The sequence below is a fragment of the Panacagrimonas perspica genome (assembly GCF_004364935.1).
Taxonomy (GTDB): Bacteria; Pseudomonadota; Gammaproteobacteria; order Nevskiales; family Nevskiaceae; genus Panacagrimonas; species Panacagrimonas perspica.
In genome coordinates this window covers 431,246-488,476 of sequence record NZ_SOBT01000009.1, presented here as the reverse complement: position 1 = coordinate 488,476, position 57,231 = coordinate 431,246, and the positions used below count along the sequence as shown (strand labels likewise).

Here is a 57,231-nt window from a genome sequence, read left to right as displayed (position 1 = left end):
CTTTCGCCTGGGCCAGCGCGTGGAGCACCCGAAGTTCGGCGAAGGGACGATCCTGAGCTTCGACGGGGACGGCGACCGCGCCCAGATCGAGGTCAAGTTCCGGGATGCCGGCACCAAACGGCTGGTGCTCGGGTTCGCAAATCTTCGCGGGCTTTGACCTGGATCACATCCCCTGCCGGTCGACGGCAGACCGAGGGGGCGATTTCGCACGGCGCCCGCTATGCTCGGCCTGCGGTTCATCACACAGGGAGATACATCATGGATTTCGGCAAAGTCCTCACCAAGGAATTCCTTCTGAGCCTGGAAGGACGCATCAATCGTGGGCAGTACTGGGCATTCATCCTGATCTACATCGCCGGTGCCATCGTGCTGGGGATCGTCGACGGCATCCTCGGCACGGGTGGAATCCTGGGCCTCATCTATGCACTGGCAGCGCTGTATCCGTCGATCTGCGTGCTGGCGCGCCGCTGGCACGACCGCGGCAAGAGCGGCTGGTGGACGCTGATCGGACTCGTGCCGTTCATCGGCGCGATCTGGATCCTGGTCGAGTGCGGTTGCCTTCCGGGCACCTCCGGTCCGAACCAGTACGGTGCGGACCCGCTGGCACCTGGGGCCTGATCCTGCGTCCGAGCGCCCGGTCGCCGCGCTGGCGATCGGGCCTCTTGCACCGCGGTGCCCTCGCGGACGAAGCGGACATCGCGTGTGATCCACATCTCGCAGGCTGCGGCGCTCACGCCGATACATCGCGGATGCAGGTCTAGACTCGCCCCGTGACGCAACCGTCACATTCGGGGGAGAACTTCAGATGGGATTCCTTTTCAGCGCCAAGGGACGTATCACACGCAAGCAGTATTGGCTCAGCTTCCTGCTGTACACCGGGCTGATGATTGCCCCCCTGATCTTCCTGGGAGCGGGCAAGGGTTATACCGATTACATGGGGCGAAGCCAGAAGTCACAGGCCGAGTCGATGCTCGAGCCCAGCATGCTGGTCGCCGAAGAAGCCGCTGCCCCGGTGGAGGAGACGCCGTCGATGGAACCGGATGCGGCCTCAACCGATGACGAGGCCCTCGCCCCGGAATCGATGGAGTCCACCGAAGAGGCGGTCGTCATGGAAGAACCGATGACGTCGCTCGAGCCCGTTACTCCGGTCAGTGGAATGGCGGCTCTGGCCACCACGGGGCTTTTCTTCGTCTTCCTGATCGCCCTGATCTATTCGGCGATCGTGGTGCAGATCAAGCGGTGGCACGACCAGAACCTGACCGGCTGGCTCTGGCTGATCAACTTCACGGGTATCGGATCGCTGGTCACCTTCGTGATGTGCGGGTTTCTGCGGGGTACCGTCGGCCCGAACAAGTACGGCCCGGACCCGCGCGATCCCGCCTGAGGACGGCACGCCGATCGTATGCTGGGATTCGTTCCTGAAGCCTGGGTTGCACTCGGCGTCGCCCTGTTCCTGATCTGGCGGTGGAGCCGGCGACGGCGGAGCACTCCGGACCAAGGGCCGGAGCGCTCTCCGTTGGTGTGGAAGGATCTGCTGGATGACCGGATCGAGCTGATCGCGCGGCTGACTCCGGAGCAGCGCGAGCGTTTCCACGCGCGGGTCGAGCGCTTCCTTCGCGAGAAACGCTTCGTCGGTTGCGCGGGGCTCGAAGTGACCGACGAGATGCGCGCGCTGGTGGCCGGCATGGCCTGCCTGATGATCCTGCGACCGGGCGCCACGCTGTTCCCGGAACTCCGGCAAGTCCTGATCTATCCAGGGCCGTTCCTGGTGCCGGTCACCGAACCGGACGAGTTCGGCCTGGTGTCGGATGAACCCGAGGAGCGCGTCGGCGAATCCTGGCAGGGCGATCGCGTGATCCTGTCCTGGCCGGACGTGGAATCGGCGCTCGATGGAGACGAGGTCAACGTTGTCGTGCACGAGTTTGCGCACCAGCTCGACGACGAGGGCGACGCCGGCGAAGGCGCACCGCTGCTGGCCGACTACTCGCACTGGTCGCAGGTGATGAAGACCGAGTTCGAGCGCCTGCGTCGCCATCGCCGCCCTCCAGTGCTCGACCCTTATGGTGCCGAAAGCCCCGCCGAGTTCTTCGGCGTGGTCACGGAAGCATTCTTCCAGCGCGGGCCTGAGCTCGCGCACCATCATCCCGCGTTGTATGCCGTCCTTCGCGACTACTACGGTTTCGAGACGGCTTGAGACCTGTATCTCGGGTCAGGGAAAGGGCGGGGTAGGTTTCCACTCCCCGGGCAGATACGATTGGGGTCATCTACCGTCGAGGGGAGGCCATGAGCGAGCACCGCTCCGCGGCCGTGATGTTTGCGGATATCGCTGCCGCCACCGAGCTGCGACACAGCGTCGGCGACCGGCAGGCGGACGCTATCCTCGATCCGCTGCTCAAGGCGATGACGGAGATCGTCATCCGTAACGGCGGCGACGTGCTCAAGTCGGACGGTGACGACGTCCTTGCCATATTCGATCGCCCACGGACTTTCGTCGACGACGCAGCCAACGCTGCGGTCGAGTGCCAGCTCGCGGCGCGCGCCGTGGGGCGCAAGCTGTACACCGGACTGGGCGCCGGCGTCATCGAATTTCGCGAAGTGCTGGGTCGGCCCGACGTGTCGGGCATGCCTGTCAACATGGCGGCACGCCTGCACAAGCTGGTCCCCGATCTCGCGGGCTACATCTTTCTGAGCGCCGAAACGGTTGCGCACCTGCGTCCCGAAATCCGGGAGCGCGCGCGGCCCTATGGCGTTCGTCCCATCAAGGGCATGGGCGCCGTCGATGTCCACACGCTGGATTGGGACGAGGCCGTCACCATCGTGCCGACGCGCTTTGCGCTGCCGGCGACGTCGCAAACCACCATGATCGTCGCGCTGGGCCTGACGTACGCAGGACAGATGCTGCGGCTCGAAACGCAGTCTCCGGCGTTCATGGCCGGCCGCGATCGCAACAACGAACTGCGCCTGCACGACGACGAGCAGCGGGTGTCCTCGCGTCACCTCAAGATCGTGTTCCGCAACGGCGCCTGGATCCTGCAGGACACCAGCCGGAACGGGACGTGGGTGCGGTTCAACAACAACTCCAACCAGATCGGCCTGCTGGGTGACGAACTCAAGCTCGTGGCCAACGGTCGGATGTGTCTGGGCCGGCCTTTTGCCGACGATTCAGAGGGTCGATTCACGGTGCATTTTGAACTGATCAAAAAATGAGCGCGCCCAGCGCGCTGCCCGAACGGACGTGGATCGATAACTTCCGCGTCGTACGGAAGCTGGGTCGGGGCGGGTTCGGCGTCACGTATCTCGCCGAGGAATTCCGCGAGTGGGAAGCGGGCTCCGAGACCGGCGAGGCGCTACGCCTGGTGGCGATCAAGGAGTACTTCCCACGCGGCCTGGCCACGCGGCCGGACGGGCAGACCGTCACCCTCTCGCCGGACGTCGAGGGCGGCGAACAGGCCTTCCAGATGGCGCTCAAGGGCTTCTTCCAGGAAGCCGAGTCGTTGATGCGCTTCGATCACCCGAACGTGATCAAGATTCACCGTGTGTTCCAGCGCAACGGGACTGCCTACTACGTCATGCCCTTCCTGAAGGGCGAGACGCTCAAGGCCATCCTCAAGCGTGATGGGGCGATGGGCGAGGAGCGCACGCGCCGGCTGATGCTGCCGATCCTCGATGGGCTGGTGCACGCGCACGCGCGGGGCATCCTGCATCGCGATCTCAAGCCGGACAACGTGATGGTCCCGGACGAGGGCGGTCCGGTGCTGATCGATTTCGGCGCTGCGCGCGCACAGGCCGTGGACGAGGTGCAGGACTACACGCGCTACAGCGAACTGGTGGCGTACACGCCCGGATATGCCGCTCTCGAGCAGTACGGGCGTGCCACGCGTGACAACCCGCACGGCCAGCACACCGATGTGTACGGGCTGGCCGCCGTGATGTACCACTGCGTCACCGGCGAGGCACCGGTGGAGGCCTCACTGCGGTCCATGCAGCTTGCGAACGGGGCCGCCGATCCGCTGGTGCCGGCAGCTGCCCGCTTGATGCAGGAGCCGGGCTACGGCCGCGCATTCCTGGCGGCCATCGACTGGGGCATGGAGCTGGCCGGTCGCAGCCGTCCGCAGAGCGTCGCCGAATTCCGGCGCGCGCTCGACGGCAAGCTGCCGCTTCCCGAGAACACGGTCGCGCGGCTCAGGGCGCACGGCGTCTCGATCGAACCGTTCACGCAGCCGGGGCCGGTGACGCAGCCCCTGCAGATCGCGCCCGAGGTGCGCGACACGCAGCGTCCGGGCGGACCGATCACGTCCCCCCGCACCGACACCGTGCTGGCCGAGGCCGCGAGCCGCCCTTCGCTGCAAGGGCGTGGGGCTCCCGCTGTTTCGCCGGAGCCCGCTCCGCACGAGGCGACGCAGTTCCTGAATCTGGCGATTCCGCCCCGCGTGCCGGCCCCGCCGCCGGAGCCGGTCACGGCATCCGTTGCGCCCTCGTCTCCACGCAGCGGTGGAGGCAAGGCCTTGCCCTTGCTGGGCCTGCTGGTCTCGATCGCGGCGGTGGCCTACGTCGCCCGCGACCAGGTGCCACAGGATCTGCGGGATCGCGTTCCGGAATCCCTGCGCACCACGCTGTGGTCGGAGCCGGTCGCCGTCGACGTGCAGGCGGTCGCGCCGCCGATCCAGCCGCCGGCACCGGCCGAGATCGCGAAGCCTGTGGAGTCGGTGAAAGAAGCTGCCGAACGCGAGGCCTTCGAAGCGGCGAAGGAGGGCGACACGCTGGATGGGTGGAAGGCTTTCAGGAAGGCTTTCCCGCGCAGTCCGCACGTGGCGACGGCCGACATCCGGATCGCGGCGCTGCAGCCGAAGGCCGTCGCCAAGCCGCAACCGGGGACCGAGACGCCGGCGCGGGAATCCGAAAAACCGGTGGTCGAGCCGCAGCCGAAGACCGAGGTCGTCGAGAAGCCGGCCCCCAAGCCGGTTGCGCCTGCCGGGACGGCCAGCGCGGCGCCCAAGACCTTGCCCGGCGGTTTCCGCGACTGCCCGGCCTGTCCCGAGATGGTGAAGATCGCCGCCGGCATGCTCGAGATGGGCGACGTCGCAGGAACCGGCGAGGCGGACGAAAAGCCGCTTCGCCAACTGAGCATCGGGGCTTTCTACGCCGGCCGCTACGAAGTGACGTTCGACGATTGGGCGGGCTGCGTGGCGGGCGGCGGTTGTGCGGGCACGCCTCGCGACGCCGGATGGGGACGCGGCCAGCGGCCGGTTATCAACGTGAGCTGGAACGACGCCCAGCACTACGTGGCCTGGTTGTCGCGCACCAGCGGAAAGCATTACCGGCTGCCGACCGAAGCGGAATTCGAGTACCTGATGCGCGCAGGCTCGCGCTCGCCCTTTCCGTGGGGCGAAGACGGCACGGCGGCCTGCACCTACGCCAACGTGGCGGATCGCCAGGCCAAGAAACAGAACCCGGACTGGAACACCTTCCCCTGCGACGACGGCGAGCCGCTGACGGCGCCGGTGGGCCGGTATCGCGCCAATGCCTTCGGCCTGTTCGATGTGGCGGGCAACGTCTGGGAATGGACGCAGGACTGTTACCAGAGTTATCGGCAGGCGGCCGATGCATCGGCCTACGACCCGCCGAACTGTGCGCGGCGCGTGCTGCGGGGCGGCTCCTGGGGAGATGCCACGCGCAACCTGCGCTCGTCGGACCGCACCGCGAGCGCGCCGAACGCGACGCTGAAGATCGTCGGCTTTCGCGTGATGCGCGACTGAGGCGCTCCGTAGCCCGGGCGAAGCCCCGGGTTCCCCTCGCATACGGAGCGCAATCCCGGGCTACGGGATCGATTCGGACAGGCAGCTTTGCAGGAACATCGCGCCTGAGGTCGTCGCCAGATCGCGGTTCGCCTTCTTGCGGAACCCGTGGCCCTCGTCCTTCGCCAGCAGATACCAGACCTCACCGCCCTGCGATCGCACGGTCTTCACGATCTGCTCGGCTTCCGAGGCCGGCACGCGCGGATCGTTGGCACCCTGGATCACGTACAGCGGCCGCCGGATCTTGTGGGCGTTGGTCGTCGGCGAAATGCGCTCGAGCAAAGCGCGCATCGCCGGATCGCGCTCGTCGCCGTACTCGGCGCGGCGCAGGTCGCGCCGATAGTCCTGCGTGTTGCCGAGAAACGTGACGAAGTTGCTGATCCCCACCGTGTCGATGCCGCAGCGCAGCCGGTCGTTGAAGGTCGCGAGACTCGCCAAGGTCATGTAGCCGCCGTAGCTGCCGCCTGCGACCGCGACGCGGGTGCGATCGAGTTCCGGACGCGTGGCGATCCAGTCGAGCAGCGCGCCGATGTCCTTCACCGAGTCTTCGCGCTTCTCCGCATTGTCGAGCTGCAGGTAGGCCTTCCCGTAACCGTCCGAGCCGCGCACGTTGGGCACCAGCACCGACACGCCGAGTTCGCGCAGGTAGAACTCGGTGATCGGCGAGAACAGCGGCAGGGCCTGTGCCTCGGGGCCGCCGTGGATCTGGATCAGCACCGGCCGCGGGCCGTCCTGCGGGGCGCGGTAGTAGAACGCGGGAATGCTGCGCGCATCGAAACTCGGGAAGCGGACCAGCTCGGGTTCGACGAACTTCGAGGCGTCGAGCCCGCCGGTCTCGCTCGCCGTCCAGCGCAGCAGCTGGCGTTGCGACAGGCGGATCGAATACACGTCGCCCGCGTTGCGCGAGTTGTTGAGCGAGAAGCCAAGCTGTCGTCCCTTCGCGTCGAAGTGCAGATCGTCGATCACGCCACGCGGCACGGCGGGCAGGCGCATCGGCTTGCCGGTGCGCAGGTCGAGCACATGCAGTTCGGAGAATCCGTCCGCGTTGATCGTGTACGCGAGGAAGGCGCCGCCGTCGGACAGCGCGAGATGGTCGACGTCCCAAGAGATCTCGCCGCTGACGACGCGCGCATCGCGCCCGTCGATGGCCTCATAGCGCAGGCGACGGACGTCGGAATCCTCGTCGGAGATGTAATAGATGCCTTTGCCGTCCCGCGCGTAGCGCGCGGCGCCGAACGCGATGGGGTGCGTCGATGGATGGAAGCGCAGCGGTGCGCCGCCCTGCGCGGGCAGCAGCCACAGCTCGGTCTGGTTGATCGAGATGTACTTCTGCGCGAGCAGCCAGCGATCGTCCGGCGACCAGTCGAGCGTCATCCACGTGCCCTCGGATTCGTGCACGGCGTGCGACTGTCGCGTCGCCGGATCGAGGACGTGGATGTCGGTGTCGCGGCCGTTGCGGCGCGTCGTGGAGTACGCGAGGCGCTTGCCGTCGTTGGACCAGATCGCGGCGGTGTTGCGCGCGCGGCCCTCGGTCAGGCGGGTGGCGAGTCCGCGCTTCGCGTCGTAGTTCCACAGTTGGTAGAACTCGTCGCCACCCTTGTCCTTCCCGAACACGAAGTCCGCGCCATGGGGCGCGGGAAGGGCTTCCGCGATCGGTTCGGGATAGAACGTGAGCTGGGTACGCGCGCCGCCCGGCATCGCGACACGATGGACCTGCGCGGTTTCGCCGAAGCGCGTCGTGATCAGCGCGCTGCCGTCGGCGGTCCAGCCGCGGAACGAGGCGCTGCGGGTCTGCTGATAGGCGTTGATGCGCTCGGAGAATTCCGCCGGAACCTCGGGCAGATTCTCCATCACCAGATTGCCGCGTTCGATGCGCGAGACTTCAGCCGCTGCGAGTGCGAGCCCGGGGATCAGGGAGACGAAGAGGCACCACGCCCATCGGCCGCGCATCGGAAATGCTCCTCAGGGCAGCTTGACCACCCGGCTGTCGAATCCCTGCGACTTCAGCTTCGCGGCCACGCCCTGCGCCTGCTCGAGCGATTTCGAGGGACCGACGCGCACGCGATACAGCGTCGCATGATCCTGTGTCGTGATCGTCTCGATGCGGGCCTCGACGCCAGCCATCGCGAGCTTGGCCTTGTGCGCATCGGCATTCGTCGCATCGCGGAACGAGCCGGCGAGGATCAGGTACTGCCCACTGCTGCCGGGGGCGGCGGGAGTCGTCGCGGGAGTTGGTGACGTGAGGGCCGTCGCGGGCGCGGTTCCGGGCGTCGTCGGGCGCGCGGCGGTGGCCGCGGGCACGGGCGGCCGGAGGCGGGTTTCGCCGGGCACCAGAACCTGCTCCTTCTCCAGCAGCGTGTAGAAGTCGAAGCGCGGATCTTCCTTCGGCGGAATCTCCACCTTGGCGCGCGGCTTGTCCGGCGCCGCTGCCTCTGTCGTTCCGTTGGCGGCGGCCATCGGCATCGGCTGCGCCGGGCGGCCGATGTAGACGATGCAGGCGACGACCAGGCCCATCGACAGGCCGGCGATCAGCCACACCCAGCCCGGCAGGCCGGCGGCTTTCGGAGCGGGTCTGCGATTTCGTGCTGCGTAGTCTCGTGCCATGCCTTACATGCTCTCCGGCGCGGACACGCCGATCAGCGCGAGGCCGTTGCGGATCACTTGGCGCGTGGCCACCACCAGCGCCAGACGCGCGCGCGTGAGGTCGGCGTCGTCTTCCACCAGGAACCTGATCCGATTTCCCGCGGCGTCGATCGCGTTGTAGTAGCTGTGCAGAAGGTCGGCGGTGTCGCGCAGGAAGAACGCCACGCTGTGCGGCGCGTTCTGCTCGGCCGCCACGCTGACCATCTCGGGGAACTTGGCCAGGTGAGCGAGCAAGGCCTTCTCCGGCGCCTCGGTCAGGCGATGCAGCGTGGTGCCCGCGGCAGCGGCGTCGAACGGCATGCCGCGCTCGACGGCCTGGCGCAGCACCGAGCAGATGCGCGCATGCGCGTACTGGATGTAATAGACCGGGTTCTCGTCGGACTTCGAGCGCGCGAGGTCCACGTCGAACACCAGGTGCGAATCCGATTTGCGCGCGGTGAGGAAGTAACGCGTGGCGTCGCGACCGACTTCGTCGATCAGGTCGCGCAAGGTCACGTAGCTGCCGGCGCGCTTGGAGATCTTCACCTCTTCGCCGCCGCGCATCACCGTCACCATCTGGTGTAGCACGTAGCTGGGCCAGTTCTTGGGGATGCCCAGGTTCAGCGCCTGCAGGCCGGCGCGCACGCGGGCGATGGTGCCGTGATGGTCCGAGCCCTGCTCGTTGACCGCGCGCGTGTAGCCGCGTTGCCACTTGCCGACGTGATACGCCACGTCCGGCAGGAAATAGGTGTAGCCGCCTTCACGCTTGCGCATGACGCGGTCCTTGTCGTCGCCGAAGCCGGTGGTGCGCAGCCACAGCGCATCGTCCTGTTCGAACGTGTGGCCCGACGCGATCAGCGCGGCCACGGTCTGCTCCACCTTGCCCTCGGTGTAGAGCGCGGATTCCAGCGAGTAGACGTCGAACGCGACACCGAAAGCCTTGAGATCGGCATCCTGTTCGCGGCGCAGGTAGGCCACCGCGAAGTCGGTGATCGCGGCGACGTCGTCGGCGTCGGCCTTGGCGGTGACTTCGCGGTCGTCGGCGATCACCGTCTCGCCCGCCAGGTAGGCCTTGGCCACGTCGACGATGTAGTCGCCGCGATAGCCGTTCTCGGGCCAGCCGGCCTCTTCGGGCGCGATGCCCTTGATGCGGGCGTGCACCGACGCGCCGAGGTTGCTGATCTGTGCGCCGGCGTCGTTGTAGTAGAACTCGCGCGTCACGTCCCAGCCCGCGGCCTCGTACAGGCGCGCCAGGCAATCGCCCACGGCCGCGCCGCGGCCATGGCCCACGTGCAGCGGGCCGGTGGGGTTGGCGGAGACGAACTCCACCACCACCTTGCCGCGGCGCTTGGAATCGTCGCGGCCGTAGCGCTCGCCTGCGGCGATGATGTCGCTCACCAGCGACGTGAAGGCGTCGGCGTTGAGGAAGAAGTTGATGAAGCCGGGCCCGGCGATCTCCGCCTTGGCGATCAGCGGCGAAGCCGGGAGGTGCTTGAGCAGCGCCTCGGCGATGGCGCGCGGGGGCTGGCCCAGCGGTTTGGCGACCACCATTGCGAGATTGGTCGCGAAGTCGCCGTGGCGCGCGTCCTTGGCGGCATCGATCTGGACGCTGGATGGCATCGCGACCTCGCGGCCGAGCGTCGACGACAGCGAAGCGAGCGCCTGTTCCAGTAGCGCCTGCAGTTGGGATTTCATCGGGGTCGCAAGGGGGATAGAAGCGGCGCAAGTTTAACGCGAACCCCTGCGCGTTCGCGTCGGTTCGCGACGATCGAAGCGCGGGCGAGGAAGGTTTTCGGCAAACCCGTCGTTGGCACGACGGCGAGCGTCCGTTCCGCGCGCTACCGCCGTCGCAGGGCTGATCGCGCACCGCCCGGCGGCGCCCTGCAGGCGATGGCCGGGAGCCCGAATCACCTCTCGCCTATTGACCCGTACGGCTGTCGGTCGCCAACCCTCATTCATCGGCGAAGGCCTGACCGCTCGCAGGCATCGGCGCAGGATGGACTCATCGCTTCAGGGATGCAGCACCGCAGGAGACCCAAGCGCCATGAGACGCCATCGCAGGAACCGGTTTCCGACCGTTCTGCACTGGATGCTCGCAGCGGCCCTGCTGGTGATCACGCTTCCGCTTCAGGCGATGTGTTGAGGCTTCAAAGAATTCTGGTGAGGGTGCCCTCGAAGGTGCTCCGCCAAGCGGCCCAAGAGTCTGCGTACTGTCTCTCCCCCCTGACCGGGTCCGGCTTGCCGGCCCGGTTCTTTTTTGCCCGTCGTTCGCCGATCGGTTGGACGAAGGCGCAGGCAATCCGCGTAAAATCCGCGCCGTTTATGCGAGCGCGTCCGAGAGGCGGCCCGCTTGATCCTTCGAACCGAGGTTTTTCAGATGAAGAAGTGGCGCTGCCTGGTCTGCGACTGGGAATACGACGAGGCCAAGGGCGTTCCTGAAGAGGGGATCGCGCCGGGCACGGCCTGGGACGACGTGCCGGATTCGTGGACCTGCCCGGACTGCGGCGCCGCGAAGTCCGATTTCCAGATGGTGGAAGTCTGAGAGACCGCTGTCGGTATCAGGGGTCAGTCTCGGTGACGGCTCGTCGCTGAGACAGACCTCTGAGGCGGGTCACCGCTTCAGAACGCGCAGCACTGCAAACGAAACGCGATGTCCCGGTGCGCCTGCGCGGCGCGCTGGTTGACGTCGCGCAACTGCATGAATCGCAGCGTGAAACGGTGGCTGCCGGCGCTGATCTCGGGATAGACGCTTTCCTCCCGGGGCACGAACACCCGCAGAAGGCTGCAGGCGCTCTGCGGGGCATGAACGTAGGTGCCGCCCGGCGCCACCGCGTCCGTGACCGCCACGCTGCCGCGAAGCAGGCGCAGATTCAGCAGGATGCCCTGGGCGAACGGCACGAGATCGGCGAACCAGGTGTCGAGGTCGCGCTGCTGCTTCTCTGCCGGCTGGGCCAGCCAGTGATGGTAGGCAGGCAGGTCGAATGCGCAGGTCCCGCCGGGAATCGAGCTGCGGTTGTGGATCGACATCAGGAACTCGTTGTCGCGCAGCGCCGTCGAGGCGAACTGGGTTGCGAGTTGCTGCAGGCCATTGATGCCGACCGTGATTTCCTTCAGCACCGCCTGGAGGCGCGAATTGTCGACGCCCGGCCGGTTGGCCAGGCGCAACAGCACGGCCTGCTGATCGTTCAGATCCTTGAGGATGTCCTTCTTCAGGTCCGAGCGGCCCAGCACCGTGAGAATGTCGAGCAGGGCATGCAGGCGGGCACGGGTACCCAGAGGACTCGGGTCCGCCCGATGGTGCTCGTATTGGCCGAACAGGAACTCAAGACGCAGGAAGGTCCTGATCCGCTCATTGAGCGGCTGTTCGAAAACGATCGCTTCCAGCCCTGTGCTCACGCCAAAACGGTCCGGCAAAAGTGATTCGATTGTGACCCAGTGCACAGGTCAGGGCAATTTCAGATTGGCGTGTCGTCGGCCGATCTCGAAAGCTAGCCTTTGGCGGCGGTCGCTCTGACGAGATAAGCGGCATGCAGGCGCAGGACTTCCGCCTGCGTCTGCTCCGGAGTGCCGGTGTTCAGCAATACGTCGTCCGCCCGGCTCACGCGCAAATCGCGCGGACTTTGCGCGGCCAGCATTCTCTCGACGAAGGCGGCATCGATTCCGTCGCGACCCGTCAGGCGCTGGCGCTGCACGTCCTCGGGCACGTCGACGACCAGCACGCGGTCGACCAGCGCATCCATGCCGGACTCGAACAGGATGGCGTTCTCGAGGATGCAGTAGGGCGCGGTCTGAGCATCCATCCACTGACGGATGTGCACGCGGATTCGGGGGTGCGTGATCTGCTCGAGCCGGCGCCGTGCGGCGGGATCCGAGAACACGATCTCGCGCAGACGCCGCCGGTCGAGTTGTCCATCGGCCAGCAGGACATCCGTCCCGAAATGCTCTGCGATCTCGGCCAGCGCCGGCTGCCCGGGTTCGACGACGATGCGAGACACCTGATCAGCGTCCAGCACGGGAACTCCGAGCGCCCGGAAGTGTTCGCTCACCAGCGACTTTCCGCTGGCGATGCCGCCAGTGAGGCCTACGGTATAGCGGGACATCAGCCGCCCGAGCCCATGGCGAGGCCAAGGTAGGTGCGGTTGATCTCCTCACCCCAGATCATCGCGATCCAGCCGGCGCCCGCGATGTAGGGGCCGAACGGAATGCGGGACGACCACTCGACTTTTCTCGCGGCCATCAGCGTGATGCCCACGGCCGCTCCGACCACGGCCGACAACAGCACGATCTGCGGCAACAACTGCCAGCCGAACCAGGCGCCGAGCGCGCCCATCAGCTTGAAGTCACCATAGCCCATGCCTTCCTTGCCGGTGGCCAGCTTGAACGCCCAGAAGATGCCCCAGAGCAGCAGGTAGCCGGCGGCGGCCCCGGCGATGGCCGAAGACGGATCGGCGAACACGGGTTTGAAGCTCAGCAGCAGCCCGAGCCAGAGCAGCGGCAGCGTGATGTTGTCCGGCAGGTACATCGTGTGCAGGTCGGTGACCGCCAGCGCGATCAGCGACCAGGTCATCACCAGCGCGGCGGCGAGCTGCGGCGAAAAGCCGAAGCGCCAGACGCAGGCCACCGAAAACACGCCGGTCAGCAGTTCGACGATCGGGTACTGCACGGAAATCCTCGCCGAACACGATGCGCACTGCCCGCGCAGCATCAGCCAGCCGATGACGGGAAGGTTGTGCCAGGGCTTGATGCGCGAGCCGCAGACGGGGCAGGTCGAAGGCGGCGACGACAGCGAAAGCGGCGTGCGTTCCGGTCGTGGCGGGAGCAGCAGGAAATCTCGGGCATCACGCCGGAAATCCTGCTCGATCATCTTCGGCAGACGGTACGCCACCACGTTGAGGAAGCTGCCGACGCAGAGACCCAGCAGGGCGACGCAGATCGTCAGCGTGGTCGGGCTGGTCTGAAGGAGTTCGAGCATTTAAGAAAAATCTGCTCCGTATCCGCGAATGCGGATACGGAGCTTGAACGTCATGAGCGAAGCGAAGATCACAGCGATCTGAGACCGCGTCTGCGCCGCGATCTCAGATCGCTTGGCCCAGCTTGAAGATGGGCAGATACATCGCCACCACGAGGCCGCCGACGAGCACGCCAAGGACCGCCATGATCATCGGCTCCAGCAGGCTGGTGAGCGCGTCGACGAGGTTGTCGACCTCGTCCTCGTAGAAATCGGCGACCTTGGCGCACATCTGGTCGAGCGATCCCGATTCTTCGCCGATGGCCACCATCTGCACCGCCATGTTCGGGAAGATGTTCGACTGCTGCATCGCGAGCTGAAGCTGCTGGCCGGACGCGACCTGCTCCTTCATCACGTTGATCGCGTCCTCGAACACGATGTTGCCGGACGCCTTGGCCACCGAAGTCAGCGCTTCGACCAGCGGAACGCCGGCGGCGAACATCGTCGACAGTGTGCGTGCGAAGCGCGCTACGGCCGACTTGTAGAGGATGTCACCGACCACCGGGAACTTGAGCCCGATGCGATCGATGGCACGCCGCATCTTCAAGGATCGCTTCTTGAAATAGATGAACGCGAAGACGCTGCCGCCGATGACGGCGAACATCAGCCACCAGAAGTCGCGCACGAAATGCGACAGGTGGACCACCATCATCGTGAACGCGGGCAGGTCGGCGCCAAACCCTTCGAACAGCGACTGGAACTGGGGCACCACGAAGTACAGCATGATGCCGGTGACGATGAAGGCCACGCAGACGACGGCGGACGGATAGATCAGCGCCTTCTTGACCTTCTTCTTGATCTTCTCGGTCTTTTCCTTGTACGTCGCGATCTTGTCGAGCAGCGTCTCGAGCGTGCCCGAGCGTTCGCCGGCATCGACCAGATGAATGAACAGGTCGTCGAAGTGCAAGGGATACTGTGCGAGCGACTCCGCGAGGCTGCGCCCGGATTCGATATTGGTCTTGACGCCGAGGATGAGCTCGCTCATCGACGGGTTCTCGTGGCCGCGGCCGACGATCTCGAGCGACTGCACCAGGGGTACGCCGGCCGCCATCATCGTCGCGAGCTGGCGGCTGAAGATCGAGATGTCGCCGCTGGTGATCTTGCGCTTGGTCTTGAACAGGACGATGTTCTTGCGAACCCGGATGGGGTTGACGCCCTGTCGGCGCAACTGCATGCGCACCGCGTTCTCGTTGGGACCCTGGGTGACGCCCTTGACGCGCGCGCCCTTGCGGTCGGTCCCTTCCCACTGGAACTCGTGTTCCTTGACGACTACAACGGCTGCCTGCGCCATACGCGGTTTCCCTGACTCCCGGATGGGGTCCCTAGACCGCGGACGCCCGTGTTTCCCTGTGCTTCATGTACACGAAGCAGCGATGAAGCTCAATCGGCCATCGTCACACGGTTGGCTTCGAGCAGATCGATGGCGCCATTCTTCACCTTCAGCAGCGCCGAGGCGCGCAGATCGCTGATGCCTTCCTTGCGGGCCTGGTCGGCCAGTTCCATCGCGCTGCCGCCCTCCATCAGGATCCGGCCCATGGCCTCGGAGAACGGCATGACCTCATAGATGCCGGTACGACCCTTGTAGCCGCGGTCGCAGGAATCGCAGCCGACCGCCTTGAAGATCTTGAACCCGGGTGCGTCGACTTCCTCCGGCTTGAAACCTTCCTTGATCAGTTCCGGACGCGGGATCTCCGTCGGCTTCTTGCAGTGCTGGCAGAGCTTGCGCGCCAGGCGCTGCGCGATGATCAATGTCAGCGTGGACGCCAGGTTGTAGGCCGGCACTCCCATGTTCATCAGGCGCACGATGGTTTGCGGCGCGTCGTTGGTGTGCAGCGTCGACAGCACCAGATGCCCCGTCTGTGCCGCCTTGATCGCGATTTCGGCCGTTTCCAGATCGCGAATTTCGCCGACCATGATGACGTCGGGATCCTGTCGCAAAAAGGCTTTCAGGGCTGCCGCGAACGTGAGGCCCACGCGCGGGTTCACGTTGACCTGGTTGATGCCCTGCAGGTTGATTTCCGCCGGATCCTCGGCGGTCGAGATGTTGATGTCCTCGGTATTGAGGATGTTCAGGCCGGTGTACAGCGACACCGTCTTGCCCGAGCCGGTCGGACCCGTCACCAGGATCATGCCCTGCGGCTTTTCGAGCGCATTGAGGTAGGCCGCCTTCTGCTCCGGCTCGTAGCCGAGCGCGTCGATGCCCATCTTGGCCTGGCTGGCATCGAGAATACGGCAGACGATCTTTTCGCCCCACAGCGTCGGGCAGGTGCTGACACGAAAGTCGATCGACTTGTTGCGCGAGACCTGCAGCTTGATGCGGCCGTCCTGCGGGACGCGCCGCTCCGCCAGATCCAGGCGGCTCATGACTTTCACGCGGGCCGAGATGCGCACTGCCAGCTGCTGCGGCGGGCTGGCGACGATCTTCAGTTCGCCGTCCTTGCGATAACGGATGCGGAAGACCTTCTCGTACGGCTCGAAGTGGATGTCCGAAGCGCCCTGGTTGATCGCATCGACCATCAGCTTGTTCACGAACTTCACGATCGGAGCGTCGTCCGCATCGTTCTTCGTGACCTCCCCGCCGCCCTCGAGGTCGGTGTCGACGACTTCGAGATTGGCCAGCTCCTCTTCGCTGCCCAGGCTCAGCGAGTTGCTCTCCATCTGCGAGGCGGCCGCATCGATGGCCTTGGCGAGCTTGTCCTCTTCGACCAGGATCGCTTCGGTGGTCAAGCCCGTCGCGAACTTGATCTCGTCGAGCGCCTGCAGGTTCGTCGGATCCGAGACGCCGAGGAAGAGCTTGCGGCCGCGCTTGAACAGGGGCAGCGCGTGGCATTTGCGCAGCAGCTTCTCGCCGACCTCGTTGACCACCGCGTTGTCGATGTTGAACGCCGCCAGATCCATCAGCGGCACACCGAATTCCTGGCTGGCCGCATCGGCGAGTCGCGCAGCCGGGACGCTCTTGCCCTCGACGAGCACGGTGACCAGCGGCGCTCCGGTGCGCAGGGCCTTGGCCTGCAGGTCGCGCGCCTGTTCTTCGGTGATCAGGCTGTCCGCGACCAGTCGGCGTGCGAGTCCTCCCAGGAAGACAGACGGGGACTGCGCCGGGTTGGCGCCTTGCGGATTGATGGCCATCGCTCGATGCGGTGTGGGTCCGGTGGCGGGGCGACCAGAGTACGCCAAAAATCGACGGTCTCTGAAACCCGGCAGCGGCTAGGGCGGCAGGAAATCCACGCCCCACGGCCCCTGTCCGGTGACTTGCAGCACAGTGTCTTCGACGAAGCTGGCGAAGTGGGCAGCTCCCGGCGGATTCACGTAATAGTCGCCTGCCCGGAAGACCCTCAGCGAGCCCGGTTCGAAGTGGCGGCCGAAGCCGACCCCGATGGCCCCCTGAAGGACGGTCACCCGTTCCGGTTGCGGGTGGGTGTGCGGCGCAAGGCGCGTCCCGGCGGGCGCTCGCAGGCGCAACGTGAAGATCCCCGCCTGACGCGGGTCGCCCTCCAGTACGACGGTTTCGACGCCGGCCGGCATCGTCGCCGGCCCCGGTCTCCAGACCAGGTCCGCGCCATCGACCTGGATCGTCCCTTCCGGGATCGGCGATGCCGCCCGCGCGGCCTCCTGGGCCAGCAGCAAAACGCACAGGCAGACTATTCGTGCGTGCACCGGGTGTGTCCTCGAGCGGGCCGATGCCCGACACTATAGGCCGTACGTTGCTCCCCCTATCCGGTACGCCAGGACAGCCGCACCTCATGAGTTATTCGCGCATCGTCGGCGTCGGCAGTTACCTGCCGGCCCGCGTCGTCACCAACCAGGATCTCGAGAGCCGCATCGAGACGTCGGACGAGTGGATCTTCCAGCGCACCGGCATCCGCAGCCGCCGCGTGGCGGCGCAGGGCGAACAGACCTCGGACCTCGCACTGCAGGCCTCGCTGAAGGCGATGGAGATGGCCGGCGTCACCGCGGCCGACATCGACCTGATCGTCGTGGCGACGACGACGCCGGATATCGTCTTCCCCTCCAGCGCCTGCATCCTGCAGCGCAAGCTGGGCGTCAAGCGGGGCGCGGCGTTCGACGTCCAGGCCGTCTGCACCGGATTCGTCTACGCGCTGGCCGTGGCCGACAAGTTCGTCGCCAGCGGACAGAACAAGTGCGCGCTCGTCGTCGGGGCCGAAGTGTTCTCGCGCCTGCTCGACTGGAACGACCGCCGCACCTGCGTGCTGTTCGGCGACGGCGCGGGCGCCGTCGTGCTCAAGCCGTCAGAGACGCCCGGCATCCTGTCCACCCATCTGCACGCCGAAGGCGATCAGGGCGACATCCTGACGGTGCCCGGCACCGTTCACGGCGGCGAGCAGCAGGGGCATCCGTTCGTGCAGATGGACGGGCAGGCGGTGTTCCGCTTCGCCGTCCGGGCGCTCGATCAGGTGTGCCGCGAGACGCTCGAGCACAACGGCATCAAGGGCAGCGACATCGACTGGCTGGTGCCGCACCAGGCCAACATCCGCATCATCCTGGCGACCGCGCAGAAGCTGGGCATGCCGCCGGAGCGCGTCGTCACGACGCTGGAACACCAGGGCAACACGTCGGCGGCCTCCGTGCCGCTGGCGCTGGACCTCGCGGTCCGCGACGGGCGCATCCAGCCCGGCCATCTGGTGATGCTGGAGGCCGTCGGCGGCGGCATGACCTGGGGTTCGGCGCTGCTGCGCTGGTAGCCGGCGCGGCGCGGAGGAGGTGCGCGCCGCCGCCCAACCGCGGCGCCTTCAGCGCGCGGCTGGCGCCGGCGCCGTCTGGCTCAGCAGCTCCAGCGTCAGCTTCTTGATGTCACTCGGGAAGTAATCGGCGTAGCCGAGCCAGATCATGTGCACCTTGCCTTCCGGCGTCAGCAGGAAGGTCGCGGGCAGCTTCCAGGGCCCGAAACGCTTCATCGCGATGCCGATCGGGTCGCCGATCACCGGATAACCCACCGGGTGGAGTTCCAGGAATTTGCGCGCCTTCGGAATGTCGTCGTCGACGTTCACGCTGACGATCTCGAAACGGTCGCCGTAGCCCTCTTCCCGCAACTCATTGCGCACGCGATCGAGCTCGGGGATCGACAGCAGGCAGGGCGTGCACCACGTCGCCCAGAAATCCACGGCCACGACCTTGCCGCGGAACTGCGAGAGTTTCGTGCCGGGCGCGCCGTTGAGGATCAGGCCGGCGATCTCCGGCGCCTCCGAACCGAAGGGCAGCAGCTCACCCTTGTCGGGGGCCTGCGCGCTCGCCAGGGTCGGCAGCGCGAACAGGAGCGTCAGCAGGGCAGGGCGGAGCAGGACGAGGGACAGTCGCATCTAGCGGACGAAGGCGGCGAAAATCGGATTCGAAACCTAACCCGCGCGCGGGTGTTCCGAAAGGGCGATGTCGTCCACCGGGCGCCGGGACCTGCGGCGCCGCCTTTCCCTTTTCGACAATGGACAATATTGACGGATGAGCACGCTGACCCTGTTGCGCCACGGCCAGGCCTCGTTTGGCGCGGATCGCTACGACGCGCTGTCCGATCGCGGACGCGAGCAGGCGATTCTCGTCGGCGAGCACTTCGCCTCGCGCGGCCGTCGCTTCGATCGCCTGTGGATCGGTCCGCGCGACCGGCACCGGTTGACGGCGCGTCATGCGCTCGAGCCGCTCGGCGTGGATTGGCAGGGCGAGGCGGAGCCCGCGCTCAACGAGTTCGCCGAGGGCCAGCAGATTCTGGCGTCGGCCGAGCGGCGCGGCGTCAAGCTGCGTGGCGAGGGTGCGGTGCGGGGCAAGGAGGCGGCGCGCTACTACGCGCAGGAGATCACCGCCTGGGCCGAGGCGCAGGTCGACATCGACGGCGTGCCGCATGTCCGCGAATTCCGCCGCGTCGTCGCCGAATGGCTGGGCCGTGCGACGGCGTCGGTCCCGGCGGGTCAGTCCGTTCTGGCCGTGACCTCCGGCGGTGTCGTCGCCGCGGTGATGGCGGAAGTGCTCGGTCTGGCGGATGCCAGCGTTGCGCCGCTGATGCACGCGATCTACAACGGCTCGCTGACCGAGCTGGTGTTCGCCGACGGTCGCGCGCCCTCGCTGGTGAGTTTCAACGTCGCTAGCTTCCTGCCGGACGGACTGCTGACAAGGGTCTGACTCCGTGGCCCGGGTTTCACCCGGGCTACGGTTCAGGCCCGTGCCGCGTTAGCCGCCACCAGCTCCGCCCAGCGCGGCATCAGCGCCGGCGCCAGGTCGTGGCCCATGCCCGGAATCAGCTCGAGCTTCGCGCCGCGGATCAGGTGCGCGCTGCGCCGGCCGCAGGCCGGCCGCAGCAGCGGATCGGACAGCCCATGGATCACCTGCGTTGGCGCCACGATGTTCGGCAACAGCGATTCGAAGCTGCCGGTGGCCAGGATCGCGTGCGTCTGGCGCGCATGTCCATCGGGACGGAACGCGCGGTCGTAGGCGCGTCCGGCGAGGCGCATGCGGTATTCGATCGGCGTGTGGAACCCCGGACTGCCGACCCGCCGCAGCATCTGCACCGAGCGCTGGATCACCTGCTCGCGTGTCTTCGGCCGCGAGCCGAGGCCGGCCATCCGCAACAGCACGTCGAATCGCGCGGACGGCAGCTTCGGATGATTGGTGCTCGACATGATCGAGGTCAGGCTCTTCACGCGGCGCGGATGAGTGCCGGCAGCGATCTGAGCGATCATGCCGCCCATCGATGCACCGACCAGGTGAGCGCGTTCGATGCCCAGCGTGTCGAGCAGGCCGACGCTGTCGGCGGCCATGTCGTGCAGCGTGTAGTTGGCGCGCGTGGATTTTCCGAAGCGCGAGCGTAGCCAGTCGCGCGCCACGCTGAACGTCACGCCGCGATCCGCGGTTCCGGACAAGCCGCTGTCGCGGTTGTCGAAGCGGATCACGCGGAAGCCGCGCTGCACCAAGTCGGCGGCCAGCGCGTCGGGCCAGTGGATCAACTGTCCACCCAGGCCCATCAGCAGCAGCAACGGCTCGCCGCGTGCCGGCCCGGTTTCTTCCCAGTGGAGTTGCAGACCATTGACGCAGGCGCTGCCGGCGGACCAACACATTTCCATGACAGGTTTTTTGCGATCCCGTGACGGTTGAGTGAAAGGCCGCGGAACGTAGCGACTTTTTTTCCGCGATGTCACCTCGCGGGACTGTCATACGACAGACGGTCCCCTGCGGGGCCGAAACGGAACGGACATCAGATTTCAGAAACCGGAACTGATGCGGACACGGGCCCGGCCCAGCATGGCCTCACATCAACGCAGCCCGGCTGCCCCGTCCGTGGAGAGACTCATGACCATCGCCCGCTTCGCCGTTCACCTCGTCCTTGCCGCCGGATTGATCGGCGTGGCCGTGTCCTCCCGCGCCGCGCAGTTCGGCGACGTCAGCGTGCTGGCGCAGGTGCCGGCGCCCGGCTTTCCGGAAGGCATCGCCGTGAAGGGCGACCGGGTCTACGTCGCCGGCCCGGCCACGCTGGGGACGTCGATCAACAACCAGGCCTCGCGTGTCTGGGAGTACAGCGCCACCAGCGGCCAGCTCACGCGCACGTTCCTGACGCAGGGCGAACAGGTGCTCGGCGCCGAGCACGCCAATTCCTGTGTCGCCTTCGACGGCCAGGGCCGTTTGTACGTGCTCAATTCGCAGATCGGCCCGTATCGCCTCGACGTCGCCACCGGCGTGCAGACGTCCTACGGCCCGCCGATCCCCGACCTCAATCCCTGCCTGCCGACCGATGGTCCCCAGGCCGAGTGCACGACGAGCACGGGCGTGACGCCGCCGTTGCCGAACGATCTTGCGTTCGACGAGCTCGGCAATCTCTACGTCACCGATTCGATGCAGGCCACGATCTTCCGCATTCCCGCCGGCGGCGGACCGGCGAAAGTCTGGTTCCACGACTACCGCCTGTTCGGGCCCTACATCGGCGTCAACGGGCTGCGCCTGTCGCCCGATCGCACGAAGATCTTCATCTCGGTGACCAATGACGTGCTCGGTATCGGACGCATCTACACCTTGCCGGTCGTCGATGCGCCCAAGGCAACCGACCTGCAGATCTTCCACAACTACATCCTCGCGGAAGGTCCCGACGGCATCGCCTTCGGCGCCTCGGGCAAGCTCTACGTGACCCTGGCCCTGCCCGGCAGCTCGGGCATCTCGGTGCTCAACCCCGACGGCTCGGAAGTGGCGCGTATCAAGAATCCGCTGCTGTCGCTGACCAAGCCTTTCGATGCGCCGGCAAACCTGGCGTTCGACGGCAAGGGCAACGTGCTGGTCACCAATCACGCGTTCGCAACCGGGCTGCTGCTGCCCAAGCAGTTCCAGATCCTCAAGGTGTTCGTCGACGACGTGGCCTCACCGCTGGTGGCGCCGTTGGTGCCCTGACCGCAAAGAGCAGTCCGCACGCGAAAGGCCCGGCATATGCCGGGCCTTTCGCGTGCGCGTCACCAAAACTTCGTGGTCGCGACGCGGTCCGAAGCCCACAATGGCACGGCATTCGCTTTGCGCTTGTGCCGTATCTCGAAGAAAAAATCCGCCAACGGAGCCGGAATGAAACGTCTCACCGCGCTGGACCTCGGGTTCATCTACCTGGAAAAGCGCAACCAGCCCTTTCACGTCGCCTATCTGAACCTGCTGACGCCGCCGGCCGATGCGCCGCCGGATTTCGTGCAGAAGCTGGTCGAGCGCCTGCGCAGCTACGCCGCGCCGCTGCCGCCGTTCAACCAGCGCCTGGAGACGCGGCTCGGAGCCGCGTACTGGGTCGACGAGCCCGAGTTCGACATCGACCAGCACGTCATCCATCTGTCCCTGCCGCGACCGGGACGCGTGAAGGACCTGCTCGCGATGGTCTCGCGCATGCACGCCAGCCATCTGGATCGCGCCTACCCGCTGTGGCGCACCTACGTCATCGAAGGGGTCGAAGGCGGGCGCATCGCCACGTATTCGAAAGTGCATCACTCGGTGGCCGACGGCATCGCCGGCACGCGCCTGACCCTGCGCTCGATGTCGGCCAACCCGGACGAGATCCTGCCGCCGCCCTGGGCGGTGCCGCCACAGGGCCGGCGCGAGCGTGCCGGAAACATCCTCACGGCGCCGGTCAGCGGCGCGGCCAAGCTGGTGTCGCGCTTCCGCGGCGCCTTCGGCAGCGTGCCGGGCGTGGCACGCGAACTGCGACAGTCGATGCGCGAATCGCGCGACAAGCATCCGGACTTCGTGTCCGGTTCCTCGGCGCCGCCGTCGATCCTCAACCATTCGATCAGCGCCTCGCGGCGTTACGTCGCTCAGAGCTTCTCGCTGCCGGACGCCAAGACGGCCGGCAAGGTGCTGGGCGGGACCGTCAACGACATGGTGCTGGCGATGTGCGCGTACGCGCTGCGCAAGTACCTGATCGATCTCGACGCGCTGCCGGACAAGCCGCTGATCGCCGGCGTGCCGATGTCGACGCGCCGCGATCGCAGCGAAACCGGCAACCAGATCGGGTTCATGCTGGTGAACCTGGGCACGCACCTCGAGGATCCGCTGGAACGCCTGCAGACGATCATCGCGTCGGTCGAGCACAACAAGCAGCGCTTCATCAAGATGAAAGCCGGCGAAGTCGTCGGCTACGGCGCAACCCTGATGGCGCCCGGTCTGCTCAACATGCTGACCAATCCGAAGCGCGGCAAGCTCGCGTTCAATCTCGTCATCTCGCATGTGCCCGGGCCGCGCACGCCGCTGTACTGGATGGGCTGCAGCGTGGACGGCATGTATCCGGTGTCGGTCGTCGTCGACGGCATGGCGCTGAACATTTCGCTGACGAGCCTGCAGGACCGCATCGACTTCGGCGTCATCGCCTGCCGGCGCACATTGCCGCAGGTGCAGCGCGTGCTCGATTACCTGGGCGAGGGATTGGCCGAGCTCCAGGCGCTGGCCGCAAAGGCCCCGCAGACCGCGTAACCCGTAGCCCGGGTGAAACCCGGGGATTTTCGGTCGCCATCGCAACAACCCCGGGTTTCACCCGGGCTACGCGGGGCGCCGGATCAATCCAGCGTGCGACGGAAGCGGCTCAGGCCCAGTCCCAGCACCACGGTGATGAACAGCAGCAGCGGCCACAGGTGCGGCCACACGTCGGCAAGGCCGTTGCCCTTGAGCAGGATCCCGCGCACGACGCGCAGGAAATGCGTCAGCGGCAGCGCCTCGCCGATCCACTGCGCCCAGGTCGGCATGCCGCGGAACGGGAACATGAAGCCCGACAGCAGGATCGACGGCAGGAAGAAGAACAGCGTCATCTGCATCGCCTGCATCTGGTTGCGCGCCGTCGTCGATATCGTGATGCCGACGGCGAGGTTCGCCAGGATGAAAGCCTGCGTCAGCAACAGGAGCAGCAACAGGCTGCCGACCATCGGCACGCCGAACAGCAGCGCCGCCGCCAGCAGGATCACGCCGACCTGCACGTTGCCGATGGCCACGTACGGCAGGATCTTGCCGAGCATCACTTCCAGCGGCCGCGCGGGCGTGGCGAGCAGGTTCTCCATCGTGCCGCGCTCGGTTTCGCGGGTGACGGCCAGCGCCGTCATCATGATCATCGTCATCGTCAGGATCACGCCCATCAGCCCCGGCACGATGTTGTAGGCGCTGATGCCTTCGGGGTTGTAGCGGCGGTGCACGCGCGTCTCGAACGAAGTGGGCGCCGTCGCCAGGCTCGCAAGAGGACCGGTGAGGTCGTCGCGCAGCGCCGAGCGCACCAAGGCGTCGACCGCCGCCAGGGCATTGCTGCCGGCGGCCGGATCGCTGGCGTCCGCCTCGATCAGCAGGGCGGGGTGTTCCCCGCGCACGAGCGCACGCGTGAAGCCGGCCGGCACGTGGACGAGGAACTGCACTTCGCCGCGTTCGACCCGCCGATCCGCCTGCGCGAGGCTCTCGCCGGTCCACGTCACGTGGAAGTAGCCGGAGTTCTGCACCGCCGCGACAAGGCTGCGCGACATCTCGGTGCGATCCGCATCGACGACCGCGGTCGGCAGGTGCTTCGGATCGTTGTTGATCGCAAAGCCGAACAGCGTGAGCTGCATGATCGGAACGCCGACCATCATCGCGAACGTCAGCCGGTCGCGCTTGAGCTGGATCAGCTCCTTGCGCACGACCGCGAAGAAGCGGCCCCAGGACCAGAAATTCATCGCAGGTCCTTGAGGTCTTTCATGACCTCGATGAAGACGTCCTCGAGGCGCTCGACGCCGAAGCGCTGCAGCAGCTCCGTCGCCGTGCCCTGCGCCAGCATCTCGCCGTAGGCGATGTAGCCGAGCCGCGTGCAGCGCTCGGCCTCGTCCATGTAATGCGTGCTCACCAGCACCGTGACGCCGCCCGCGGCGAGGCGCTTGATCTGGTCCCAGAACTCGCGCCGCGCGCGCGGATCCACGCCCGCGGTCGGCTCGTCGAGCAGCAGCAGCTTCGGGTCGTGCATCAGGCAGGCGGCCAGCGCGAGGCGCTGCTTCCAGCCGCCGGACAGTCCGCCGACGAGCTGGTGCTGTCGCGCCTCCAGGCCCAGGTCCGCGATCGTGCGATCGACCTTCGCGGCGCGATCGCGCACCTCGTACATGCGCGCGACGAAGTCCAGGTTCTCGCGCACGCTCAGGTCTTCGTACCAGCCGAAGCGCTGCGTCATGTAGCCGACCTCGCGCCGGATCGTGCGCGACTCGGTCAGCAGGTCGTGGCCCAGGCATCGTCCGCGCCCGCTGTCGGGCGTCAGCAGGCCGCAGAGCATGCGGATGGACGTGGTCTTGCCGCTGCCGTTGGGTCCGAGGAAGCCGAAGATCTCGCCGCGCTGAACGTGCAGGCTCAGGCCCTTCACCGCGCTGCGACCGCCGAAGGACTTCGCCAGTCCCTCGACCTCGATCGCGATGTCCGCCTCAGGCACCGTCCGCGCTCACGTCCACCGGCTGTCCGGGATGCAGGCGCAACGCGTCGGCCGCGGCGGGCAGCGCTTCGACGCGATAGACCAGGCGCGATCGCTGGTGGCGGTCGAACAGCACCGGCGGCGCGAACTCGGCCTGCGCGGCGACGAAGTTCACGGTGGCAGCAATCGCCTCACCGCAGCCGTCGCAGCGCGCGTGCACGCTGCGCCCTTGTGCGAATTCCGCGAGGCGTTGCTGCGGCACGAAGAAGCGCAGCCGCCGGTTCGCGGGCGGCAGCAGTGCGAGCACCGGCTGTCCTGCGTTCACCCATTCGCCGGCGCGGAAGTAGACGTCCTCGATGCTGCCGTCGGCCGGCGCAGCGACCGACTTCTGCGCCAGCGCCCATTGCGCCTGGGCGAGCTGCGCCTGCGCGGCGGCGACGTCCTGTCGCGCAGCCTCGATCGCATCGCTGCGGCCGGTGAGTTCGGCGACATCGAGCTGGCGCTTCAGCTCCGCCACGTGAGCGCTGTCACGCGCCTGCGTGGTGTTGGCGGTGTCGAGCGCTTCGGCGCTGACGAGCTTCTGCGCGGCCAGCGAAGCCTGGCGCTTCGCGGTGGCGGTCGAGAGCTTGAGCTGCGCCTCGGCCTGCTGGAGCTGCGCGCGGATCACGGCGAGCTCTTCCGGGCGGCCGCCCTTGTCGAGATCGGCGACCCGAGCGGACTGCGCCTCGATGCGGGCCTGGGCCTCGGCGACGGCGGCCTGCTCGCGATCGGCATCGAGCGCGAACAAGGGCTGGCCGGCCTTGACGGTCGCGCCACGATCGACGGCGAGCGAGGTCATGCGGCCGCCGCTGGCCGGTGCCGGCCGCAGGTAAAGCGCCTCGACATAGCCGGTGATGGAGCTGTCCGCGGTCTTGTCGCATCCGGCGAGCGCCAGTGCGAGCAGTGCCATTCCGATTCCCAGGCCGATCGACCGCATGCGATGCCTCGTCCTCATCGAACCGTGAGAAGTGTGCACCGTGCCAACGCGCCGTTGTAGCCCGGACGTTGAATTTCGCAGAGCGAAAGAGCCGGGGTCCCCTTTGATCGATCGGCAAAAGCCCCGGACTTCGTCCGGGCTACGGGGGCGACGAAGCCCGGGCAGCGTTGGCGGCGATCAGCTCCGCCCATCTCGGCATCAGCACCTTGGGGCAGTCATGCCCCATGCCCTTGATGAGTTCGAGCTTCGCGCCGCGGATCATCGAGGCGCTGCGCCGGCCGCAGATCGTGCGCATCAGCGGGTCGTCGGTGCCGTGGATGATCTGCGTCGGCGCGGTGATGTTCGGCAGCAGCTTCTCGAAGCTGCCGGTGGCGACGATCGCGTGCATCTGCCGCAGCGTGCCGCCGGGACGGAACGCGCGATCGAAGGCGCGGCCGGCGAATGCGCGGCGGTCTTCCAGCGATGTCGGGTACAGCGGGCTGCCGATCAGCCGAAAGGTCTCTGCCTGGCGCGCGACGATGGTGTCGCGCTGCAGGTCGGGCGGTCGCGAGGCCAGGCGCAGCAACAGGTCGATCCGCGTCTGTCGCACCCACGGATGATTGGTGCCGGACATGATCGAGCACAGGCTGGCGACGCGATCGGGAAACGTCCCGGCAGTGAGCTGAGCAATCATGCCGCCCATCGACACGCCGACGAGGTGAGCGCGCTTCAGGCCCAGCGCGTCCATCAGGCCGACCGTATCCGCGGCCATGTCGTGCAGCAGGTAGTTCGCCGGGCCGGGCCTCAGGCCCAGGCGCACGCGCACGTAGTCGCGGCGCAGGCTGAAACGGAGCTGGCGGTCGACGGTGTCCGACAGGCCGGCGTCGCGGTTGTCGAAGCGGATGACGCGAAAGCCGCGCTTCGCCAGATCCAGGCACAGCACGTCGGGCCACTGGATCAGCTGGCAGCCCAGGCCCATCACCATCAGCATCGGCTCCCCGGACTCGGGACCGGTGGCCTCCCAGTGCAGCTTCAGGCCGTTGCACAGCGCATCGCCGCTCTGCCAGCCGGGCGTGTCCGTGTGCGCTGAAGGTCCGTCCATCGACGAAGCGTAGCGCGACGCCCACAAAAAAGGCCGTGGCGACGGGTCGCCACGGCCTCGCCGGATGCCCGCCGGTGGGCGGCGGGCGATTCCGCTCAGGCGCGCAACTGCTCCTTGAGCCAGCGCGTGGCCTCGGTGTGCATGTTGCGGCCGATGTCGAGCACGCCGAAGAAGTTCCAGCCACCGTGGATCACGCCGTCGTAGCGCGAGATCACGGTCGGCACGCCGGCGGCCTTGAGCGCCTTGCCGTAGTCCTCGCCCTCGTCGCGCAGCGGATCGAACTCGCAGGTGATGACCAGCGCCGGTGGCAGGCCGGACAGATCCTTCGCCAGCAGCGGCGACGCATACGCCTGCTTCGCGTCGGCCGGCGACTTCAGGTAGTGGTTGATGAAGTACTCCATGCTCGCCGTCTCGAGGAAGTAGCCCTGCGCGTTGTCGATCATCGATGGGGTCTTGTGACCGTCGACGCGCGCCACTGGGTAGATCAGCAGCTGCGCGGCCAGCTTCGGGCCCTTCTCGTCACGCAGGCGCTGTGCGGTGACCGCGGCGAGGTTGCCGCCGGCGCTGTCGCCGCCGACCGAGAGGCGCGAGGCGTCGGCGTTGAGCGAGGCCGCGTTCTCCGCCACCCAGCGCGTCACGGCGAGGCAGTCGTCGGAGGCGTCGGGATACTTGGCTTCCGGGCTCAGGCGATAGTCGACCGAGACCACCACCATGCCGACCGAACCGCACAGCTCGCGGCAGACGCCTTCGTGCGTGTCGATGTCGCCGAACACCCAGCCGCCGCCGTGGAAATACGCCATCACCGGGAACGGGCCCTTGCCCTCCGGCGTGTAGACGCGAACCTTCACCGCACCGGCCTTGGTCGGAATGCTGCGGTCCGCGGTGCCGGCGATCTTCTGCTGGCTCGGCGGCAGCGTGGCGAAGACGGCGCTGAATGTCGGGCGTGATTCTTGGGGCGACATGTCCTGGATCTTCTTGAGACCGGACGAGGCCATCTGTGTGAGCAAGCCTTCAACCTGGGGATGCAGCGGCATGATCGTTCTCCTGTGTGCGGATGCCGGGAGCCGGGAGCTTACTGCGCAGGCCTGTCCAAAACATCGGGCGTGCAGGGAGGGCGCGCCCCTACCGAAACGGGGTCCCGAAGGCGGGATGCGGGAGAAGATTGCGGAAGGCCAGAATCGATGGCCGAGCTTTTGGAGAACGTCCGCCCGGAAGGGCGCCTTTGCTCACGGCAAGCGCCTGGGCTGAAGCAGACGGCGCATCGAGCCACTACGACAGGGACCAGGGGCCCCTCATCCGCCGGCGGCGAAGCCGATGGCGAGGCGTTAATGAGCGCCAGAATGAACGGGGCGACGGACCCAAGGGGCCTGGATTCAGATGACAGGATGAAAAGAGAGCTGGCTGCACGCGCCCCGGCACTCAGGCGGGTGTTCTCCTGCTGCCGACGAGCCGCTCCTTCCACCAGTTCTGCAACAGCGTGGCCGGCAACGCACAAGTGAATCGAAAGCCTTGCAACAAAGTCGCACCGAGCTCTTTCATCAGGCCGGCAGTGGCATCGTCCTCGACGCCTTCTGCGACGGTGATGAGGCCGAACTGTCCGGCCAAGGCGATGCAGGATTCGACGATGGCCCGCACCTCCGAATCGCCCGCAGCGTGCGATACGAAGCTCTGATCGATCTTGAGTTCCGACAAGGGCAGCATCTTGAGCTGGGTCAGCGTGGAATAGCCGGTGCCGAAATCGTCGACCGCCAGATGAAAGCCCTTGAGGCGCAGTCGCGTGAGGGTGTCCAACGACTGGCTGAGATTGCCGATCAGTGCGGATTCGGTGATCTCGAAAATCACCCGATCCGGATCCACGCCATGACGACCGGCCAGTGCAATCATGCGGTCGGGCAATTCCACGCCTTCCAGCGACAGCGCCGACAGGTTGATTTCCAGGTCCGTCTGCAGGCCTTGTTCGCGCCAAGCGCCAACCGTCTCGAAGGCTTGCGTGCTGATTTGCACAGTGAGCTCATCGATCAGTCCGTGGCGATCCGCAAGGGGCAGGAAGCGTGCCGGCGAGATCAGGCCTTCGACCGGATCTTCCCAGCGGGCCAATGCTTCGACCGAACGCACGGCGCCTGTCCGGGAGCAAACCTTGGGTTGGAAGTAAGGCACGACGTGCCCGGCCTTTAGCGCGGCCTTGAGGCGCTCGACCGTAATCGGCAGCGCCGCGTGCCGATTGCCGAGGCGCCCGCTGCGCTTTGCCAGCAACTCTCCCAGCGCGCTGCTCCGGATGGGCTTGGACAGCGCGCCGAGCACGTGCAGCGAATGCGCGCGAGCGAGCGATTCCGCGGTTTCCAGTACCTTGCGATCAAGACTGCTCGTCAGGATCAGGTCGGCCCTGTCGTGAGATTTCGCCAAGCGACGCAGGAACTCGATCCCGTCCGTGCCGGGCATCATCAGGTCGAGGAGGATGACGTCGAACGGCCCCTGGTCGTGCAGGATCCTGGAGGCTTCGTCACCGTCGCCGGCGGCGGCGATCCGTGTCACTCCGAGCCCGCTCATCTGCCTCGAGAGCGTACCCCGCACGAATTCATCGTCGTCGACCACCATCGCGGAAATGCTCATCCCATAGCTCCTGCTCCAGATCTCCGATGATTTGCGATCATCAAGCGAGTGCGGTTTCCTGACGGGGGCATGAGTCTGGTGCCGCGGCAGGCAATTGGCATTGACCTGCGTCATGGGTCGATGCCGGTTCGCCGAGAGGCGGCCGAGCCTTCGTCCAGGCGAGCAGCTGTTCGGGTCGCATCGGCGTTCCGACCCAATGTCCCTGGAGGTCGGTGCAACCGGCAGAAGTCAGGACTGTTGCCTGCTCTTCGTTTTCTACACCGACCGCCGTGGTGGTCATGCCGAGTTCGCGCGCCAGCCTCACCGCGTACTCGACCACGGCATATCCGATCGCCCCATGAGGAAGCCCGCGGACGATGGCGCGGTCGATCTTGAGTTCGCTCACCGGGAGGCGCTGCACCCGCAGTGCAGAGGTCTGTCCCCTGCCGAAATTGTCCAAGGCGATCCCAACGCCGCGCATGCGCAGACGCGTCAGCACTTCGAGCGTGTCGGTGTCATCCAAATGCGGGTGCTCTCCGATCTCCAGAGTGAGCATTTCGGCCGGCACCAGCAGGGACCGCAGCGTGCGCTCGACGAAATCGGGAAATTTCCGGTCCTCCAGAACGCCGTTGCCGATGTTCACCGATACTGGAATTTCACGGCCTTGCGCTCGCCAGTCGGCGCATGTTCGAAGCGCTAGGCCGATGATGTACTGCGTCAGTGCCCCGGCGATCCCGCCATCCGCGGCGACCGCCGCGAGCCGGGGAGCCGCGACCGGGCCCAGCGACGGGTCATTCCAGTCCGCCAGGACTTCGACACCTTGAAGTTTTCGGTCTGCGGCTGAGATTTTCGGCTGAACCAGCACGTCGATACCGCGTGCCTGCAACGCGCGTTCGACATCTGCGATTGTGGCGCCCCGGCTGAATTTGGGAGGGATGCGCGTCGATCTGGATGATTCGCCGACCAGTTGGCGGAGTACATCCGGACGGACCGGCTTGATCAACGCACCGAGCACATGCTGTCCGCGCTCGCGGCACAGCACGGCCACCGATCGCAGCAGGCCTTCGCCAAGACCGCTCACGAGGATCAATCCGGCGCAGGCTTGGTGCGAGGCCGCAGTGCGCAGGAGTTCCGCGGTGTCTCCGCCCGGAAGCATCAGATCCGCAACGATCAGGTCGTAGCGCACAGGCCCTTCCAGGGCCCGTCGCGCAGTGCCCACATCGGCCGCTTCGTCGACGAGCCGCCGGTCGAGTCCGTGCAGATGTTTGACAAGTTGTTGACGGACGACTTCATCGTCTTCGATCAGCAGGACACGACGGGCAGGCATGCTCGACCTCCGTGGAGCGCGGAAATGACGTCGCGCCGACCCGGCATCGGCATCGACCGCCGGAGCTTGACGACGAGGGACCTGAACGGTCGTCCCGGAGACGACGACCGGTAGCGGGATTGATCCAGATCAATCGCGGAACGGGCAAAAGACCGAAATTGCCGCGAGCGGTATCGAACTTGCTCGGACGATTCGTCCGCTGGCCTCCGCCAAGATTTACCCGAGCAAAACATCGTGCTGTCGCGCTGCAGAAAGATGGAAGGGACTTGCAAAGGGCGTCGTGTCCGGCGGCTTTCCGCCGTTCGGGGCTGATCGATGTCGAGACGATTCACGCTACCGCGCAGGATCGGGCTCGCTTTCACGATCGTGGCGTTCGCGAACGTGGTTGCCGCAGGGGGTTCGGTGGACATCGTCACCAGCCCGGAGCATGCCGATGTTGCGCTTGACCGCACTTCGATCCGTGCGATCTTCAGTGCGCGGCTCCGTCAGTGGCCAGATGGATCTCCGATCCGCGTTTTCGTCCTCCCGGACAGTGAGCCGGTGCACGCGCAGTTCTGCCGCGAGCAACTCGGCACGTTTCCTTACGTGTTGCGCGCGGCCTGGGACCGATTGGTCTACACCGGTACGGGGCTGGCGCCAGAAGTCGTGTCCAACGAGCGCGAAATGCGCGTCCGGCTTGCGGCCACTCGCGGCGCTATCGGATATGTCTCGACTGCGTCGATTCCCGGCGTAGTCCAACCCGCAGTGGTGCAAAACCCCCCTGTTTCTGGAGAAGCACGATGATCGCGTTCCGCCGCTTTCGGCTGATCGCCGCACTGGGGCTGGTCGTGGCAGGCCCAGCATTCGCTCTCGATTATCAGGTGCACGGCTTTGCGGCACAGGGCTATTTGCTGAGTGAAGGAAACAATTTCTTCGGCGACAGCACCAACGGCAGCCACGACTACTACGAGGCTGCGATCAACGGGAGCATCAACCTCGGGCATGGGCTGCTCGCGTCGGCACAGGGTCTGATCCGCGATGCGGGTAGAACCGACTCCGGAAAACCTCGACTCGACTACGCCCTTCTGGACTGGAACGTCATCCAGCGGGCGGAAAGCACTGCAGGGGTCCGGTTGGGCCGCGTGAAGAACCCGCTTGGACTCTTCAACGACACGCGCGACGTGATCTTCGCGCGCCCGTCCATCCTCCTGCCACAGTCGATCTATTTCGATGGGGCCGGGTTGCGCGGGATCTTCTTCTCGTCCGACGGAGCCCAACTGTATGCCGGTCGCGCATTCGGCCTGCACGACTGGTCCATGACCTTGAGCACGGCGCTCGACCGCGACTTCACCCGCAATGAGCGAGAACTTCTTTTGGGGGACGGTGCGGGTCCGGAAGAGATCCGCCTCGAGGGGCTGGTGTTCTCGCAGCTGACAGACTCCTGGAACGGAGACCGCGTGCGCCTGAGTCTCAGCCACGCACACGCGAAAGTCACGGTCGACCCGAGCCCCACCTTCCCGATCGATGCGGAGGTGAACGTCAACGTCTATGTGGCCTCCGCACGCTACAACGCCGAACGCTACAGCCTTACCGGCGAATACATCTATACGCGTTCGCGGACGCATTTGGACACGGTTCCCAGCGCAAGCGCTTCCGACGGAGGCTACATCCAGTTCGATTACCGACCCGCCGAGCATTGGTCGATGTTCGCGCGGTATGACGTGAACTTCGTCGATGCAGACGACCGCAACGGAAACCGCGCTGCTGCCGAGCTGGGCGTGGATCGCTACAGCCGATTCGCCCGGGATCTCACGCTGGGAGTCGGTTGGCATCCCGACTCGCATTGGGGCGTCTGGGGCGAGCTGCACAGCATCTACGGTACGTCCACCGCCCCGGCGCTCGACAACCCGGACGGGGCCGACGACCCACACTGGTTCCTGTTCACCGTCATGGCGGGGTACCGGTTCTGACCGCGACCAGCCGTCGCAGTACCCAGGACTGGCCGGGGGGCACCGTACGCGCGAGGCTTGGTCTTCAGTGGCGGGCCATCCTCGTGATGGTGGCCGTGCTGGGTATCGCCCACCTCGTCCTGGCGCTGTGGAACAACCACCAGCTCACCTTGCAGCACGAAGCGAGATTGAGCGAAAAGATGGCGACCCGGCCGCGCGAGTTCGACGCGCTGCTGGGACACGCTGGCGACGGCCTTGGGCAGATCGCCCTTCAACTGGCTGACGTCCTCGCACGCACCGATGAAGCGGATCGCCAGGAATTCCTGGCGGCAACTGAAAATTTCGGTAGCTTCGTGGCGCTCGAATTTTTCGACAGCCGGGGCGTCAGCGTCATCGCGTGGGATACGCCCGGATCGCCGCGTCCGCACAATATTCCGGCCTACCAGGCAGCAGTGCGTCGCGTTTTGGCAGAGAACCGCCCCGCTGATCTGGTGACCTGCCTGGACGAATGTGCGTTCTACGCCTTTGTTCCTGTTCTCGACGCGGGAGGCCACAAGCAAGTGGTCGCACTGGGCCAGCCGCTGGCCGAAACCCTGCTCGCGTTCCAACGGCTGGATGGCGCCGATGTAGCGGTTCTACGCCGTGAAGCTGCCGGGCAAGCGAAGTCCCGACTGTGGGGGAACAAGCTGCTTGCGGTGACCAGCGCGCCAACGCTCATGCCGCTGGTCAAGGCGTTGGACGGACCGTTGCCACCGCGATCCGGTGTGCTTTTCGCTGCAACCGTCGGCAGCCGCCATTTGCAACTGGCGCTCGCGCCGCTGCCGAGGGCTTCCGATCCTTCCGCGCAACTGCTGTTCATCGTCGACGAGACCGCAGATCTCCGGGCGATTCGAAACCAGACGTTCCGAAACCTGGAGCTCAACGCTTTCACGCTGCTCATCTCCGCTGGCGCCGTGTACCTGCTGTTGACGCCAGCGCTGCGCCGTCTCGGTGATGTGACGCGGGCCCTGCCGATGCTGGCGGAACGCAGATTCGAGGCTTCGCGGGCGCAGCTGGGGCGCCATCGCGAGACGCGCCGCCTGGACGAGATCGGCGTGCTGAGAAATGCGACGCTCGCCCTGTCGCACCGGCTGGAGGCCCTGGATGAAGCCGAGGCTGCAAGCGAGGAGAAATCGCGCTTTCTCGCCACGATGAGTCACGAGATCCGAACACCGATGAATGGCATTCTCGGACTGCTCGAACTTCTCGAGTGCGATGACCTGGACGCGAGCCAGCGCGATACGGTGAGGATTGCGCGCGATTCGGGCAGAACCCTGCTGCGGGTGATCGACGACATCCTCGATTTCTCGCGTATCGAAGCGGGCAAGATTCCCATCGAGCGGATTCCTTTCGCCTTGCGCGAAGCAGTCGAGGACGCCGTGGAGACGCTGGCGCCGTCGGCGCGATCCAAGGGGCTGCGGCTGACCGTCTTCGTCGAACCCGGGTTGCCGCAGCAGGTTTTCGGGGATCCGTTGCGCTTGAGGCAGATCCTTTTCAACCTGTGCAGCAATGCAATCAAGTTTACCCAGACGGGATGGGTGCGGATCCGCGTCAAGCGCGCACCCAGCGCTTCAATGGATGCAGAGCGCGTCCTCTTCCACGTCGTCGACACGGGCATCGGCATGGCACCGGGGGCGCGCCAGCAGCTGTTCAGGCCCTTCACCCAGGCTGATTCGGCCACGACTCGGCACTTCGGTGGAAGCGGACTGGGCCTGTCGATCGTGCGCGGGCTGCTCACGCGGATGGGAGGCATGATCGATTTCGCCAGTGCGCTTGGAGTGGGAAGCGACTTCTGGTTCGAAATCGAACTGCCAGCCGCGCCCACCACCAACACGTCGGCATTCGACGCGATGGCCCTGTCTGGGGTGCATGTCACGCTCAAACTTCCCGACGCTACCGAAGCCGGCGAGCTGGCGAGCTGTCTGGTCGACTCCGGCGCCAGTCTCGGCCCTTCGGACAATGAGCTGGTGCTGGCCGAGACGCGCGAGCGTGCCGAGGCACACGCGAGGATCGAGATCCGGCGCGATGATCGTCTGCTCGACAGCCTTACGCGGCCCTTGCGTCAACGGGACCTTGTACGGCGTCTGCGCGTAGCCGCGGGACTCGATACACCCGCCCAGAGTCGGAGTGCGGGTTCGCCGGTGATGGCGGCCGCGGGTCCCTGGATCCTGGTCGCCGAAGATCACCCGGTGAATCAGCAGGTGATCCAGAGGCAGCTCGCCCAGCTCGGTTACCGTTCGGTTATTACCGGCAATGGCGCCGAGGCGCTCACGCGCATCGGGGAGCGTCCGTTCGCCGCGTTGCTCGCTGATCTGCACATGCCGCAGATGGACGGCATGCAACTGACCCTCTCAATACGTCAGTCCGAAGCCGGCGATGAGCATCGTCGCCGGTTGCCGATCGTCGCGCTGACGGCTGCCGCTCTCTCGGGCGAACGAGAACGCTGTTTCCAGGCAGGCATGGACGGATTTCTCATCAAGCCGTCCGGCCTGCAGCAGTTGCGCGAGGCGCTCGAGCGTTTCGCGCCGACCCGTGGCGCGGCCGAGCCCACGGCGGAGAGCATCGAGGGCACCGCCAACAGCACAGCAACGACGGATCCAATCGACCTCGAGATGCTGATGGACCTCGTCGGTGGTGACCTCCAATTCGGCGAGCATCTGATGCGCGAATTTGTGCGCATCAACGTTCCCATCGTGGCGCTGCTAGAGGAACAGCTCGCCGGCAAATGGGATCCGGTCGCGGTACGGGCCCTGGCTCACCGTCTGGTCGGATCGTCGCGGACGGTGGCAGCGACGGCGCTGGCCTCCGCGGCATCGCGGGTCGAACGCATGGCGGAGCAGGACCAGGCCGGCGGTGCCGCCGCCGCCGCGGATGAAGTTCGCCACGCTTTCACGGCGGTGTGTGCATTCGTCGAACGCCGCGCAGAGTGAGGTGTCCGACGCCCACTAGAGCTTCGCGTCGCGCAGCCAGCGCCACAACGTGGTGCGCGATACGCCGAGGATCCGCGCAGCGACCTGTCGATCACCGCCGGCGCGCTCCATGACGCGGCGCAGGTCCGGACGCGGGCCGCTGCTGCGACGCCGGGCGGCCGAGGTTTTCGGCTCTGCTTCGGGCGACGGCGTCAGGCGCGCGTCTTCGGAGTGATGCGACCCGCCAAGCAACTCGGGCGCGCAACGCCGCAGCAGCGCCACGTCGATCGGAGCCGTACTCCCTTCACAGAAGACCGCGACGCGATCGACCAGATTGCGCAGCTCGCGCACGTTGCCGGGCCAGGCGTGTGCGCGCAGCACGTCGAGCGCCGCTTCGGTCCACTCCGGTGCGGCCTCGCCGAGCGAGGCTTCGAGGAAATGCCGCGCGAGCTGCACGATGTCCGCGCCGCGCTCGATCAGCTTCGGTACCTGCAGGCGCAGCACGTTGAGCCGGTAGTAGAGATCGCGGCGAAAGCGGCCGGCGGCGGCCATCGCATCCAGATTGCCGTGCGTGGCGGCGATGACGCGGATGTCGATGGGCACTGCGCGTGACGCGCCGACGCGCAGGACCTCGCGTTCCTCGAGCGCGCGCAGCAGCCGGGTCTGCAGCGCCAGCGGCATCTCGCCGATCTCGTCGAGGAACAGCGTGCCGCCGTGCGCGGTTTCCATCAGGCCGGTGCGGCCGCCGCGGCGCGAGCCGGTGAACGCGCCTTCCTCGTAGCCGAACAGTTCGGACTCGAGCAGCGACTCGGCGATGGCGCCGCAGTTCACGGCCACGAACGCGCCCTTGCGACGCGGACTGCCGGCGTGCAGCGACTGCGCGACCAGTTCCTTGCCGGTGCCGGTGTCGCCGCTGATCAGCACCGTGCGATCCGAGGTGGCGAAGTTGACGATGTCGTGGCGCAGCGCGCGCATGACCGCGCTGTCGCCGATCAGGTCGGACAGTGCATAGCGGCCACCACCGCTGCCGCGCCCGGCGCGCAGGCTCGGCGCCTGCGTCTCGGCGCTGCCGACGGCGCGCGCGATTTCCAGCGCGCTCTCGAAGGCCTGCCGGATCGTGTCGGCCGAGTACAGCAGGATGCCGGCGACGCCGGCTTGTTCCGCAAGGTCGGCGGCAAGGCCGGTGCCGACGATGGCCGTGCAGCCCAGCGCGACGAGTTCGCGCACCTGCGTGCGCGCGTCCTCGGCGGTCTCGAACGCGCGCTGCGCGATGTCCAGGCCGAAGCTCTTCTGGAAGTCGTCGAACGCGGGCACTTCGGTCTGGTGCGTCAGCACGCCGATGTTCGGCGAGATGCGGTGGGCCTGGGCCAGCGCCAGCATCAGGTCGAAGCCGTCGGGCCGGACCAGCACCACCGGCTTGTCGAGGCGATTCTTCAGGTAGGCGCCGTTGGAGCCGGCGGCGATCAGGACGTCGCAGCGCTCGCGCTGCATCCGGCCGCGCAAGGTCGTGACGGCCTCGTCGAAACCCAGGTGGATGTTCTCGATCCGGGCGCGTGTGTCGAACTCGGGGGTGACGTCCTGCAGCAGCCGGGACAGCCTCGACACGCTGACGGTCCAGATCACCGGCCTGTGGGCGGAGCCGCCGGAGTCGTCGGCCACGTAGCTGTCGTTGCGACGTTTCATGAACCATTATGAAACATGAGCGGGACACTATGGAACATAGAGAAACGCCGTTGCTCTCGCGATCCGGTGCCGACGTCCGCCCGTCGTAGCCAGGAATGGGTCCGCAAACGCCGCCGTAACAGCGGCGTAGCGGAGGTGCCCCAAGTTCCGCGCGAAGGACCGGCGGTTATGATCCCCGCCCTTGGCACGTTGCTTGAGCAATAGGCCGCGACAGTTTCATTTTTTCACTCGCGGGCCTGTCGGCCCCACACAGGAGAATCCAGATGAGCGCATCCGCTGGCGCGCGTTTCCGCACCGCCCTCGCCGAGGAAAAGCCGCTGCAGGTCATCGGGGCGATCAACGCCAACCATGCCCTGCTCGCCAAGCGGGCGGGCTTTCGCGCGATCTACCTGTCGGGCGGCGGCGTCGCCGCCGGCTCGCTGGGCCTGCCGGACCTGGGCATCAACACGATGGACGACGTGCTCACGGACACGCGCCGCATCTCGGATGTCTGCGACCTGCCGCTGCTGGTCGACATCGACACCGGCTTCGGTCCGAGCGCGTTCAACATCGAGCGCACGATCAAGTCGCTGATCAAGGCCGGCGCCGCTGCCTGCCACATCGAGGACCAGGTCGGCGCCAAGCGCTGCGGTCATCGTCCGGGCAAGGAGATCGTCGGCAAGGACGAGATGGTGGATCGCGTGAAAGCGGCCGCCGATGCGCGCACCGACGAGAAGTTCTTCCTGATCGCGCGCACCGACGCCATCCAGGCCGAGGGCGTGGACGCCGCCATCGAACGCTCGATCGCCTGCGTGGAAGCCGGCGCCGACGCCATCTTCGCGGAGGCCGCCTACGACCTGCCGACGTACAAGCGCTTCGTCGATTCGGTGAAGGTGCCGGTGCTCGCCAACATCACCGAGTTCGGTGCGACGCCGCTGTTCACGCGCGACGAGCTGGCTTCCGTGGGTGTGGCCATCCAGCTCTATCCGCTGAGCGCGTTCCGCGCCGCCAACAAGGCCGCGGAGGCCGTCTACACTTCCATCCGCACGAAGGGTCATCAGAAGGACGTGATCGATCTGATGCAGACGCGCGTGGAGCTGTACGACCGCATCGGTTACCACGCGTTCGAGGGCAAGCTCGACGCGCTCTTCGCCGCGAAGAAGAAGTAATCACCGCTTCCCAACACGCCGTAAGTCCCCCTTACGACCGACTGACCCCAAGACGATTCCAGGACCAGGAGAGAACATGAGCGAAGCAACGCCCGCCCCCGGCTTCAAGCCGAAGAAGTCCGTCGCACTGTCCGGCACCGCCGCCGGCAACACCGCGCTGTGCACCGTCGGCCGCAGCGGCAACGACCTGCACTACCGCGGCTACGACATCCTCGACGTCGCCACCACCTGCGAGTTCGAGGAGATCGCGCATCTGCTGGTGCACGGCAAGCTGCCGACCACCGCCGAGCTGTCCGCCTACAAGGCCAAGCTCAAGGCGCTGCGCGGCCTGCCCGCCGCCGTGAAGACGGCGCTCGAACAGCTTCCGCCGTCGGCGCATCCGATGGACGTGATGCGCACCGGCGTCTCGGTGCTGGGTTGCGTCAAGCCGGAGAAGGACGACCACAACCATCCGGGCGCGCGTGACATCGCCGACAAGCTGATGGCCTGCCTGGGTTCGATGCTGCTGTACTGGTACCACTTCGCCTACAACGGCAACATCATCGACGTCGAGACCGACGACGATTCGATCGGCGGCCACTTCCTGCACCTGCTGCACCAGGAGAAGCCGCGCGAGTCCTGGGTCAAGGCGATGCACACCTCGCTGGTGCTGTATGCGGAGCACGAGTTCAACGCCTCGACGTTCACGTCGCGCGTCGTCGCCGGCACCGGCTCCGACATGTACTCGGCGATCTGCGGCGGCATCGGTGCGCTGCGCGGACCCAAGCACGGCGGCGCCAACGAAGTCGCCTTCGAGATCCAGAAGCGCTACGACAATCCGGACGAAGCCGAAGCCGACATCAAGGCCCGCGTCGAGAAGAAGGAAGTCGTCATCGGCTTCGGCCACCCGGTCTACACGGTCAGCGATCCGCGCAACAAGGTGATCAAGCAGGTCGCCAAGGACCTGTCGGCCGAAGAGAAGAACATGAAGATGTACGACATCGCCGAGCGTCTCGAGACGGTGATGTGGGATATCAAGAAGATGTTCCCGAACCTCGACTGGTTCAGCGCGGTGAGCTACCACATGATGGGCGTGCCCACCGACATGTTCACGCCGCTGTTCGTCATCGCGCGTACGTCGGGCTGGAGTGCGCACATCATCGAGCAGCGCATCGACGGCAAGATCATTCGCCCGAGCGCGAACTACGTCGGCCCCGAGGACCAGAAGTTCGTCCCGATCAAGGACCGCAAGTAAGCAGGAGCGTCACGGGGTCGTCGCGTCAGCGGCGACCCCGGCGTCACGCATCAGAGCAAGCTCGAACCGCCAGCCTGAGTCTCAGAGTTCCTTCCATGAACACCGCACATCGCAAGAATCTTCCCGGCACGAAACTCGACTACTTCGACGCGCGCGAAGCCGTCGAGGCGATCAAGCCCGGCGCCTGGGCGAAGCTGTCGTACACCGCCCGCGTTCACGCCGAGAATCTCGTGCGCAAGGGCGAACCCGAGAAGGTCAACGCCTATCTGGGCCAGCTCATCGAGCGCAAGCGCGACCTCGATTTCCCGTGGTTCCCGGTGCGCGTGGTGTGCCACGACATCCTCGGGCAGACCGCGCTGGTCGACCTCGCGGGATTGCGTGACGCCATCGCCGACATGGGCGGCGATCCGGCCAAGGTGAATCCGGTGGTGCCGGTTCAGCTGATCGTCGATCACTCGCTCGCGGTGGAGTACGGCGGTTTCGAGAAGGACGCGTTCGCCAAGAACCGCGCGGTGGAAGATCGTCGCAACGACGACCGCTTCCACTTCATCGACTGGACCAAGAAGGCCTTCAAGAACATGGAGGTCATCCCGCCGGGCAACGGGATCATGCATCAGATCAACCTGGAGCGAATGAGCCCGGTGATCTACAAGCAGGACGGCGTCGCGTTCCCCGATACCTGCGTCGGAACGGACAGCCACACGCCGCACGTCGACGCGCTCGGCGTCATCGCCATCGGTGTCGGTGGCCTCGAAGCCGAGAACGTCATGCTCGGTCGCGCGTCGTGGATGCGCCTGCCCGACATCACCGGCGTGGAACTCAGCGGCAAGCCGAAGGAAGGCATCACGGCGACCGACGTCGTGCTCGCACTGACCGAATTCCTGCGCAAGGAGAAGGTCGTCGGTCACTACCTGGAATTCCGTGGCGAAGGTGCAGCGGCGCTGACGCTGGGCGATCGCGCGACGATCTCCAACATGGCGCCGGAGTACGGCGCCACGGCGGCGATGTTCTTCATCGACAAGAACACCATCGAGTATCTGAAGCTCACCGGTCGCGACGACGAGCAGGTCAAGCTCGTCGAGACCTACGCGAAGGAAGCCGGACTGTGGGCCGATGCACTCAAGACCGCCGAGTACGAGCGCACGCTGACGTTCGATCTGTCGACGGTCGTGCGCAACATGGCCGGCCCTTCGAACCCGCACAAGCGCCTGCCGACGTCGGCGCTGGCCGAGCGCGGCATCGCCGCCGCGTGGGAACAGCCGGCCGACGGCAAGATGCCGGACGGCGCGGTGATCATCGCGGCCATCACGAGCTGCACGAACACCAGCAACCCGCGCAACGTCATCGCCGCCGGCCTGCTCGCACGCAACGCGAATGCGCGCGGCCTGACGCGCAAGCCCTGGGTGAAGTCCTCGCTCGCGCCGGGCTCGAAAGTGGTCGAAAGCTATCTGAATGAAGCCAAGCTGCTGACCGAACTCGAGCAGCTCGGCTTCGGCATCGTCGCGTTCGCGTGCACCACGTGCAACGGCATGAGTGGCGCGCTCGATCCGGTGATCCAGAAGGAAATCATCGACCGCGATCTGTATGCCACGGCGGTGCTCTCCGGCAATCGCAATTTCGATGGCCGTATCCATCCGTACGCGAAGCAGGCCTTCCTCGCCTCGCCGCCGCTGGTCGTGGCTTACGCCATTGCCGGCACGGTGCGTTTCGACATCGAGAAGGACGTGCTGGGCACGGACAAGGACGGCAAGCCCGTCACGTTGAAGGACATCTGGCCGACGGACGCCGAGATCGACGCGGTGGTCGCCAAGAGCGTCAACCCCACGCAGTTCCGCGCCGTGTACGAGCCGATGTTCCGCAAGGAAGCGGACGACGGCCTGAAGATCAGCCCGCTGTATGACTGGCGCAAGATGAGCACCTACATCCGCCGCCCGCCGTACTGGGAAGGCGCGCTGGCCGGCGAGCGCACGTTGAAGGGCCTGCGTCCGCTCGCGGTGCTGCCGGACAACATCACGACCGATCATCTGTCGCCGTCCAACGCGATCATGATGGACAGCGCGGCCGGCGAGTACCTGCACAAGATGGGCGTGCCGGAAGAGGACTTCAATTCCTACGCTACGCACCGCGGCGATCACCTGACGGCGCAGCGCGCCACGTTCGCCAATCCGCAGCTCGTCAACGAGATGGCGGTGGTCGACGGCAAGGTGAAGAAGGGATCGCTCGCGCGCATCGAGCCGGAAGGCAAGGTCGTGCGCATGTGGGAAGCCATCGAAACCTACATGGAGCGCAAGCAGCCGCTGATCATCGTGGCGGGCGCCGACTACGGTCAGGGCTCGTCGCGTGACTGGGCCGCCAAGGGCGTGCGCCTGGCCGGCGTGGAAGTCATCGCGGCCGAAGGCTTCGAGCGCATCCACCGCACGAACCTGATCGGCATGGGCGTGCTGCCGCTGGAGTTCAAGCCGGGCACGACGCGCCTGACGTTGGGCATCGACGGCACCGAGACCTACGACGTTACCGGCAAGCTCGCGCCGCGCACGACGCTGACGCTGGTGGTCACGCGCCGCAACGGCGAGAAGCTCGAAGTGCCGATGACCTGCCGTCTGGATTCGGACGAGGAAGTGTTGGTCTACCAGGCGGGCGGCGTGCTGCAGCGCTTCGCGATGGATTTCCTGGCTTCGACGAAGGCGGCCTGAGGTCGCGGTTGTTGACGGCGAGCATCGAAGCCGAAGCGCGTAGCCCGGACGAAGTCCGGGGCGGTAGGAGTTGCTCGGAAAAACCCCGGACTTCGTCCGGGTTACGGTGGCGTGTCACCGCGGGTGTCGAGCCCGCGTTCTGACACCTGCGAAGCGGTTGCGAGGACTTGCAGCATGGCCCTGAAAATCGGCATCAAGCAACTCGTCGCCGCCGCCAACGAGCGGATCCGGACGCTTAGCCTCGACGAGGCCAAAGCCCAGCTCGGCCAGCCCGACGTGGTCTTCGTGGACATCCGCGATCCGCGTGAACTCGAACGCGACGGCATGATCCCCGGCGCCTTCCACGCGCCGCGCGGCATGCTCGAGTTCTGGGTGGATCCGGAGAGCCCCTACTACAAGCCGATCTTCGGCGAGGACAAGACCTTCGTGCTGTATTGCGCCGGCGGTCTGCGGTCCGCGCTGTCGACGGCCACCTTGCAGGACATGGGGCTGCCCAAGGTCTGCCATGTCGCCGGCGGTTACGGCGCCTGGAAGCAGGGCGGCGGCGACATCGTCCCGTATCAACCCAAGCACAAGACCTGATCCGGAACTGGAGAGCCTCATGCCCGGCACTGTTCGTTTCCATCGCGTTTTGAAAGCGCCGCCCGAGCGCGTCTATCGAGCGTTTCTCGACTCGGCGGCACGATGCAAATGGCTGCCGCCGCACGGCTTCACAGGGACGGTTCACGAGAACGACGTGCGCGTCGGCGGCGTCCACCGGATGTCGTTCACCAATTTCGGCAGCGGCAAGAGCCACAGCTTCGGCGGTACCTACCTGGAACTGAAGCCGGGCGAGCGCATCCGCTACAACGATCGCTTCGACGACCAGAACCTGCCCGGCACGATGGAAGTCACCATCGAGCTGAAGGCCGTTCTCTGCGGCACCGAGCTGAACATCGTGCAGGACGGCATTCCCGACGTGATCCCGACCGAGTTCTGTTACCTGGGCTGGCAGGAGTCGCTGTCACTGCTCGCCAACGTGGTCGAGCCGAACCTCCCGGACGAGGGCTGAGCCATGCCCAACCCTCCTGCACAGTCGACGAACTGAGCGCCTGCCTTGGCGGCCATCGCACTTCCGGACGTTGCGGAAAATGTGATCCGGCGGCGATCGTGGCGGCAAGGAAGAGGCGCAATGCAGGGGGCGGCCCGGATCGGGCTGATCGTCATAGGATTTTGCGTGGGGTGGCCGATGCCTGAGTCGAACGCAGCGGACATCGAGGACTACAAGCAGGCGATAGCGAAAGACGACCCTGCGGAACTGGTCGCGCTGCTGCGAGCCGATGGACGACAGACGCCGCGCGATGCCGAAGGAAACACCGTTCTGCACCTTGCGTGTTCGCCGCTCGCCTGGAGGAATCGTGCGGGCGCGGTCGCAGCGGTGCTCGCAGCGGGCGCCGATCCGAACGCCGCCAACGATCGCGGATTCACGCCGCTGCACTTCGCGGCGACGACCGACTGCACGGACTGCGTGAAGGCCCTGATCGCGGCAGGCGCCAACGTCGGGACGCGCAGGATCGGAGGAAAGACGCCGCTGCATTTCAGCAGCGCCACCGCGTTGCCGCTGCTGCTGGCGGCGGGCGCTGATCTGAAAGTGCGCGACGACGACGGGCGCACCGTGCTGCACACCTCGTCGCTGACGGATGCGCGCTTGCGGGTCCTGGGCGTCAACGTGACCGATCGCTTCGGCTTCACGCCGCTGCACTACGCGGCGCTGCAGGGCACCGACGAGCGCATCGACTGGCTGCTCGCCAGCGGCGCGGATCCGGCGCTGCAAAGCACCGCTGCATTCACCAATCGGCACCTGATCGACGTCGCGGCCTTCGACGCGGACCTGCTCGAGTTCCCGGCCGGCCAGAGACCTTTCGACCTCGCCCGCTTCCGGCATGAGCAGACGCGCTGGTCGAGCGGTCGCTATCGCAGCACGTTCGAACGGCTCGACAAGGTCACGCCGCGCCGCAGCTTCTTCAGTCGATGAACCGGTGAGGGACATGTTCGATCTTCAGGACAGGGTGGTGCCCCCGCGTATCGCGGATATCGGGTTCACGGTGCCCTTGCCGTCGGACTGGATCTGGCACGCGCTGCCGGAAGAGGATCTGAATTTCGACAACCCCGCCTTCCTGGTGCCGCTCGCGGTGGTGGTCGCGCCGCATGCCATGCTGATCTGGACCGCGGCCGCGCGACCCGGATACGAAGAGGGCACGCTCAGCGATTGGGCGCGCTACCTGCTCGAGCAGCACGGTCTGAGCCCGCGCAGCTTCGGCGAGGCCTGGCTCGGCGCCTTGCCCGCCATCGTCGGCGAAGCCGAGCAGCCGAGCGATTTCGGCCCGATGACGGTGCGCTACGTCTTTGCCGAGGACGGCGGCCGCCTGATCAACGTCACGCTCAGTGCGCCGGCATCGCTGGCCTCCGCGATCGAACCCGTCTGGCGCGCGACGCTGGCGAGCTTCGCGCTGGCAGCGCCGAAAGGTCCGACGGTGCGGGTCTGGCCGGTCGTGGAAGCGGGCGATTCGGCGGTCGTGCAGTACAACGAGTACGTGGAGCCGGAAGCCAACACCGAGCAGGCTCCCGAGGCTCGCGACGAGAGTCCCGCCTGGTGGCGCGCGGCCCAGGCGCTCGAGGCGGCAGGCCATCTGGAAGAGGCGGAACTCGCCATTCGCGCGGCGGTTCCTCATCTTGGTGGACTGATCCAGATCGCGGAGCTGTATCGCCTGCGCATGCTGCGGCTGCGCGAAGCCGGCGACGCGGCAGGCGCTCGCGAGGCGCATCGCCGCGCGGTGAACTGGGCCGGCTTCTACGCCGCGTCGGCGACCAGCGGAGGCGAGGGCACGGCGCTGTCGGCCGAACGCGACGCCTTCATCGCGGCGCTGGGGCCCGAGTAGCGCATGAACTGGCAGACGATCTTCGAAGTCTCGCGCCCCGGCCTGCTCGATCTGCGCGGCGATCTTTTCATCGCGGCTGCGCTGGCAGCGGTGGGCCTGGTCTTCTACCTGCGGGCACGCAAGCGAAAGGAGCGCTCGGTCGTCGCGATCGCGATGGCCGTGTTCACCTGCGTGGTCCTGGTGTTCGCCTACGGCGTCGGCACCTGGGATCGCTGGCGGCTGGCGAAGCACCTCGCCGAAGGCTCCGTGCTGCAGGCGCAGGGCCTGGTGACGGGGCACGCGGTGTGGCGCGATGAAGTGTCGAGGGGGCCTGGCGAGACGCTGCGCCGATTCAACCACTGGGAGCGCGTGGAAGTCGGCGGCGTCAGCTTCATCTGGACACCCGGCGCGCACGAAGCGGCGTTCACCAACGCGCAGACGCCGCCGCTGCAGATCCAGGACGGGTTGCTGATGCGCATCGCCTATGTCGAAGACGTGGCCGGCGAGGCGCACCAGCGCCGCATCGTGCGGCTCGAAGTGGCGAACGTCGCATTGCTGCCCGACACGGAGGGGCCGCTTCCGAACGCCCCGTTCCCATCGACGTACTCGCCGTAGACCTCGTCATCACGGCTTGGGGTTGGCCGCCGCATCCCCAATTACAATGACGCACGCCGCACATTTTCCGATTCCCGAGACTCCCATGCCCCACGTTCCTCAAGTCAAGATTCCCGCCACCTACATCCGCGGCGGCACCAGCAAGGGTGTGTTCTTCAAGCTCGGCGATCTGCCCGAGCGCTGCCAGAAGGCGGGCGAGGCGCGCGACAAGTTGCTGCTGCGCGTGATCGGCAGCCCGGATCCGTATGGCGCGCAGATCGACGGCATGGGCGGCGCGACATCTTCCACGTCCAAGACCGTGATCCTGGCCAAGAGCACGAAGCCGGATCACGACGTGGACTACATGTTCGGCCAGGTGTCGATCGACAAGGCCTTCGTGGACTGGTCGGGCAACTGCGGAAACCTGACGGCGGCGGTGGGCTCGTTCGCGATCAGCAACGGTCTCGTCGATCCGGCGCGCGTTCCGCAGAACGGCTTCTGCGTCGTGCGCATCTGGCAGGTGCAGATCGCCAAGACGATCATCGCGCACGTGCCGATCACCAACGGACAGGTGCAGGAGACCGGCGACTTCGAACTCGACGGCGTCACCTTCCCCGCGGCCGAAGTGCAGATCGAATTCCTCGATCCAGCGGACGAGGGCGATGGCGACGGTGGCGGTTCGATGTTCCCCACCGGCAACCTCGTCGACGATCTCGAAGTGCCGGGCATCGGCACGTTGAAGGCGACGATGATCAACGCCGGCATCCCCACCGTGTTCATCAACGCCGCCGAGATCGGCTACACCGGCACCGAGCTGCGCGAAGCCATCAACACCAAGCCCGAGGCGCTGGCGAAGTTCGAGACGATCCGGGCCTACGGCGCGCTGCGCATGGGCCTGATCAAGGATGTCTCCGAGGCGGCCAAGCGCCAGCACACGCCGAAGGTCGCGTTCGTCGCGCCGCCGACGGACTACGTGTCGTCGAGCGGCAAGCAGGTCAAGGCCGGCGATGTCGATCTCAACGTGCGCGCGCTGTCGATGGGCAAGCTGCACCACGCGATGATGGGCACGGCTGCGGTCGCCATCGGCACGGCGGCGGCGATCCCGGGCACCTTGGTGAATCTGGCTGCCGGTGGCGGCGCGCGCGAAGCGGTCCGCTTCGGTCATCCCTCCGGCACGCTGCGCGTCGGCGCGGCGGCCGAGCAGGTCAACGGCGAGTGGAAAGTGAAGAAGGCCATCATGTCGCGCTCCGCGCGCGTGCTGATGGAAGGCTTCGTTCGCGTGCCGGGCGACGCGTTCTGAAGACGGGCTGCCACACCGCGGGCTGCGCGTGAGCCCGCAACCGGCTTCGGCGTCTGCGTCCGGCAAGGGCCTCGAGACCGGGTACCTGCTGGCCGCGGTGACGATCCTGATCTGGGCCGGCTTCGTCGTCGTGTCGCGTATTGCCGGCAAGAGCACGCTGACGCCGTTCGACGTGGCGGCGCTGCGCATCGGCACGGCTGCGCTGGTGCTCTCGCCGTGGTGGGTGCCGCGCCTGCTGAATCCGGCGCTGCGCCAGCTGCGCTGGTATCAGTCCGCGCTGTTCGCCGCGCTCGCGGGCGTTGCGTATCCCCTGGTCTGCTACGAAGGATTCGTACACGCGCCGGCCAGCCACGGCGCCGTGCTGATCTCGGGGACGATGCCGTTCTTCACGACGATCTTCGCGTTCGTGCTGCTCGGCGAACGGGCTGCGCGTGTGCGCCTGCTCGGCCTGTCGCTGATCGCGGCAGGCGTCGCTGCGATGTTTGCCGCCAACTTCACCGGTGCCGCATCGGCTGCGAGCAGCGGTTCGGTCCTGTTCGGTGATCTGATGTTCGTCTGTGCGAGCGCGCTGTGGTCGCTGTTCGGCACCCTGCTCAAGTTCTGGAAGGTGCGCGCGTTCACCGTCACCTTGGGCGTCGTCGCCTTCAGCGCGATGTTCTACCTGCCGATCTACGCGCTCGCGTTGCCGAAGAACCTGCTGCAGACGCCGATGGAGCAGGTCGTGCTGCAGGCGGTGTTCCAGGGTGTGATCGTCGTCTGCGTCGCGATGTGGACCTATGCGAAAGCCGCCGAACTCATCGGGCCTTCGAAGCTCGCGGTGCTGACGTCGCTGGTCCCCGCCACCGCGACGCTGATGGCGATCCCCATCCTCGGAGAGAGCCTGAGCGCCGCTGCGGCGATCGGCGTGGCGCTCACGTCGATCGGTGCGCTGATGGGGGCGATGGCGCGAACGCCGGAGCCGCGGGGTTCCTAGCTGACGTTGCCCGGACGAAGTCCGGGGTTTCTCTTGTTCGAGCAGTAGCCCCGGACTGCGTCCGGGCTACGGTAATGCGCTAGGACTTCGCGAGCTTGTCCTGCGTGCGCAACTCGAAGTCGCTCGCATCGTGGCGCTCGTGCAGCTGCTCGGACGGCTCGCCCCAGCTCCGGTTGACCATCTTTCCGCGCTTCGTCCCGGGGCGGGCTTCGATCTCGTGGGCCCAGCGCAGTACGTTCTTGTATTCGTGCACCGAGAGGAATTCCGCGGCGTCGTAGATCTTTCCGAACGCGAGCACGCCGTACCACGGCCAGACGGCCATGTCGGCGATCGAGTACTCCTTGCCGGCCAGGTACTGGTGCTCGGCGAGATGCTTGTCGAGCACGTCGAGCTGGCGCTTGGCCTCCATCGCGAAACGATTGATCGGGTACTCCATCTTGGTCGGCGCGTACGCGTAGAAGTGGCCGAAGCCGCCGCCGAGATAGGGCGCGCTGCCCATCTGCCAGAACAGCCAGTTCAGCGCCTCGGTGCGGCCGGTGTGATCCTTGGGCACGAAGGCGCCGCCGAATTTCTCCGAGAGATACAGCAGGATCGACGCGGATTCGAAGACGCGCGTCGGAGAGGGCTTGGTGGAGTGATCCACCATCACCGGGATCTTCGAGTTCGGGTTGATCTTCACGTAGCCGCTGGAGAACTGATCGCCTTCCTGGATCTTGATCAGCCAGGCGTCGTACTCGGCGCCCTTGTGTCCGAGCGCGAGCAGCTCCTCGAGCATCATCGTGACCTTCACGCCGTTGGGCGTGGCCAGCGAATAGAGCTGCAGCGGATGCTTGCCGACGGGCAGTTCCTTGTCGTGCGTCGGGCCGGAGATGGGACGGTTGATGTTGGCGAACTGGCCGCCGCTGGCCTTGTCCCAGGTCCAGACCTTCGGGGGCACGTAGGTATTCGAATCGGTCATCGTCGGAACTCCGGTCTGATGGATGGAGGAAAAAGAGGAGGCGGGCGTTGTAACCCGGCCGCGGACAGACTTCAAAGACCGCGGGATCGCCCTCGAGTGCCCGGACGCGGTCGACGTCGTTTCCTTGCCGAATCATCCTGCTGACGGCGGCGCCGTAGGGTGCGCCGCGCGCACGCAGCGGGCCAGCACACAACGTCCGCGTGCGCACAGCGCACCCTACCGGCTGCGGCACGAATCACCTACCTGTCATCCGAAATCCAGCATCGCCGGGCTTCGCCCGGGCTACGAGCGTCCGGCCGCCTCGCGCAAAAGCTCCTGCACCAGCGCGGCGGCGCCCAGGCTCACGTCCGTCCAGGTGATGTCGAAGCCCGCCGCGTCGCCGTAATAGGGATCCGCCACGGCTGCGCCGGCGCGTCCGTCCACGTGATCCAGCAACAGGCTCAGCGCGGCGCGCGCGGTGGCCGGGCGCAGCGCCGTCAGCTCCGCGAGGTTCTTGTCGTCCATCGCCACCATGTGGCTGTAGTGCGAGAAATCGGAGGCGCGCACCTGGCGTGCGCGATAGCGGCTGATGTCCACCCCGTTGCGCTTGGCGACGGCCTGGGCGCGAGGATCCGGCGCGTGTCCGGCATGCCAGTCGCCGGTGCCGGCGGAATCCACCTCGATGTCCAGACCGGCGCGCGCGAGCGCCTGCCGGAACGCGGCCTCGGCCAGCGGGGAGCGACAGATGTTCCCGAGGCAGACGAACAGCACGGCGGGCTTGTCGTTGTCGCGCATGGGATCGAAAGGCTGCAAGCGGCGGAAGGCCAGACATGGTCGAACCCGGACCGGCTTCGCACAAGGCGGGCGGCGCCGCATGGAATCGGGTGCCTGCATCGGCTTGCGAGCGGCCCGTTGACACGTTCCCGCAAATAGAGGAGAAACTCTAATAGGGAAACGCACTCGAGGAACGGGCTGCCGGGCAGGCCGGGTCCGCTTCGGGACGACCCTGCGCAACCGGAGATGAGCATGTCGACAAGTGCCGAGAATCCTGCCGCGGCCCCCGTGGGCGACTGGTGTGGAGCCGATCCGTTTGCACCGGATTTCCGCGACGATCCGTATCCCGCGCTGCATCGCCTGCGCGAGCAGGACCCGGTGAACCTGACGCCGGTGAACACCTGGCGCATCAGCCGCTACGACGACGTCGCCGCCATCTTCAAGGTGGCCAAGACCAGCCAGACGGCCACCGACGGCACGGCGCCGAACTTCGATCCGCTCGATCAGCGCGGCAGCTTTCTCGAATTCATGCTCAACAAGGACGACCCCGAGCACAAGCGACTGCGCCGCCTGGCCGCGCAGTCGCTGAGCGGCAAGACCGTTCGCCTGATGGAGGACGAGGTCAAGAGTTCGGTGCGCAACGCGATGGACACGGCGTTGAAGCAGGGCGGCATGGAGATCATCGCGGACATGGCGCACTACGTACCGTCGCGGATGATGTGCCAGATCATGGGCGTGCCGGAGAAGGACCGGCAGCTCTTCAACGAATGGACGGCTGCGCGCACCAATGCCTTCTTCGCGCGCTTCCTGCCGCCGGATGTGCAGAAGCGCACGCGCGACGCGGGCTGCGCGATGGCCGACTACTTCGAGGACCTCGTCCGCGTGCGGCGCAAGGCGCTGGGCGACGACATGGTCAGCGCGCTGATCCGTGCCGAGGATGAAGGCGACAAGCTGCGCGACGGCGAGCTGGTGGTGCAGGCCATCGGCATCATCATCGCCGGCTACGAGACCACGATCGGCATGATCGGCAACGGTCTGCGCGCGTTCCTCGATCATCCGGACCAGCTCGAGATCCTGCGCAAGGATCCGGAACTGATCGTCAACGCCTGCGAGGAATGCCTGCGCTACGACACGCCGATCCTGTTCAACTGGCGCGTGCTCGCGGAGCCCTTCGAAGTCGGCGGCAAGCTGCTGCCCACCGATGCGGTGATCTGGCAGATGCTCGGTTCGGCCAACCGCGATCCCGCGCGCTTCCCGGACCCCGACAAGTTCGACATCCGGCGCAAGGACGTGGCGCACCAGGCCTTCGGCGGCGGCATCCACTTCTGCATCGGCAATGCGCTGGCGCGCATGGAAGCACGCCACGCGATCAACGAATTCGCGCAGCGTACGAAGGGCTTGCGGATCGAGCAGGGCAAGCTCGAATGGTCGCATTCGTTCTTCCGCGTGATGGCCTCGTTGCCGATCACGTTTCACTGACGCACGCGACAAAAAACAACGAAAAAAGGAGAAGACGGCAGATGAGCGAACAACCGACCCTCGAGACGCGCTGGCTGATGAGCCTGCGCGGCAGCATTCCCCAGCCGGCCGTCGTGTCGCCGACGCTGATGGTGTTCAACGTCGACGACGCGAGCATCGAGAGCCCGCGCGTCAAGGCGAAGATCCTGAAGCCGAGCGGCGACTGGATCCGCATCCAGCCCAACGGCAACTGGAAGCTCGACGTGCGCCTGCTGATGGAGACCGACGACGGCGCGCCGCTGTACATCCACTACAACGGCGTGTTCCGGATGAACGAGCAGCTCGGTGCGCGGCTGGCGTCGGGCGAAGTGATTCCGGGCTCGGACATGTATTTCCGCAGCGCGCCGTACTTCGAGACCTCGTCCGCGAAGTACGGCTGGCTCAACGACATCCTGGCGGTCGGCAAGATGCGGAGTTTTGGCGGCGGGTCGGTGATCTACGACATTTTCGAGGTGTTGTGAGACACGCGGTTCTCCCTCTCCCCGTGCGGCCTCATCGCACGGCAAGAGGGAGTGCGTTCGTGTAGGCCGGCCCGCGACCGTGGCCCGCCGAACACGCCTGTGCCACGATCCCGGCTCAGCTGCGCCATGAGAGAGCCGTGTCGTCGAGTATCCGCAATTGCACCGTCCTGATTGCTGACATCGCAGGATCGGTGGCATTGCGTGTGGAAATCGGCGAAGTCGAAGCCAACCGGCGCATTCGCGAACTGCTGCAGCGGATCGCCACCGTTGCGCGCGGCAACGGCGCGACGTTCCTCAAATCCTACGGCGACGACATCGTCGCCACGTTCGAAGGCTCCGATTCCGGCGCTGCGTCCGCCGCGGCATCCGCCATCGCCGCGCAGCGCTGCGCCGAACAGGCTCATCTGCAGCTCTATGCCGGGATGTGCGCCGGGCCGGTGGAGTTCATCGAGACTCTCGGCCGGCCGGATGTCTACGGGCAGGCGATGAACCTCGCCGCGCGCCTGCACAAGCTCACCGAGGACGCCCCGGGCCGCATCTTCCTGCCGGCCGAACTCGTTCGCATGCTGCCGCCGCACCTGCAGCACGAGGCTTCCGCCTACGGGGCCCGCAAGATCAAGGGCTACGGACCGATGGAGGTCTGGACGCTGGCCTGGCGCGACCACTCCGCGACGGTCACCTTCGTTCCGCCGAAGAACATGGCCGCCGGTCTGTCGGGATCGCGGGCCGCGATGCTGGCGCTGTGGCATCGCGGGGTGCGCATCGACCTGGATCCGGCGGACGGCGCGTTCGTGATCGGCCGTTCCGTCGATTGTTCGCTGCAGGTCATGGATCCCGAACCGCGCATCTCGTCCAGGCACGTGACGATCCAGCTCGAGAGCGGGCTGTGGATGGCGCACGACGTCAGCCGCAACGGCTGCTGGGTGCGCGACGAACGCACCGGCGAGGAATTCCCGCTGCTGCCGGGCGCCAAGGCACGCCTGCCGGCGCGCGGGTCGATCTGCCTCGGGCGTTCGTTCTCGGAAGACCCGGGCGGCAGCTTCGTCGTGTTCTTCGAAGCCTCGCTGCGGCGCTGAGACCGTAGCCCGGACGAAGTCCGGGGTTGCGCTCCATATACGAGGGAGAACCCCGGACTTCGTCCGGGCTACGGGTGCTATCGAAACCCGATCACCGGCCACAGCACGATCACGGCGACCAGGTAGAGCAGCACCTTCATCATCACGCCGGTCGCGGATTTGAAATCGCCGTCGCGCGAATAACGGCGCGAGTTCACGAAGCCGACGACGTAGGCCACCGGATATCCGACCACGGCCAGGACGTGGAGCTGCTGCAACGGCGTGATGCCGTGTGCCAGCAGCGCGAACAGGCCGCCGAACAGCAGCAGCGGCGTTGCGATCACCGGAAGGCCGAGCAGGAGGCGCAGCGCCCACAGCGTGGTCTTGCTGCCCGTCGGCGTCGCAGGACCGCCGCCGGCCGCGGGGCTCACGCCTTCCCCGCGATGAACGATCGGACCCAGGCTTCCTGCTCGGGCGTATCCGGCACGGCGATGCGGCGCGCCTTGCCGAGCATCGGGAACAGCGCATCGGTGGCGACGCCGAGATCACTCAGCACACAGGCAGCGACCAGGCCCGAGCGTCCGATGCCGGCGCGGCAATGGATGCCCAGCTTGCGGCCCGCGCGAACCTGATCCGCCAGGCTGCGCACGAACGCACGCAGATCGGCCGCGGATGCCGGCACGCCGCGATCGGGAATCGGAAACGACAGGAACTGCAGGCCCGCCGCCTCGCAGTGCTCCGCCTCGCGTACGAGATCCAGTTCGCGGATCTCGGGCGCCGTCAGCAGCGACACCACGGTGTCGAGCCCGGCCTGCGCCAATCCGCGCATCTCGTCCTGCAGCCATTCGCCGGCGCGCGGACGCGGCATGATCGCGAGCCCTGGCGGCGCCGCCGCGTCCCGGATCCAGTAGAGATCGGGGATCAAGCGGCGGAGCCGGGCCGCATCGACGTCACTCGAGCTCGATCATCAGGTCCTTCGTGTTGACCGGCGTGCCGGACTTCACGTGGACCTTGACGATGCGCGCATCGCGCGGCGCGGCGATGACGGTTTCCATCTTCATCGCTTCGAGCACGGCCAGCGGCTCGCCCTTGGCGACGCTCGCACCCTGCGCGACGGCGACGCGCACGACCATGCCCGGCATCGGCGCGCCGATGTGATTCGGATTGTTCTCGTCCGCCTTGGGCCGCGCGATCTGCGCGGCCTTGCTGCCGGCGATCGGCACGCGGATCTGGCGACCCTGGCCGTTGAGTTCGAAGAACAGCTTCACGACGCCCTCGTCCTCCATCTCGGTGCGGCCCTGCAGGCGGATCACCAGCGTCTTGCCCTGATCGATGTCGACACTGATCTCCTCGTTCTCGCGCAGGCCGTAGAAGAACGTCGGCGTCGGCAGCTCGGTGAGATCGCCATAGAGCTTGCGGCTCTCGGCAAAATCCTTGAACACCTTCGGGTACATCAGGTACGAGGCGAGATCGCGGTCGTCGAGCTTGTAGCCGACGGTCTTCTCGCCCTCGGCACGCGCCGCCTCGAGATCCACCGGCGGCAGGTGATCGCCGATGCGGCCGACCACGGCCGGCTTGCCCTTGAGCACCTTGGCCTGCAGCGCAGCCGGCCAGCCGTCAGCCGGATAGCCGAGCTCGCCGCGGAACAGCTGCACGACGGATTCGGGAAAGTCGATCTGCTTCTCCGGGTCCGCCACGTCGGCCGGCGTCAGTCCCTGGCCGACCATGAACAGCGCCATGTCGCCGACGACCTTCGACGAAGGCGTGACCTTGACGATGTCGCCGAACAGCTTGTTGACGTCGGCATAGGCCTTGGAGACGTCGGCCCAGCGCGATTCGAGACCCAGCGAGCGCGCCTGCTCGCGCAGGTTCGTGTACTGGCCGCCGGGCATCTCGTGGTTGTAGACGTCGCCGGTGCCGGAACGGATGTCGGCCTCGAACGGCGAGTAGAAGCGGCGCACGCCTTCCCAGTAGTCCGACAGTTGCCGCAGCGCGCCCAGGTCCAGGCCGGGATCGCGCTCCGAGCCGGCCAGCGCCGCGGCGATCGATCCGAGGTTGGGCTGCGAGGTGAGGCCCGACATCGCATCGAGAGCGCCGTCCACCGCATCGCAACCGGCTTCCACCGCTGCCAGCACCGAGGCCGCCGCGATGCCGCTGGTGTCGTGCGTGTGGAAATGCAGCGGAATGCCGATCTCGCTCTTGAGCGCCTTGACCAGTTCACGCGCGGCGCGCGGACGGCACACGCCGGACATGTCCTTGATGCCGAGCACGTGGGCACCGGCCTTTTCGAGCTGCTTGGCCATGTCCACGTAGTACTTGAGGTTGTACTTCGGGCGGCTGGTGTCGAACAGATCGCCGGTGTAGCAGATCGTGCCTTCGCAGACGCCGCCGGCCTCGATCACGGCGTCCATCGCCACGCGCATGTTTTCGACCCAGTTCAGCGAGTCGAACACGCGGAAGATGTCGACGCCCGCGTCGGCCGCCTGCTTCACGAAATACTTGACGACGTTGTCGGCGTAGTTGGTGTAGCCCACCGCGTTGGCCGAACGCAGCAGCATCTGGAACGGGATGTTGGGGACGTGATCGCGCAGCGCCGCGAGACGTTCGAACGAATCCTCCTTGAGGAAGCGCAGCGCCACGTCGAACGTGGCGCCGCCCCAGCATTCCATCGAGAACAGGTTGGGCGCCATGCGCGCGTAGTACGGCGCGATGCTGAGCATGTCCTTGCTGCGCATGCGCGTGGCGAACAGCGACTGGTGCGCGTCGCGCATCGTCGTGTCGGTCAGCAGCACGCGTGGCTCGTTCTTCATCCAGTCCGCGAAGCCCTTGGGGCCGAGCTTCTTGAGGATGTCGCGCGTGCCCGCAGGTACCGGCGTCTTCAGCGACACCGCCGGCAGCGGCGCAGGCGCCAGCACGCCGTCCGGCGCCTTGCGTCCCTTCATCTCGGGATTGCCGTTGACGATGACCTCGCCGATGAAGCGCAGCAGCTTGGTCGCGCGATCCTTGCGCGGCGAGAATTGGAACAGCTCGGGCGTGGTGTCGATGAAGCGCGTCGTGCACTCGCCGCTGCGGAACAGCGGATGGCGGATCACGTTGTCGACGAACATCAGGTTCGTCGCCAGGCCGCGGATGCGAAATTCGGTCAGCGCGCGATGCATGCGTGCGATCGCCTCGTCCGAGGTCTGCGCCCAGGCCGTGACCTTGACCAGCAGCGAGTCGTAGTACGGCGTGATGACCGCGCCCGAGTACGAGGTGCCGCCGTCCAGGCGGATACCGAAGCCGGCCGGGCTGCGGTAGGCGATCAGTCGTCCGTAATCCGGCGTGAAGCCGTTCTCGGGGTCCTCGGTGGTCACGCGGCACTGCAGCGCGTGGCCGTCCAGCCGCACGGTGTCCTGCGACGGCAGCTTGGATTCGGGATCGCCGATGCGGCCGCCTTCGCTGACGCGGATCTGCGACTTCACGATGTCCACGCCGGTGACTTCCTCCGTCACCGTGTGCTCCACCTGGATGCGCGGATTGACCTCGATGAAATAGAACTTGCCGGTGTCGGCATCCATCAGGAACTCGACGGTGCCGGCGTGCGTGTAGTTCACGCTCTGGCACAGCCGCACGGCGGCGCCGCACAGCTCCTCGCGCTGCTCCTGCGTGAGATAGGGCGCGGGTGCGCGCTCGACGACCTTCTGGTTGCGCCGCTGCACCGAGCAGTCGCGTTCGAACAGGTGCATCACGTTGCCGTGGGCGTCGCCCAGGATCTGCACCTCGACGTGGCGCGCGCGGCGCACCAGCTTTTCGAGATAGCCCTCGTCGTTGCCGAAGGCGGCGAGCGCCTC

50 protein-coding genes and 1 pseudogene (2 of these 51 only partly in view) are annotated in these 57,231 nt (G+C 66.5%); 27 read left to right on the top strand and 24 right to left on the bottom strand.

The genetic code is table 11. The annotated features are described in order from the left end of the window. The 6 genes from uvrD to DFR24_RS13725 form a co-directional block, all read left to right on the top strand. A protein-coding gene (gene uvrD, locus DFR24_RS13750; protein WP_133881972.1) for a DNA helicase II crosses the window boundary here: on the top strand, positions 1-157 show its end. Its footprint begins 2,129 nt before the window's first position; 157 of the gene's 2,286 nt are visible here — the last part of the coding sequence; its start codon lies off the left edge, out of view; the stop codon is at positions 155-157. 101 nt (positions 158-258) lie between these two features. Then, positions 259-618: a DUF805 domain-containing protein gene (locus DFR24_RS13745; RefSeq protein WP_133881971.1), complete on the top strand. Its 360-nt coding sequence runs from the start codon at positions 259-261 to the stop codon at positions 616-618. Positions 619-805: 187 nt separating this feature from the next. Continuing rightward, entirely contained in the window at positions 806-1,384 is a 579-nt protein-coding gene (locus DFR24_RS13740; protein ID WP_133881970.1) for a DUF805 domain-containing protein, read from the top strand. Between the two features lie 21 nt (positions 1,385-1,405). Continuing rightward, entirely contained in the window at positions 1,406-2,194 is a 789-nt protein-coding gene (locus tag DFR24_RS13735; protein WP_407075122.1) for a M90 family metallopeptidase, read from the top strand. A gap of 89 nt (positions 2,195-2,283) precedes the next feature. Continuing rightward, positions 2,284-3,207 carry an adenylate/guanylate cyclase domain-containing protein gene (locus DFR24_RS13730; RefSeq protein ID WP_133881968.1) on the top strand — a complete coding sequence of 308 codons (924 nt, stop codon included), beginning with the start codon at positions 2,284-2,286 and terminating at the stop codon, positions 3,205-3,207. Next, positions 3,204-5,756, top strand: a complete 2,553-nt coding sequence (locus tag DFR24_RS13725; protein WP_133881967.1) for an SUMF1/EgtB/PvdO family nonheme iron enzyme — start codon at positions 3,204-3,206, stop codon at positions 5,754-5,756. Before DFR24_RS13730 ends, DFR24_RS13725 begins: the two co-directional genes overlap by 4 nt. Before the next feature lie 60 nt (positions 5,757-5,816). Here the strand turns inward: DFR24_RS13725 and DFR24_RS13720 are convergent, their stop codons facing one another. Genes DFR24_RS13720 through argS form a run of 3 tightly spaced genes read right to left on the bottom strand, consistent with a single transcriptional unit; the run spans position 5,817 to position 10,112 of the window. Beyond that, the gene (locus tag DFR24_RS13720; protein WP_210772625.1) at positions 5,817-7,745 is read right to left on the bottom strand and encodes a S9 family peptidase; all 1,929 of its coding nucleotides are present in this window, start codon (positions 7,743-7,745) and stop codon (positions 5,817-5,819) included. A gap of 12 nt (positions 7,746-7,757) precedes the next feature. Next, positions 7,758-8,399 (bottom strand): SPOR domain-containing protein, encoded by a 642-nt coding sequence (locus DFR24_RS13715; RefSeq protein ID WP_133881966.1) that lies wholly within the window; start codon positions 8,397-8,399, stop codon positions 7,758-7,760. 3 nt (positions 8,400-8,402) lie between these two features. Then, positions 8,403-10,112: an arginine--tRNA ligase gene (argS, locus tag DFR24_RS13710; RefSeq protein ID WP_133881965.1), complete on the bottom strand. Its 1,710-nt coding sequence runs from the start codon at positions 10,110-10,112 to the stop codon at positions 8,403-8,405. A 682-nt stretch (positions 10,113-10,794) separates the two neighbouring features. Between argS and DFR24_RS13705 the strand changes: the two genes are divergently transcribed. Further along, positions 10,795-10,959, top strand: coding sequence for a rubredoxin (locus tag DFR24_RS13705; RefSeq protein ID WP_133881964.1), 165 nt, complete (start codon positions 10,795-10,797; stop codon positions 10,957-10,959). A gap of 77 nt (positions 10,960-11,036) precedes the next feature. On the opposite strand, the gene zapD is transcribed toward DFR24_RS13705, so the two are convergent. The 6 genes from zapD to DFR24_RS13675 form a co-directional block, all read right to left on the bottom strand. Continuing rightward, positions 11,037-11,813 (bottom strand): cell division protein ZapD, encoded by a 777-nt coding sequence (gene zapD / locus DFR24_RS13700; RefSeq protein WP_246051656.1) that lies wholly within the window; start codon positions 11,811-11,813, stop codon positions 11,037-11,039. A 92-nt stretch (positions 11,814-11,905) separates the two neighbouring features. Further along, positions 11,906-12,517, bottom strand: a complete 612-nt coding sequence (gene coaE / locus DFR24_RS13695; RefSeq protein ID WP_133881963.1) for a dephospho-CoA kinase — start codon at positions 12,515-12,517, stop codon at positions 11,906-11,908. After that, a complete protein-coding gene (locus tag DFR24_RS13690) occupies positions 12,517-13,389 on the bottom strand; it encodes a prepilin peptidase (RefSeq protein WP_133881962.1) in 873 nt (290 codons plus the stop codon). Before DFR24_RS13690 ends, coaE begins: the two co-directional genes overlap by 1 nt. A 103-nt stretch (positions 13,390-13,492) precedes the next feature. Beyond that, on the bottom strand, positions 13,493-14,716 hold the full coding sequence (locus DFR24_RS13685) for a type II secretion system F family protein (RefSeq protein ID WP_133881961.1): 1,224 nt from the start codon (positions 14,714-14,716) through the stop codon (positions 13,493-13,495). A gap of 89 nt (positions 14,717-14,805) precedes the next feature. After that, complete coding sequence (gene pilB / locus DFR24_RS13680; RefSeq protein WP_210772624.1) at positions 14,806-16,554, bottom strand: type IV-A pilus assembly ATPase PilB; 1,749 nt, start codon at positions 16,552-16,554, stop codon at positions 14,806-14,808. 78 nt (positions 16,555-16,632) lie between these two features. Then, on the bottom strand, positions 16,633-17,082 hold the full coding sequence (locus DFR24_RS13675) for a cupin domain-containing protein (RefSeq protein WP_136249408.1): 450 nt from the start codon (positions 17,080-17,082) through the stop codon (positions 16,633-16,635). A gap of 86 nt (positions 17,083-17,168) precedes the next feature. On the opposite strand from DFR24_RS13675, the gene DFR24_RS13670 reads away from it, so the two are divergent. Next, positions 17,169-18,128, top strand: coding sequence for a beta-ketoacyl-ACP synthase III (locus tag DFR24_RS13670; protein WP_133881959.1), 960 nt, complete (start codon positions 17,169-17,171; stop codon positions 18,126-18,128). A 48-nt stretch (positions 18,129-18,176) separates the two neighbouring features. Here the strand turns inward: DFR24_RS13670 and DFR24_RS13665 are convergent, their stop codons facing one another. Continuing rightward, positions 18,177-18,743, bottom strand: coding sequence for a TlpA family protein disulfide reductase (locus DFR24_RS13665; RefSeq protein WP_133881958.1), 567 nt, complete (start codon positions 18,741-18,743; stop codon positions 18,177-18,179). A 136-nt stretch (positions 18,744-18,879) separates the two neighbouring features. Here DFR24_RS13665 and DFR24_RS13660 point away from each other — a divergent pair, with 136 nt between their 5' ends. Continuing rightward, a complete protein-coding gene (locus DFR24_RS13660; protein ID WP_133881957.1) occupies positions 18,880-19,551 on the top strand; it encodes a histidine phosphatase family protein in 672 nt (223 codons plus the stop codon). Between the two features lie 32 nt (positions 19,552-19,583). Here the strand turns inward: DFR24_RS13660 and DFR24_RS13655 are convergent, their stop codons facing one another. Next, complete coding sequence (locus tag DFR24_RS13655) at positions 19,584-20,489, bottom strand: alpha/beta fold hydrolase (RefSeq protein ID WP_133881956.1); 906 nt, start codon at positions 20,487-20,489, stop codon at positions 19,584-19,586. A gap of 226 nt (positions 20,490-20,715) precedes the next feature. Here DFR24_RS13655 and DFR24_RS13650 point away from each other — a divergent pair, with 226 nt between their 5' ends. Then, positions 20,716-21,801 carry an SMP-30/gluconolactonase/LRE family protein gene (locus DFR24_RS13650; protein WP_133881955.1) on the top strand — a complete coding sequence of 362 codons (1,086 nt, stop codon included), beginning with the start codon at positions 20,716-20,718 and terminating at the stop codon, positions 21,799-21,801. Between the two features lie 165 nt (positions 21,802-21,966). Continuing rightward, positions 21,967-23,352 (top strand): WS/DGAT/MGAT family O-acyltransferase, encoded by a 1,386-nt coding sequence (locus tag DFR24_RS13645; protein ID WP_133881954.1) that lies wholly within the window; start codon positions 21,967-21,969, stop codon positions 23,350-23,352. An 83-nt stretch (positions 23,353-23,435) separates the two neighbouring features. Here DFR24_RS13645 and DFR24_RS13640 read toward each other — a convergent pair whose 3' ends face one another. From DFR24_RS13640 to DFR24_RS13610, 7 genes and pseudogenes are all read right to left on the bottom strand, one after another. Continuing rightward, a complete protein-coding gene (locus tag DFR24_RS13640) occupies positions 23,436-24,569 on the bottom strand; it encodes an ABC transporter permease (RefSeq protein ID WP_133881953.1) in 1,134 nt (377 codons plus the stop codon). A 68-nt stretch (positions 24,570-24,637) separates the two neighbouring features. Next, positions 24,638-25,306: pseudogene (locus DFR24_RS13635) on the bottom strand (ABC transporter ATP-binding protein); the annotation flags it as partial. Further along, entirely contained in the window at positions 25,299-26,234 is a 936-nt protein-coding gene (locus tag DFR24_RS13630; RefSeq protein WP_162851207.1) for an HlyD family secretion protein, read from the bottom strand. The pseudogene DFR24_RS13635 and the gene DFR24_RS13630, both read right to left, overlap by 8 nt. Before the next feature lie 166 nt (positions 26,235-26,400). After that, positions 26,401-27,342 (bottom strand): alpha/beta fold hydrolase, encoded by a 942-nt coding sequence (locus tag DFR24_RS13625; protein ID WP_133881950.1) that lies wholly within the window; start codon positions 27,340-27,342, stop codon positions 26,401-26,403. 95 nt (positions 27,343-27,437) lie between these two features. Next, complete coding sequence (locus DFR24_RS13620; RefSeq protein WP_133881949.1) at positions 27,438-28,376, bottom strand: alpha/beta hydrolase; 939 nt, start codon at positions 28,374-28,376, stop codon at positions 27,438-27,440. 385 nt (positions 28,377-28,761) lie between these two features. Continuing rightward, the gene (locus tag DFR24_RS13615; RefSeq protein WP_162851206.1) at positions 28,762-29,952 is read right to left on the bottom strand and encodes an EAL domain-containing response regulator; all 1,191 of its coding nucleotides are present in this window, start codon (positions 29,950-29,952) and stop codon (positions 28,762-28,764) included. A 40-nt stretch (positions 29,953-29,992) separates the two neighbouring features. Further along, positions 29,993-31,258: an EAL domain-containing response regulator gene (locus DFR24_RS13610; RefSeq protein ID WP_133881947.1), complete on the bottom strand. Its 1,266-nt coding sequence runs from the start codon at positions 31,256-31,258 to the stop codon at positions 29,993-29,995. 402 nt (positions 31,259-31,660) lie between these two features. On the opposite strand from DFR24_RS13610, the gene DFR24_RS13605 reads away from it, so the two are divergent. The 3 genes from DFR24_RS13605 (at position 31,661) to DFR24_RS13595 (ending at position 36,155) form a co-directional block, all read left to right on the top strand. Continuing rightward, entirely contained in the window at positions 31,661-32,041 is a 381-nt protein-coding gene (locus tag DFR24_RS13605; protein ID WP_211346604.1) for a type 2 periplasmic-binding domain-containing protein, read from the top strand. Beyond that, a complete protein-coding gene (locus DFR24_RS13600; RefSeq protein ID WP_133881945.1) occupies positions 32,038-33,207 on the top strand; it encodes a porin family protein in 1,170 nt (389 codons plus the stop codon). Before DFR24_RS13605 ends, DFR24_RS13600 begins: the two co-directional genes overlap by 4 nt. Positions 33,208-33,293: 86 nt before the next feature. Then, positions 33,294-36,155 (top strand): ATP-binding protein, encoded by a 2,862-nt coding sequence (locus DFR24_RS13595; protein WP_133881944.1) that lies wholly within the window; start codon positions 33,294-33,296, stop codon positions 36,153-36,155. A 15-nt stretch (positions 36,156-36,170) separates the two neighbouring features. Here DFR24_RS13595 and prpR read toward each other — a convergent pair whose 3' ends face one another. Then, positions 36,171-37,817, bottom strand: coding sequence for a propionate catabolism operon regulatory protein PrpR (gene prpR, locus DFR24_RS13590; protein ID WP_133881943.1), 1,647 nt, complete (start codon positions 37,815-37,817; stop codon positions 36,171-36,173). 263 nt (positions 37,818-38,080) lie between these two features. Here prpR and prpB point away from each other — a divergent pair, with 263 nt between their 5' ends. The 10 genes from prpB (at position 38,081) to DFR24_RS13540 (ending at position 48,656) form a co-directional block, all read left to right on the top strand. Beyond that, the gene (gene prpB, locus DFR24_RS13585; RefSeq protein WP_133881942.1) at positions 38,081-38,965 is read left to right on the top strand and encodes a methylisocitrate lyase; all 885 of its coding nucleotides are present in this window, start codon (positions 38,081-38,083) and stop codon (positions 38,963-38,965) included. Between the two features lie 76 nt (positions 38,966-39,041). Further along, complete coding sequence (prpC, locus tag DFR24_RS13580) at positions 39,042-40,199, top strand: bifunctional 2-methylcitrate synthase/citrate synthase (RefSeq protein WP_133881941.1); 1,158 nt, start codon at positions 39,042-39,044, stop codon at positions 40,197-40,199. 95 nt (positions 40,200-40,294) lie between these two features. Further along, positions 40,295-42,892, top strand: coding sequence for a Fe/S-dependent 2-methylisocitrate dehydratase AcnD (gene acnD, locus DFR24_RS13575; RefSeq protein ID WP_133881940.1), 2,598 nt, complete (start codon positions 40,295-40,297; stop codon positions 42,890-42,892). 174 nt (positions 42,893-43,066) lie between these two features. Next, entirely contained in the window at positions 43,067-43,474 is a 408-nt protein-coding gene (locus tag DFR24_RS13570) for a rhodanese-like domain-containing protein (RefSeq protein WP_133881939.1), read from the top strand. Between the two features lie 19 nt (positions 43,475-43,493). Continuing rightward, complete coding sequence (locus DFR24_RS13565; RefSeq protein ID WP_133881938.1) at positions 43,494-43,943, top strand: SRPBCC family protein; 450 nt, start codon at positions 43,494-43,496, stop codon at positions 43,941-43,943. Between the two features lie 177 nt (positions 43,944-44,120). Further along, positions 44,121-44,906 carry an ankyrin repeat domain-containing protein gene (locus DFR24_RS13560; RefSeq protein ID WP_162851205.1) on the top strand — a complete coding sequence of 262 codons (786 nt, stop codon included), beginning with the start codon at positions 44,121-44,123 and terminating at the stop codon, positions 44,904-44,906. Positions 44,907-44,919: 13 nt separating this feature from the next. Then, complete coding sequence (locus DFR24_RS13555; RefSeq protein WP_133881936.1) at positions 44,920-45,810, top strand: hypothetical protein; 891 nt, start codon at positions 44,920-44,922, stop codon at positions 45,808-45,810. A 3-nt stretch (positions 45,811-45,813) separates the two neighbouring features. Further along, positions 45,814-46,404, top strand: a complete 591-nt coding sequence (locus tag DFR24_RS13550; protein WP_133881935.1) for a hypothetical protein — start codon at positions 45,814-45,816, stop codon at positions 46,402-46,404. An 85-nt stretch (positions 46,405-46,489) separates the two neighbouring features. Further along, positions 46,490-47,683, top strand: coding sequence for a 2-methylaconitate cis-trans isomerase PrpF (gene prpF, locus DFR24_RS13545; protein WP_133881934.1), 1,194 nt, complete (start codon positions 46,490-46,492; stop codon positions 47,681-47,683). Positions 47,684-47,711: 28 nt separating this feature from the next. Next, positions 47,712-48,656 carry a DMT family transporter gene (locus DFR24_RS13540; protein ID WP_133881933.1) on the top strand — a complete coding sequence of 315 codons (945 nt, stop codon included), beginning with the start codon at positions 47,712-47,714 and terminating at the stop codon, positions 48,654-48,656. Between the two features lie 79 nt (positions 48,657-48,735). On the opposite strand, the gene yghU is transcribed toward DFR24_RS13540, so the two are convergent. Then, positions 48,736-49,614 (bottom strand): glutathione-dependent disulfide-bond oxidoreductase, encoded by an 879-nt coding sequence (gene yghU, locus DFR24_RS13535; RefSeq protein WP_133881932.1) that lies wholly within the window; start codon positions 49,612-49,614, stop codon positions 48,736-48,738. A 282-nt stretch (positions 49,615-49,896) separates the two neighbouring features. Continuing rightward, positions 49,897-50,388, bottom strand: coding sequence for a low molecular weight protein-tyrosine-phosphatase (locus tag DFR24_RS13530; RefSeq protein ID WP_133881931.1), 492 nt, complete (start codon positions 50,386-50,388; stop codon positions 49,897-49,899). A 231-nt stretch (positions 50,389-50,619) separates the two neighbouring features. Between DFR24_RS13530 and DFR24_RS13525 the strand changes: the two genes are divergently transcribed. The 3 genes from DFR24_RS13525 to DFR24_RS13515 all read left to right on the top strand — a co-directional run bounded on the left by DFR24_RS13525 (position 50,620) and on the right by DFR24_RS13515 (position 53,422). Continuing rightward, a complete protein-coding gene (locus tag DFR24_RS13525; RefSeq protein ID WP_162851203.1) occupies positions 50,620-51,846 on the top strand; it encodes a cytochrome P450 in 1,227 nt (408 codons plus the stop codon). Between the two features lie 41 nt (positions 51,847-51,887). Further along, positions 51,888-52,346 carry a DUF3237 domain-containing protein gene (locus DFR24_RS13520; RefSeq protein WP_133881929.1) on the top strand — a complete coding sequence of 153 codons (459 nt, stop codon included), beginning with the start codon at positions 51,888-51,890 and terminating at the stop codon, positions 52,344-52,346. 137 nt (positions 52,347-52,483) lie between these two features. Continuing rightward, entirely contained in the window at positions 52,484-53,422 is a 939-nt protein-coding gene (locus tag DFR24_RS13515) for an FHA domain-containing protein (RefSeq protein ID WP_133881928.1), read from the top strand. Positions 53,423-53,499: 77 nt separating this feature from the next. Here the strand turns inward: DFR24_RS13515 and DFR24_RS13510 are convergent, their stop codons facing one another. The 3 genes in view from DFR24_RS13510 to DFR24_RS13500 are tightly spaced (at most 25 nt apart) and all read right to left on the bottom strand, a layout consistent with a single transcriptional unit that may run on beyond the window. Next, positions 53,500-53,832 carry a hypothetical protein gene (locus DFR24_RS13510; RefSeq protein ID WP_133881927.1) on the bottom strand — a complete coding sequence of 111 codons (333 nt, stop codon included), beginning with the start codon at positions 53,830-53,832 and terminating at the stop codon, positions 53,500-53,502. Beyond that, positions 53,829-54,326 carry a protein-tyrosine phosphatase family protein gene (locus tag DFR24_RS13505; protein WP_210772610.1) on the bottom strand — a complete coding sequence of 166 codons (498 nt, stop codon included), beginning with the start codon at positions 54,324-54,326 and terminating at the stop codon, positions 53,829-53,831. Before DFR24_RS13505 ends, DFR24_RS13510 begins: the two co-directional genes overlap by 4 nt. Positions 54,327-54,351: 25 nt before the next feature. After that, a protein-coding gene (locus DFR24_RS13500; protein WP_133881926.1) for a pyruvate carboxylase crosses the window boundary here: on the bottom strand, positions 54,352-57,231 show its 3' portion. 564 nt of this gene lie beyond the right edge of the window; 2,880 of the gene's 3,444 nt are visible here — the last part of the coding sequence; its start codon lies beyond the right edge, outside the window — the gene reads right to left on this strand; its stop codon occupies positions 54,352-54,354.

Excerpts from the sequence above, each read along its gene's own strand:
- prpC (WP_133881941.1), top strand. The coding sequence starts at position 39,042 with ATGAGCGAAGCAACGCCCGCCCCCGGCTTCAAGCCGAAGAAGTCCGTC.
- DFR24_RS13715 (WP_133881966.1), bottom strand. The coding sequence starts at position 8,399 with ATGGCACGAGACTACGCAGCACGAAATCGCAGACCCGCTCCGAAAGCC.
- DFR24_RS13525 (WP_162851203.1), top strand. The coding sequence starts at position 50,620 with ATGTCGACAAGTGCCGAGAATCCTGCCGCGGCCCCCGTGGGCGACTGG.
- DFR24_RS13740 (WP_133881970.1), top strand. The coding sequence starts at position 806 with ATGGGATTCCTTTTCAGCGCCAAGGGACGTATCACACGCAAGCAGTAT.
- DFR24_RS13660 (WP_133881957.1), top strand. The coding sequence starts at position 18,880 with ATGAGCACGCTGACCCTGTTGCGCCACGGCCAGGCCTCGTTTGGCGCG.
- DFR24_RS13530 (WP_133881931.1), bottom strand. The coding sequence starts at position 50,388 with ATGCGCGACAACGACAAGCCCGCCGTGCTGTTCGTCTGCCTCGGGAAC.
- DFR24_RS13745 (WP_133881971.1), top strand. The coding sequence starts at position 259 with ATGGATTTCGGCAAAGTCCTCACCAAGGAATTCCTTCTGAGCCTGGAA.
- coaE (WP_133881963.1), bottom strand. The coding sequence starts at position 12,517 with ATGTCCCGCTATACCGTAGGCCTCACTGGCGGCATCGCCAGCGGAAAG.
- prpF (WP_133881934.1), top strand. The coding sequence starts at position 46,490 with ATGCCCCACGTTCCTCAAGTCAAGATTCCCGCCACCTACATCCGCGGC.
- DFR24_RS13620 (WP_133881949.1), bottom strand. The coding sequence starts at position 28,376 with ATGCCGCTGCATCCCCAGGTTGAAGGCTTGCTCACACAGATGGCCTCG.
- DFR24_RS13670 (WP_133881959.1), top strand. The coding sequence starts at position 17,169 with ATGAGTTATTCGCGCATCGTCGGCGTCGGCAGTTACCTGCCGGCCCGC.
- DFR24_RS13555 (WP_133881936.1), top strand. The coding sequence starts at position 44,920 with ATGTTCGATCTTCAGGACAGGGTGGTGCCCCCGCGTATCGCGGATATC.
- DFR24_RS13640 (WP_133881953.1), bottom strand. The coding sequence starts at position 24,569 with ATGAATTTCTGGTCCTGGGGCCGCTTCTTCGCGGTCGTGCGCAAGGAG.
- prpR (WP_133881943.1), bottom strand. The coding sequence starts at position 37,817 with ATGAAACGTCGCAACGACAGCTACGTGGCCGACGACTCCGGCGGCTCC.
- DFR24_RS13595 (WP_133881944.1), top strand. The coding sequence starts at position 33,294 with ATGGTGGCCGTGCTGGGTATCGCCCACCTCGTCCTGGCGCTGTGGAAC.
- acnD (WP_133881940.1), top strand. The coding sequence starts at position 40,295 with ATGAACACCGCACATCGCAAGAATCTTCCCGGCACGAAACTCGACTAC.
- DFR24_RS13615 (WP_162851206.1), bottom strand. The coding sequence starts at position 29,952 with ATGAGCATTTCCGCGATGGTGGTCGACGACGATGAATTCGTGCGGGGT.
- pilB (WP_210772624.1), bottom strand. The coding sequence starts at position 16,554 with ATGGCCATCAATCCGCAAGGCGCCAACCCGGCGCAGTCCCCGTCTGTC.
- DFR24_RS13655 (WP_133881956.1), bottom strand. The coding sequence starts at position 20,489 with ATGGAAATGTGTTGGTCCGCCGGCAGCGCCTGCGTCAATGGTCTGCAA.
- DFR24_RS13705 (WP_133881964.1), top strand. The coding sequence starts at position 10,795 with ATGAAGAAGTGGCGCTGCCTGGTCTGCGACTGGGAATACGACGAGGCC.
- DFR24_RS13630 (WP_162851207.1), bottom strand. The coding sequence starts at position 26,234 with ATGGCACTGCTCGCACTGGCGCTCGCCGGATGCGACAAGACCGCGGAC.
- DFR24_RS13645 (WP_133881954.1), top strand. The coding sequence starts at position 21,967 with ATGAAACGTCTCACCGCGCTGGACCTCGGGTTCATCTACCTGGAAAAG.
- yghU (WP_133881932.1), bottom strand. The coding sequence starts at position 49,614 with ATGACCGATTCGAATACCTACGTGCCCCCGAAGGTCTGGACCTGGGAC.
- DFR24_RS13610 (WP_133881947.1), bottom strand. The coding sequence starts at position 31,258 with ATGCCTGCCCGTCGTGTCCTGCTGATCGAAGACGATGAAGTCGTCCGT.
- DFR24_RS13725 (WP_133881967.1), top strand. The coding sequence starts at position 3,204 with ATGAGCGCGCCCAGCGCGCTGCCCGAACGGACGTGGATCGATAACTTC.
- prpB (WP_133881942.1), top strand. The coding sequence starts at position 38,081 with ATGAGCGCATCCGCTGGCGCGCGTTTCCGCACCGCCCTCGCCGAGGAA.
- DFR24_RS13625 (WP_133881950.1), bottom strand. The coding sequence starts at position 27,342 with ATGGACGGACCTTCAGCGCACACGGACACGCCCGGCTGGCAGAGCGGC.
- DFR24_RS13665 (WP_133881958.1), bottom strand. The coding sequence starts at position 18,743 with ATGCGACTGTCCCTCGTCCTGCTCCGCCCTGCCCTGCTGACGCTCCTG.
- DFR24_RS13730 (WP_133881968.1), top strand. The coding sequence starts at position 2,284 with ATGAGCGAGCACCGCTCCGCGGCCGTGATGTTTGCGGATATCGCTGCC.
- DFR24_RS13685 (WP_133881961.1), bottom strand. The coding sequence starts at position 14,716 with ATGGCGCAGGCAGCCGTTGTAGTCGTCAAGGAACACGAGTTCCAGTGG.
- DFR24_RS13690 (WP_133881962.1), bottom strand. The coding sequence starts at position 13,389 with ATGCTCGAACTCCTTCAGACCAGCCCGACCACGCTGACGATCTGCGTC.
- DFR24_RS13520 (WP_133881929.1), top strand. The coding sequence starts at position 51,888 with ATGAGCGAACAACCGACCCTCGAGACGCGCTGGCTGATGAGCCTGCGC.
- DFR24_RS13600 (WP_133881945.1), top strand. The coding sequence starts at position 32,038 with ATGATCGCGTTCCGCCGCTTTCGGCTGATCGCCGCACTGGGGCTGGTC.
- DFR24_RS13560 (WP_162851205.1), top strand. The coding sequence starts at position 44,121 with ATGCCTGAGTCGAACGCAGCGGACATCGAGGACTACAAGCAGGCGATA.
- DFR24_RS13720 (WP_210772625.1), bottom strand. The coding sequence starts at position 7,745 with ATGCGCGGCCGATGGGCGTGGTGCCTCTTCGTCTCCCTGATCCCCGGG.
- DFR24_RS13570 (WP_133881939.1), top strand. The coding sequence starts at position 43,067 with ATGGCCCTGAAAATCGGCATCAAGCAACTCGTCGCCGCCGCCAACGAG.
- DFR24_RS13565 (WP_133881938.1), top strand. The coding sequence starts at position 43,494 with ATGCCCGGCACTGTTCGTTTCCATCGCGTTTTGAAAGCGCCGCCCGAG.
- DFR24_RS13650 (WP_133881955.1), top strand. The coding sequence starts at position 20,716 with ATGACCATCGCCCGCTTCGCCGTTCACCTCGTCCTTGCCGCCGGATTG.
- DFR24_RS13550 (WP_133881935.1), top strand. The coding sequence starts at position 45,814 with ATGAACTGGCAGACGATCTTCGAAGTCTCGCGCCCCGGCCTGCTCGAT.
- argS (WP_133881965.1), bottom strand. The coding sequence starts at position 10,112 with ATGAAATCCCAACTGCAGGCGCTACTGGAACAGGCGCTCGCTTCGCTG.